This window comes from Microbacterium sp. 1.5R, assembly GCF_001889265.1.
Taxonomy (GTDB): domain Bacteria; phylum Actinomycetota; class Actinomycetes; order Actinomycetales; family Microbacteriaceae; genus Microbacterium.
Map to the genome: position 1 here is coordinate 112820 of NZ_CP018151.1, position 55965 is coordinate 168784.

Here is a 55965-nt window from a genome sequence, read left to right on the forward strand (position 1 = left end):
CGAGCATCGACAACATCGACGCCGCACTCATCTTCATGCTCGCCGAGCGCTTCCGCGCCACGCAGCAGGTCGGTCAGCTCAAAGCCGAGCACGAGATGCCGGCATCCGATCCGGGTCGCGAGGAACAGCAGGTCGCGCGGCTCAAGGCACTCGCCGAGCAGGCGCATCTCGATCCGGAGTTCGCCGAGAAGTGGTTCAACTTCGTCGTGGCCGAAGTGATCCGCCATCACACCGAAGCCGCCGAAGGACGATGATCCGGCCTTCCGAGCGAGTGACAGTGTGTGCAGCACTCACTCGCCCGGGGACCGAACTAAGTTTATTGAATAAACTATGACCGAGGGTACGCAGAACCACCAGGTCTGTCAACTGATTCCTGCACCGGGACCGGCACCATGCTGAACGGCGATGACGCACTCGACACCCAGGCCTCGGTCCGCCGCGCGAACCTGCGCCGGGCGCTGCAGCTGGTCTTCCGCAACCCGGGCTCCGAGACCCGGGCGGGGATCGCCCGAGCCACCGGCCTGACTGCGGCGACGGCCTCGTCGCTGGTCGCCGAGCTCATCGAGCTGCAGCTGGTCGTCGACGGCGAGCAGGCCGCCAGCACGGGCGGCAAACGCGCGACCACGCTGAGCATCGAGGCCGAGCATCACGTCATCCTGGTGCTCGTGATCCGACCGACCGATGCGCGCATCGCTCTGGTCGCGCTCGACGGCACCGAGGTCGAGACGCGGCGAGTCGCGTTCTCCGATGAATCACGGGTGCGAATGCTCGACGCTGCGCTGACGGAGATCGCTGCCGAATACGCCGGACGGCTGCTTGTCGCGGGCGTGCAGCTTCCCGGAACGACAGACGGCCGCCGCGTGTTCGAGAGCGTGCAGCTCGGATGGACCGACGTGCCGCTCGCCGAGCGCTTCGAGCGCCTGCTCTCGGTTCCCGTCCTTCTCGTGAACGACGTGGATGCCGAGGCGATCGCCGAAGCGGCCCGAGAGGATGAGTCGTCCGGATACCGGCTGTTCATCCACATCGGCACCGGGATCGGTGCGGCGGTGACTCTCGACGGCGAACTCGCACCGGGCCCACGAGACCGCGCGGGCGAGATCGGTCACGTCCAGGTGCAGTTCGGCGAGGATGCGCGCGCGTGTCGCTGCGGACGCCAGGGATGCCTGGAATCGGCGTCGTCGATGACGGCGATGCTGGGCGACGACTTCGATGACGCCATGGATGACGAGGCGATCACCGCGCTGGCCGCGTCTGCCGATGAGGAGAAGCTGGCTGAGGGCGCACGCGCACTCGCGCGCACCATCAAGCTCATCGCCGCAGTGCTCGACGCGGCCGAGGTCGTGATCGGGGGGCCGGCGCGCGCGCTCGGAGACCCGTTCCTCGGCCTCGTGCAGGCGGAGATCGACTACACGGCGACGGGCACCGCGAACGTTCCGGTGCGTTTCGCGGATGCCGACGCGTCGATCTCGACGGGGGTCGCACAGGTGGCGCTGTCGAGCGCGCTCGGGGTCCGCTGGAGTCCCGCGCAGCTGCGCGCGGCATCCGTTCCGGCATCCTGATTCGCGGATCGGCAACGACGCATCGGAGGATGCGGGATCCCGCTCAGCGCGAGGCGATCCCGACGAGAGCGGCGACGAGCCCGGCGATCACCAGGACGACGATCGCGAGGATGTGCACCACCTTGCCCACGACGAGTATCGGCAGGTCGGGTCCGTCGTACGACGCGGGATTGAAGAGCGTGCCGCGTGCGCGGAAGCTCCAGCGCATGCCGAACCCGATGCGCCGCAGCGCGTGCGACGGTGCGGCGAACGTCTGCCCGCGCTCTTCGCGTGATGCCTTCCACGCAGCCTGCACGGCGTACCAGGCGATGACGAAGAACGGCATCGCGAGAGACACGGCCCAGGCGATGAGCGCGACGCCGATCACGGTGCCCATCCCGGGGTCGAGCTCACGGATGAAGAACAGCCCGAGAGCCGCGAGTCCGACGGCCACGGGCACCAGCACCACGCCCCACCCCCACCCGGGGTGAGCGTCTTCCGTCGGCCGCCTCTCGACGCGCCCCGCATCCTGCCAGGTCATGTGATCCCCCCGTCTCACCGCGCCGGATGGCGGAGTCGACCGTGCCAGAGTACCGGGAGCGGTTGACTCCTGTCGGTGGAGAGGATGCTGAGCATCGCGAGAGGATGGGGTCATGACACGCATCCTCGTCACGGGCTCCACCGACGGTCTCGGCCGCGCGACGGCCGCCGCACTTCTCGACCAGGGCCATCGGGTGATCGTCCACGCGCGCAGCGCGGATCGAGCAGCCGCCGTCTCATCGCTGACGGATCGCGGTGCCGATCTCGTCATCGCCGACCTCACGGATCGCCGCGCCGTCAGGGATGTCGCCGACGAGCTGAACGGGGGAGCGGAGGTCGACGCGGTCATCCACAACGCCGGTGTCATCTCGGGGTCCGGCATCCTGCCCGTCAACGTGGTCAGTCCCTACCTGCTCACCGCGCTGCTGCGCACGCCCACACGTCACGTCTACCTCAGCAGCGGGATGCATCGCGGCGGCTCGACCGATCTCACGGAGCTCGACTGGGACGGCTCGCGGACGACGGCCAGCTACTCCGACAGCAAGCTGTTCGTCACGGCTCTGTCGGCGGCGGTCGCCCGACGGTGGGCGCCTCGCGTCGCGGCCGACTCGGTCGATCCTGGATGGGTGCCGACGAAGATGGGCGGTGCCGGCGCCCCCGACGACTTCGATCTCGGGCATGAGACGCAGGAGCGCCTCGCGACCGAGCCGCGTCTCGACGTCACCGGCGGATACTGGTACCACGGCGAGCGGCGCACACCCCACCCGGCCGTCGACGACACATCCTTCCAGGAGCGGCTCCTCGCGGCCCTCGCTGACGCGACCGGGGTCGAGCTGCCTGCGCGGTAGGCGTCAGAGTCGAGGTTCCCGTCGCAGTTCGTGCCGCTCGCGGGTGCGCCCGGCGGCACGAACTGCGAACCGGACGCCCCGCGACGGGCCCGAGGTCTACTTGACGCTGCCGGCGGTCAGGCCGCCGACGAGGCGCTTCTCGATGAGCATGAACAGGATGACGACGGGCAGGATCGCGACGATCGAGACGCCGAACACGTACTGCCAGCTCGTCTCGTACTGACCGACGAACTTGGTCAATGCGACCGAGAGCGGCTGGTTCTTGTCGGTCGAGAGGATGACGAGCGATGCGGCGAACTCGTTCCAGCAGGCGACGAACGTGAAGACGATGGCCGTCACGATGCCCGGCCAGACGAGCGGCAGGTTGATCTTGAACAGCACGGTGAAGCGCCCCGCGCCGTCGATCTGGGCGGCCTCGTCGATCTCCTTCGGGATGCCCGCGAAGAACGAGTGCATGATCCACACCGCGAACGACAGGTTGAACGCGGCGTTGATGAAGATCATCGCCGCCCACGTGTCGCTGAGTCCGAGCACCGTGAACTGGCGGAACAGGCCCGAGGTGAGCACGGCCGGCTGCAGCATCTGCGTCACGATCACCAGGAACAGGAAGACCATGCGCCCGGGGAACTTGAAGCGGGCGGTGTAGTAGGCCGCGGGCAGCGAGACCAGCAGCACGAGCAGCGTCGCGAACACGGCGATGATGATCGTCGAGATGAGGTTGTAGGGCAGCGGCGTCTCGGGGGTCGACCACATCGAGATGTAGTTCTCCCAGTGCCACTCGATCGGCAGGTACGTCGGGTCGACCGAGCGGATCTGCGACTTCGTCTTCACGGAGCCGAAGAACATGATCAGGTACGGCAGCACGAAGATCGCGAGCACCAGGATGCCGGCTGCCATGCGCAGGATGACGCGGGGCAGCGTGACCTGGTCCTCGGTGTAGCGGCGCTTGCGTCCGGGGATGCGAGGGGCGGCGTCATCGCCCGCGGTGGTGACGAGGGCGGTCTCGGTCAGGGTCATGATCAGACCTCCTTCATGGGCTTGACGGCCTTGACGTAGATCGCGACGATCACGATCACGATGAGGAAGGCGACGACCGAGAGTGCGCTCGCGACGTCGACTTTCTTCTGCAGCTCGATGTACTTGAAGATCATCGTCATGATCGTGTCGGCGCCGTATCCGGGGATCGACCCGGTCATCACCTTGAGGATCGGCAGCGAGTTGAAGACGTTGATGATGTTGATGAGGATCGCGACGGCGAGGGCGCTGCGCAGCTGGGGCACGACGACCGTCCAGTAGGTGCGGGTCGCGCCGGCGCCGTCCATCTTCGCGGCCTCGAGGGTGTCAGCCGGAACCGTCTGGAGCCCCGCGAGGATCGTGTAGGTCGTGAACGGCAGCGAGACGAAGATCGCGATAACGATCGACCAGGCGAAGGCGGTGGCCGGGTTCTTGGTCCAGCCGTAGCCGACCGCGTCGTCTGCGAGCCCGATGTCGTAGAGGAACTTGTTGAAGACGCCGAAGTACGGCTCGAGGCTGTAGTAGAAGACCATCGTCGTCATCACGACGGATGCCGCCCACGGCACGATCACGGCCATGCGGACGATCTGGCGACCGGGGAAGGCCTTGTTGAGGATCTGCGCGAGCCCGAGCGAGATCATCACGGTGAAGGTCACCACCGCGACGACCCAGATGATCGTGCGGAACATGATCGGCCAGAACTCGGCGAACGTGAACACGGTCACGAAGTTGTCGAAGCCGACCGAGCCCTTGTCGAGGCCCGAGAGCGAGATGTCACGGGTGGAGTTGAAGAACATCACCCCGGCGGGGAACAGGACCACGCCGATGATGAGGAGCAGGGCGGGCGCGATCCAGGGCAGCGCCTGGAGCAGGTCCTTCCCTCCCGGCTTGCCGCGGGCGGCGCCCGATCGGCGGCCCGGGGTGCGGGGGCGGCCGGTGGCCGCCCCCGCGAGGTTCGAGGATTCTTTCGTCTGGCTCATGGGATACCCGAACCTCTCCGTCTGCGGGGCTCAGCCCGCGTCGACCTGTGCCTGGATCTCGGCCAGGACGTCCTGGGCCGGCTTCGACTGCAGCTGGCCGAACAGCGACTTGAAGGCGCCGTCGGTGGCCGACCACTTCTCATTCGTCGACGGGTAGAACTGCGCGTCGGGCAGGACCTCGAGGAACGGGGCGAGCGCCTCCTCACCGGCGAGCTGCTCGGCACCGGACTTGGTGACGGGCAGGAAGCCCTCTGCCTGCACCCACGGCACGTACACGTCTGCCGAGTAGTAGTAGTCGAAGAAGGCGGTGATCGCCTCCTGCTTGTCGCCGTCGTTCTGGAAGGCCATCAGCTGGTCCATGACGCCGAGGGTGAAGGGCGAACCGTCCTTCGTCGGGATCGGGACGATCGAGTAGTCGAGCTCGGGGTTGCCCTCTTCGATCTGGCCGACCGTCGGCGGCAGGCCGACCTGCATGCCGATCTTGCCCTGGATGAAGATGTCCATCAGGGGCGAGCGCTGCGTCGAGCCGGGGTCGGCCTGCGTCGCACCGGCGTCGATCATCTTCTTGATCTGCTCGGCACCTTCGAGGTTCTCGGGGGTGTCGATCGTGATCTCGGACGCGTCGCCGAACGATCCGCCGCCGCCCCACAGCCACACGGCCGCTTCGGCCTGAGCCTCTTCGGAGCCGAGGGGCATGCCGTAGCCGGCCACGCCGCCACCGAGTGCCGACACCTTGGTCGCAGCGTCGAGCAGCTCGTCCCAGGTCGTCGGAGCCTCGACGCCGGCCTGCTCGAGCAGCGCGTTGTTGACGAAAAGCGCACGGGCCGATGCGATCAGCGGCAGGGCGTAGGCCGTGCCGTCGACCTCGGCGTTCGCGAGGAACGCGTCCTGGAAGTCGGAGTAGGTCTCCTCCGAGACGACGTCTTCGACCGGGTAGAGCAGTTCGTCGCCGACGAATCCGGCGAACGGACCGCCGTTGTAGATGTCGGGAGCCTCGCCGGCCTGGATCTTGGTGGAGACGACCTTCTCGAGGTTGTCCCATGACTGCACCTCGAGGTCGACCGTGATGTCAGGGTTCTCCTTCTCGAAACCCTCGATCACGTCTTCCCACAGGCCCTTGGTGGCGTCGGAGTAGCTGGGGACCAGAAGGTTGAGCGTCGTCTCGCCCTCGGCGTCTCCGCCGCCTCCTGTCGAGCCGCCGAACCCGCACGAAGCGAGCGTGAGCGTGGCGGTGGCCGCAAGAGCGACAGCACCGAATCGCAGTGACTTCTTCATGTGTATTGCATTCCTCACTGTGTAGGTGGTGCACAGTCGCAAGCACAGCACGCGACGATGCGTGTGATCGCCTCCCCCGGTGGCGGGACGATCGGTTCAAGCCGGGTCGGCTCGAGGAACCCTCCATGGACCGGATCTCCGGAGGGGCGGTGGAACTTGTTCGATTATTTGTCAGGAGAATAAACAAATCAAGAGGAACCTTGCAACGATTCCTAATGTCGACATACTATGATCGAATAAGCCGCTAAACAATCACAAACTTGCAACATCTGGTCCGGAGGGCCCGACATGACCGAACTTCTGCCCGGCGCACACATGCGCGAAGAACTGAATTCGCAGCCTGAGACCTGGGCCCGCGCGGCGGATCTCCGCGACGCGCAGGCGCTGCTCCCGGCATCCGGAGCCCGCATCGCCGTCGTCGGCTGCGGAACCTCGTGGTTCATGGCGCAGTCCTACGCGTTCCTCCGCGAGACCGCGGGCCAGGGCGAGACCGATGCGTTCGCCGCATCCGAGTCGTTCGTCGACCGCGGCTACGACGCGGTCGTCGCACTGACGCGTTCGGGCACGACGACCGAGGTGCTCGAGCTGGTCGAGCGCATCAAGGGCCGCGTTCCCACGATCGGCGTGATCGGCGACGAGACATCGCCGCTCGTCTCGCTCGTCGACGACGCCGTGCTGCTGCCCTTCGCCGATGAGAAGTCGGTGGTGCAGACCCGCTTCGCGACCACGGCCCTGGCACTCTTCCGTGCCTCGCTGGGTGAGGACCTCACCGCGGCGATCGCGGATGCGGCCGCCGTGCTCACGGCGGACTACGACGACGAGCTCCGCGACGCCGAGCAGTACTCGTTCCTCGGCCGTGGGTGGACGGTCGGCCTCGCGCACGAGGCCGCGCTGAAGATGCGCGAGTCGTCGCAGTCGTGGACCGAGTCGTACCCGTCGATGGAGTACCGCCACGGTCCGATCGCGATCGCCGCCCCCGGCCGCGTCACCTGGCAGTTCGGCGAGGCGCCCGAAGGCCTGGCCGCGCAGGTCGAGGCCACCGGGGCCCGCTTCGTGCAGCATCCGGTCGACCCGCTCGCCGACCTCGTGCGCCTGCACCGCGTCGCCCTCGACAGGGCCGTCGCCCGCGGGCTCGACCCCGACCAGCCGCGCAACCTCACGCGATCCGTCATCCTGGATGCATGACCCGACCCATCAGCGGAGCGATCGATGACCAGCACTGAGGATGCCGCGAGCATCGCCGACGTCGTGAGCGACGCGTCGGGCGAGCGGCTCGCCGCCGCGCGCCCGCTCGGTCACGGCGCGCCGGTGCTGGCGTTCGACGTGGGCGGCACCGACATCAAGTCGGCGCTGTTCGATGCCGACGGCACGGCTCTCGGCCTCCGCCGCACGCCGACCCCCGTCGCCGAGGGCGACCGCACGGAGGTGCTGATCGAGCGCCTGGGCGTGCTCGCCGCCGAACTGCGGGCCGACCACCCCGATGTCGTGCCGCAGGCGGCAGGACTCGTGGTGCCGGGGATCGTCGACGCGGAGGCCGGCCTCGGCGTCTTCGCGAGCAATCTCGGCTGGCGGAACTCGCCGCTGCGCGACCTCGCGTCGGAGAAGCTCGGTCTGCCCGTCGCGTTCGATCACGACGTGCGGGCGGCGAGCTGGGCCGAGCACCGCCTCGGCGGCGCCCGCGCCTACTCGAATTCCGTCGTGCTGGTCATCGGCACGGGCATCGCGGGCGCCCTGTTGGTGGGTGGCGAGCCGTACACCGCCGGCGGCTACGCGGGCGAGATCGGCCACTCGCCGATCGCCGACGGACCGGTGTGCGCGTGCGGTGCGCGCGGGTGCCTCGAGGTCGTCGCGTCTGCCGGCGCCATCGCTCGCCGCTATCACGAGGCGACCGGAATCAGCCCTGACGGCGCGAAGGACGTGATCGCCCGCGCGGCGGCCGGCGACCGCGTCGCCTCCGAGATCTGGGACTCGGCGCTCGACGCTCTCGCCCTGTCCCTCGCGCAGCTCACCGCCGTCATCGCCCCCGAGGCGATCGTGATCGGTGGCGGACTCTCCCGCGCCGGGGGAGCGCTCTTCGACGAGCTGCGGGCACGACTGGCGGAGCGTCTGAGCTTCCATCGCCTTCCTGAGCTCGTGCCGGCGGAGCTGTCGGGCAATGCCGGCATCCTGGGCGCGGCGCTGCGCGCGAGGGAGCTGGCATGATCCTCACCGTCACCCCGAACCCCGCGCTCGACCTCACCTGGCACGTCGAGCGACTGACCCTCGGCGAGACCCACCGAGCGGATGCCGGTGCGGTGCGTGCCGGCGGCAAAGGCCTGAACGTCGCCCGGGTCGCCCACGCGCAGGGCGCCTCGGTGCTCGCCGTGTCGACGGCAGGCGGTCGCAGCGGTGTCGAGCTCGCCGCAGAGCTCGGGGCCAGCGGCGTGCCCCATCGCCTGGTCCCCGTGGTCGGAGCGACACGGCAGAGCATCGCGCTGGTCGACGAGACCCTCGGCGAAACGACGATCGTGAACGAGCGGGGCGTGAACCCCTCCGACCCCGAGTGGGCTGCGATGCTGGGCGAGGTCGTCGATGCCCTTCCCGGCGCGCGCGTGCTCGTGGTCTCGGGCAGCCTGCCGCCCGGTGCTCCTGAGACGCTGCTTCCGCTGCTGATCGGCACGGCGCGGGACGCCGGTGTGCCCGTGATCGTCGACACCTCGGGTGCGGCTCTCCTGCACGCGGCGGATGCCGGAGCATCCGTGCTCAAGCCCAACGCCGCCGAGCTCGTCGAGGCGACCGGCATCACCGACCCGGTCGGCGGTGCCCGCTCGCTGATCGAGCGCGGTGTCGATCTCGTGCTGCTGTCACTCGGCGCCGAGGGCATGCTCGCCGTCACGGCCTCCGACGTGCTGCATGCGCGCCTCGATGCCCCGCTGGCCGGCAACCCGACCGGTGCGGGCGACGCGGGAGTGGCCGCGTGCGCGGTGCTCTATGCCGACGGCGTCCGTGATCCCGAGACCGTTCTGCGACGCGCCACCGCGTGGTCGGCCGCCGCTGTGCTCATGCCGCTCGCCGGCGAGATCTCCGACGACTGGGCGGCGCTCGAGGAGCGCCTCGTCGTCACACCCTACGATTCCCCCGTTCGAGAGGACCCTCTGTGACCCTGGTCTCCGCCCGAGAGCTCGTGACGGATGCCGCAGCCCGCGGCACCGGCATCGGCGCCTTCAACGTGATCCACCTCGAGACCGCCGAGGGGCTCGTACGCGCCTCTGCCGACGCCGGACTGCCGGTGATCCTGCAGATCTCGCAGAACTGCGCCGACTACCACGGCGGCCTCGAGCCGATCGCTCTGGCGACGCTCGCCGTCGCGCGGCGCGCGCAGACCCCGGTCGCGGTGCACCTGGATCACGCCGAGCGCCCCGAGCTCGTCGACGAGGCCATCGCGCTGGGTTTCGGCTCGGTCATGTTCGACGGCGGTGCGCTGCCGTACGACGAGAACGTGGCGCTGACCGCTGCCGTCGCCGAGCGGGCGCACGCGGCAGGCGTCTACGTCGAGGGCGAGCTGGGCGAGGTCGGCGGCAAGGACGGCGCCCACGCACCGGGCGTGCGCACCGACCCCGACGAGGCGCGGGCGTTCGTGACCGCGACCGGCGTCGATGCACTCGCCGTCGCGGTGGGCTCGTCGCACGCCATGACGGACCGCACGGCATCCCTCGACCTCGCTCTCATCGCACGCCTGCGCGAAGCCCTCCCCGTTCCCCTGGTGCTGCACGGATCATCGGGAGTCTCGGACGCCGTGATCGCCGACGCCGTGCGCGCGGGCATGACGAAGATCAACGTCTCGACGCACCTGAACGGGTTCTTCACCCGCGCGATCCGCGCGACCCTCGACACCGATGAGAGGCTCGTCGACTCGCGCAAGTACCTCACCCCTGCGCGCGATGCGCTCGCCGGGGAGGCGGCGCGGATGCTGCGCCTGTTCGCCCTCGAGTCCACCGAGGTGGCGGGGTGAGTCACGCGATGCCGGGCAGGATGGTGACATGAAGCGCGCCGCCCGACTGAACGCGATCCTCGACCTGCTGGCCGCGGACGGCGAGGTGAACGTCGACGAACTCGTCGAGCGCTTCGGAGCCTCGGCCGCCACCACGCGCCGTGATCTCGACTCGCTCGCCGAGCAGCGTCTGCTCACACGCACCCACGGCGGGGCGGTCGCCCACTCGGTCGCCTACGAGCTGCCGATCCGCTATAAGAGCCACCAGCGCTCGCAGCAGAAGGAGAGCATCGCCCAGGCCGCCGCCGCCCTCGTGGCGCCGGGCATGGTCGTCGGGCTCTCGGGCGGAACCACGACCACCGCCATCGCCGCAGCGCTCGCCGCTCGGGACGATCTCGCCGCGGGCCCGGGCATCACGGTCGTCACCAACGCCGTGAACATCGCCGCCCAGCTCGCCACCCGACCCGACATCAAGGTCGTCGTGACCGGCGGGGTGATCCACTCGCGCAGCTACGAGCTGGTGGGTCCGTTCGTCGAGCAGCTGCTGCGCGGAGTGCGACTCGACATCGCCTTCATCGGGGTCAACGGGATGGATGCCGCGGCCGGCGCCACCACGCAGGACGAACGCGAGGCAGCCGTCAACCGCATGATGGCCGAGCGCGCCCGCCGAGCCGTGGTCGTCACCGACAGCAGCAAGATCGGCACCGTGGCGTTCGCGGCCGTCGGCGGCCCGGAGCTGTTCCCCGTTCTCCTGACCGACGACGGTTCCGACGACGCCTCGCTCGCCGCGTTCCGCGACGCGGGGTACGAGGTCATGACGGCCTGATCTGCCGATCAGTCCTCGGACCTCACAAGCAACGCGGTGCCGGACTCCTGGTGGGGATGCCGCGACCCCTCTCGCGACATCCCCGGAGTAGATGGTGTCCTGTCGTCCCCTCACACTCCCCAGTGCACGAGGGTTTCCCCAGTTCGACTGCGCCTCCCTCGCGCTTCGTTTCCGAAGCCCTTCGCTGGCACCTTCTGGAGATAAGGAGCGGGTCACCGATGTTCTGATACATCGACTGGAGAAAAGTTTCAGAGTCCGCTTCCGTGGCACTGGAAAGGCGCGCTGAGGCCTGTGGATTCGGATGCCGCGGCCAGCGCGTCCGCGGGTCTGGCACCGGTGGCCAGCTCGGAGTGCACGGCCCCGAGCAGCTCGCAGGCGACGTCGTCGGCGACCACGACAGGGGCGGCGATGACGCAGCCGGTGCCGGCGTGCAGCCAGACGCGCGTCATGCCCAGCGCCTCCTCGCCCCAGCGCACCGACGAGCGGCCGAGTTCGCACGCCGAGAGCACGACGGTCTCGGGCGGGCGCGAGATCAGGTCGACGTCGTACCCGAACAGGGTGCCGTCGACGAGTTCGAACCCTGAGAACAGCGGGTTGTCGACCGCATGACGACCGTGGGCGGCGATGTGCAGCACGTCGACCTGCTCGGCGAGCTCGGTGACGGCACTGACCCGCGCGCTGTCGCCGGTCAGCATCCTGGCGCCTGCCCACGCTGCGGCGGCCCGGCGCACCTCCTCTTCGGCGCGCGCGACGCGGGGGCCGGTCGCGAAACCTGCCCGGGAGGCCTGTGGCGGGCGGCGATCGGAGCCGCCGAGCAGGCGAGACACCGACGTCGCGATGGTGAACGGAGTTCCGCGCATTCCCGGGAGCATCGCCCACGGGATGCCGCCCAGGATGCCGGGCACCGTCAGGGCCAGACGTGCCGCTCCTCCCGACGCCGCGCGCGCCGGTGCCAGGAGGGCCTCGTCGAGTCGTCGCAGTCTGTCGTCGAGCGAACGCGCCACGACGTGCGCCATCGGCCCGCCGTGGGTCAGAGCCGCCACGTCGAGGTCGGCGCGGAGTCCGTCGAGCGCGGCCTCGATGCGCGGCAGCGCCAGCTCGACGATCGACGAGCCGGATGTCGTCACGACGACGCACAGCAGCTCCTCGCGCGTGAAGACGTAGGCGAGGATCGCTGTGTCCTCGTCGAGTCGCGCTCGGGTCTCGGAGAGACCCAGGCGTTCGTGGCTCTCGCCGACGCCGGTCGACGACCACTGGCGGTCACGTACTCGATCCCGCAGCTCGCGCACCCGGGCATCCGTCGTCCAGTCCGACCCCGCGAGGTCGGCGCGCAGCATCCGCAGCTCGGCGAGGTCGGCCGACAGTTCGGCATCGTGCGGCGGGCGCACCGGTGCGACCTGCTGGCTGAGATGCCTGGCACGCTCGGACCACTCGAACAGCACCTCGGGATCGCGCGATCGCGCGGCCGCGGCGAGACCGGCGAACATCAGCTCGGTGCCGTGCATGGCCACCGACGCCTGCAGGTCGAGCGCTCCGAACGACTGCTGCCACGTGGTGAGCAGGTCGAGCCCCTCGGCGGCGGCCCGGCGAGCATCGGCATCCCTGCCCCGTGCGGCGGCACGCACCGCACGCACCTCGTGCGCGCGCAGACGCAGCGGCGTCGGGGCGTCAGGGGTGAGTCGGGGCAGGCGACCTCCGTCGGCCAGCCGAGCGGTAAGTGACACCGCAGCCGCTTCGGTGCGGAATCCTCCCCGGGTGAGCGCGTCCACCGTGCGAGAGAAGTCCTCGGCGGCCGGCGGCTTCTGAGGTCGGGTTCGCAGCTGCGCCTCCAGCCGCACCGCGTCGGCGCGGGCGGCCCAGCTCGCGCTTCCCAGGGTGGCGAAGCGACGGGATGCGGTCGCCGCGGCACGCTCGGCCGACGAGGCGTCGTGCCGCAGCAGCGATCGGGCGAGATGGAACTCGGCCTCACCTCGCGCCTGCCGCATCCGCTGTGCGCCGAATCGCACCGCGACCGTGCCGAGCAGTTCTTCGGCCTCGGTCGTGAGGCCGGCATCGCGCAGCACCTCGGCCCGATCGAGGTCGCTGATCGCGGCGGCGAGGTCGCTGGTCGCGGCGAGGATCGGACGCGATCGGGTCATCAGCCCGAGTGCGGTGACGAGGTCGCCGCCGAGCAGCGCGGCGTAGCCGAGATTGTGGCGCGCTTCGGCCAGCGGCTCCTCGGCCCCGTGGGCCTCATAGGCCGCGATGGCCCGCTGCAGATCGGCCGTGCAGGCGTCGAGCCGGTGCCTCTGCATACTGACGATCGACCGGCTCATCAGGCAGTTGGCGCTCTCGATCGAGCCCTCGTCGAGGCCGTCTATCGCCCTGGTGAGGAACAGGTCGGCGTCGTCGAGCCGTCCGCCGTGCATGAGCAACGTGCCGAGTTGGCCGTTCGCGAGGGCGACTGTCTCGTCGCTGAGGCCCGGCCGTGACAGCGCTTCGCGCGACAGTCGCTCGGCTTCCACCGGCTGGCCCGTCTGAGCGAGCACGTAGGCCATGGTCCCGTCGATGCGGGCACGCAGATCGGCGTCGTCCGTGCGCGCCGATGCGGCGGTCAGCGCACGCCGCGCCTGGGCGAACCGTCGGGAGTTGGCTGCGTCGACGCCGCGCTGATGCAGCTCGAGAGCAGACAGGGGCATTGCACCAGAATGCCGGTATGTCTGGCCTCAGGGAAGGTGTGCTGTGATCCGACGCGCGCGGCTACCCTCCCGTCACGGGTGAAGGCAGGGTTTTGAGCACGGCGGAGACGGCCTTGGCCGCAGCATCCGCCGTGACGCCCTGTGCCGGCACGGAGCCCCACTGTGCCGCGATGCGCCCCGCGACATACGGAGCCGCGAACGACGTGCCGCTCCAGATCGAGAAGCCTCCGCGGTAGTCGTCCGGGTCGATCGTCTCGCGCCGCAGTCCGTCGACGTCCGCTCTGGTCGTCGCCTGCTCGCCTCCGACGAAGGCCGGTGACGTGCTCACGACGGCGGCGCCGGGGGCGTAGACCTGCACCCAGGGGCCGACGTTCGAGAACAGCGCGACCGACCGGCCCGACGGATTGAGAGCCCCGACCGACACATGCGGCGCAGCGTGATCACGGGAGATGCCGTTGTCGGCACCGGGCCACGGCCACAGCGATGCCGGGAACGACGGTCGGTCGATCGCGTCGTTGCCCGCCGAGCACACCACCACGCATCCCAGCTCTCGCGCCGCGGTGAGCAGCGCGTCGAGGGTCCGGCTGAACTGACCGTCGACCGGGGTCTCGTGGTAGTACCCGAGCGACAGGTTGAGCACGTCGATCGGATGCCCGGTCGACGGGTCCTCGCGGTGTCGCCGCAGCAGCTCGACGACCTGCGCGACGGTCGTCAGGAAGCTGCTCTCGTCGATCACGCCCAGTGCGCCGGCCATGCGGATCGACAGGATGTCGGCATCCGGCGCCGTCTGGCGGATGATGCCCGCGATGAACGTGCCGTGCCCGGCGACGGCGTCGATCTCGCCGTCGAGCTGCCCGTAGAGATCCGGATAGACCTCGGGGTCTGCGTCGTCGGTGAGTCCGATCGGCATGCCGTCGATCTCGATGTGCCGGGTGACGATGTCGTCCGGCAGCCAGTCGTGCGCACCGCATCCCGTGTCGAGCACCGCCACCACCGGACGTCGGCCGCGCTTCGGGTCCGCCGTGCGCCGGGGAGCCGGTCCGAGCCAGGTCACCGGCTGGCGCGCGCCGCGCCCGGGCTCGAGGTAGTCGTCGCTGCCTCCGGCCCCTCCGCCCGCGCCGCGCACCGGGTTGGTGCGGCTGAACGGGTTGGTGCGGCTGAAGGGATTCGTTCGGCTGAACGGGTTGAGTCCGACGGGGTCGATCGACAGCACATGCTCGAGGCTGGTTCGCGGCATCGACGTGCCGGAGCTGCGCCGCGCGCGCTGCAGCACGCGCCAGGCGTCCGGCGGCACCGGGGACTCGCCGCGGGTCGGCTCGTCGGGAGTGGTCAGGCGAGCGCGCAGGAACCCCGGCACGCCGGGGACCAGCGGATCAGCCGCGCGCAGAGCATCCGGCGAATCGATCTCGAGCATCCAGCCGAACGAGCCGGCTGCATCGCGCAACTCGCGGATCTCCTCGTCGTACTCCTCCTGACCGTTCTCCTGATCCTGCGTGATCAGCAGCCGCTCCTGCAGATACGCGGTGGGGAACGCCCTGACGCCCTCGACGGGTTCGACCGACGGGTCCAGCGCCGTCCCCCGTCTGATCGATCCCTCGGCCCGGTCCTGCCAGCTCCACCCCTTGGGCTGCTCCATCGTCGATCCTCTCCTCGCGGGCGGACCCGCGTCCTCTGCGGGATGAGCCCGCGTCCTGTGCGGGGGACCCCGCGGTGTGTGCGGGTCGGCCCGCTTCCGGTGAGTGAGGTCCTGCATGGTGCGGGAGTCGCCCAGCGGTGGTGTGCACGGGTCGCCCCGTCATGCGCGGGTCGCCCCGCGGTGGATCACAACTCGAACTGCGGCGTCGACAGGGTGCGCTCCTGGTCGCCGACCGTGGTGCTCAGGCGCACGCGGGTCAATCCGTCGGGCACGTCGTCGAACAGGAAGCGGCCGGTGTCGTTCGCGGTCGTCGTGCGGATGCTCTCGCCCTGAGCCAGTTCGATCGCACCCGAGATCGAGTCGACCCAGCCGTCGACCCGGTGCGCACCGCTCGCCGTGCGCGTGACGTGCAGCAGGATGCTGGTCGTGCCGTCGCTGAACTGCAGGGTGAGCGCGTCGGCGTCGCCGCGAACGGCTCCGAGCGGTTCCTCGATGAGGGTGAGCAGCGCGTACTCCTCCGACAGCCCCTCGGCTGCCACAGCCGCGATCATGCGGTCGATGAGGGCGGCCGGCATCGGATCGACGTCACGCCAGAGCGAACGCAGCTGCGCGAACAGCTCGGCATCCTCATGGTTGTCGCCGCCGTTGGCGCGATCGTTCTCGCTCATGAGCTGCCCTCCGTTCGTGGTGTCGGTGCGTCGAGCAGCTCGCGCAGCTTCGCGAGGCAGCGCTGGCGGGTGGGGCCGATGCTGCCGACCGGCATCGCGAGATCGGCGGCGAGGCGGGCGTAGTCCGGTCGCTCCTCGAAGGCGATCACTCGCAGCAGTCGCTGGCATCGGTCGGCGAGGAGGCGAACCGCTGCCCACAGCCGTCGCTTCTCGTCGCCGACGGTGGCGTGGTGCTCGGCCGACTGCTGCGTGGGAAGCAGTGCGTCGAGAGCATCCGACTCGGTCGTGTCGACCCTGTTCTGGGCCTTCCCGGCACGCCAGGCCTCGCGGCGAGCGGTGGTCGTCAGCCAGGCCGACACGGCTTTCGGATCACTGATCGAGCGGTGCCCGCGAACCAGCTGCAGCCACGTGGTCTGGACGACGTCTTCGGCCAGTGTGCGGTCGAGTCCGTAGGCGCGCACGACATGCCAGAGCACAGGCGTCATCAGCCGCACGAGGTCGTCCATCGCGCGGCTCTCGCCGTCCCGCCATGCGTCGAAGAACTCGGCGGCACGCCTCCAGCGTGCTGCTCCGTCGTCCGGTGCAGGATCGAGGGCGGCGCCGTCGGGTGCGCCGTCGATCATGAGTCCCATTGTGATCACACCGGTAAGGAGCACGGCAAGAGGCTCCTGATACATGGACTCGGTATGTTTTTTCGGGGTTCTGGCGGGATTCCGTCCCGGGGAGACGGATGCCGGGTGTCCGGCGACTCGTGCCGCGGGCGTTAGCGTGGAGTGGTGATCGCTCTCGCCGTCGTGCTCTTCCTCAACGCCGCCTTCAACGTGCTGGTGTGGCCCCGTTTCTACAAGCGCGTCGCGACCGACCCGCGGGCACGGGATGCCGACGGCAAGGCGACGGCGTTCCTCAAGGTGCACGCCGTGCTGATCGCGATCGCCCTGGTGCTCGCGCTCGTCTCGGTGATCGTCGGCATCGCGGCGCTCGCCGGAGCGCTCTGACGATCAGCTGCGGGCGACCGGCTGCTGGAGCTCGGTGATCCAGTCGGCCTGATCTTCGGACTCCGACTGCAGATAGACCTCACGGCAGGCACCCTGCGCCGTCGCCCCCTGCGCGGCGATCGCCTGGTTCAGCGCATGCCAGCTGTCATCGATCGTCGCCATGGTGCCGAGGTGCGTGGCGGTGAACGCATCGTCGACGGCGGGAAGCTCGACGATGACGAGGCCGTCGATCGCCGGCCCGTCATAGGTGAAGCCGACCGTGATGCGCACGCCGTGCTTGTTCATGTCGTACTCCGCGATCGGGAGCCCCGGCTCTCCGCCCGACGCGACGATCGCATCGGCCACCTGATCGAACAGCGGACCCACCACCCCCGCGACCTCGGGCTGTGAGGCGACGCTCTGGGTCAGCGCCGCGAGGCGGACGTAGGGAAGGGGCTTCTCGGTGATCTGCTCGGCGGACATCGTCGTCTCCTCAGGTCGTGGGTGCGTGCCGCCGATCCTACGCAGGGGCACGGACATCGGCTACCGTCGTCGATCCTGGTCGCTCGTCGGATCCGACTATCCCGCCTCGTCGTCCGACTCGTCCTCGTCTTCGTCCTCGTCGCGGTGGCCGCTGAGGATCAGGATGCGCCGCAGGTGCATGGCCGCGAGCACTCCCGGCCCCATCGAGCGGCGGGCGTCGATGGTCCGGTCGTCGACGGTCTCGAGCAGCAGCCTCACGGCGCGCGCGGCCTCACCCCTGACCCGGTGATCCTCGGGCGACAGGGGATCCTCTTGGGCGATCACCTCGGCGACGGCATGGCACGCGTTCGACAGCGGTTCGGGCAGCGCCGCGTCGAGCACCAGAGCCCCTGGGCGATCCCAGATGGTGTCGGCGATCTCGTCCGAGATGTCGCGGATCAGATGCGCGATCCTGTCGAGCCGGGCGAGCTCGGCGTGGATGTGTCGCGTCTCCCCCCGTCGTCCCAGCGCCCGTGGGTTGCCTCGCCGGCTGTCGTCGGCCTCCGACAGGGCCGTGCGCAGCTCCGCCGTCGTGTCGGCGAGTGAGGCCGCATCATCGGCCCACTGCTGGTGCTCGGGCGGCCATGACTCCGAGACCGCCGACCCGATGTCGTGCAGGTGCTCGCTCAGCTGCGTGCGGAACGCGTCGACCTTGGCCGCGGCGGCGAGGGTCAGCGGCGCCGGCGCGATCACCAGGTTGACGAGGAGTCCGACGACGACGCCGACCGCCGTCTGCACCAGGTACCCGATCGAGTAGTCGTCAGCATTCTGGCCGCCGATGATCAGCACGAAGAGCGCGGCCATGGGCACGTACTCGCGGCCGACGCCGAACCACCCCGTTCCCGAGACCAGCACGCCGATGCCGACCACGGCCGGGATGGTCCACCACGTCGGGCCGACGGTGAGCACGACGATCGCTGCCAGCCCGATGCCGGTGGCGAGTCCGAGCAGGGTCTGCAGCCCCGACCGCACCGACCCCATCAGCGTGGGATACATGCTCACGAGGGCGCCGAGCGGCGCGTAGTACGGGTACTCGTCGGTGACGCCGGGCATGTGCGGGGCGATCAGCCACGCGAGTCCGACAGCCAGAGCGGTCTTGGCCACGAGCAGCAGCCGGGCCGGGTCGACCGCCTCGCGCAGTGAGCGCACGATGCCGGGACGGCGCGCGCGCATTCGTGTCCTGATGTTCGTCACGGCATCCTCTCGTCATCCTCCCCGAAGGGTGACGCTAGCCGCTCGGCATCCGTTCACGCATGTGCTTGCGTCCGGCGGCGAGGGCGAGTAGCGGTCGCGACGCGTCGACGCCGGCCGCCCCTCTTCGGAGCGACCGGCGTCGAGTGATCAGCGGGCGATCAGGGGATGGCCCGGCGGAACGCGAGGAACGAGATGCCCGCCAGCACCGCGGTCACGACGAGACCCCACAGTGCGAGACCGAGAGCTCCGGCGTCGAGGATGCCCCGCCACACCTCGTCCCACAGCTCGAGCCTCGTCGCGAGGAACGCGAGACCCACGAGCACGAGACCGAGCCCGACGCCCGCGATCGTGAGCACGGTGGGTCCCCAGCTCTTGTAGATCGTCGCACCGGTGAAGCCGACCACGAACAGGAACAGGGCGAGCGTGAAGTAGACGGTGAACGCTCCGAGCGGACCCGCCTCCCACAGCCACGGCAGGTAGAACACGTAGCCGTTCACGCCGTAGCCGTTCGTCAGCGTCTCGATTCCGCCGCCGATCAGGAAGACGACGCCCATGAGCGCACTGCCGAGGATCGCGGTGAGCAGCGTGCCGAAGAAGAAATCGCGCCGCGTGATGCTCATCGCCTGCGAGAACGGGAAGGTGAGTGTCATGGCCGAGAGGCCGATCGCGAAGAAGTACCAGAGCGGAGCCTGGCCGCCACCGCCGTACTTGGGGGTGTCGACGGGGATCATCGCGTAGATCAGCACCGAGATCACGACCGCGGAGCCGAGGATGATCAGCGGCACCCAGATGAACGTCTGACGGTTGATGAGCTGCAGACGGATGACGTTGAGTGTGCGTCGCATCAGCGCACCTCCTCTTTCGCGACGGAGGCCCTGGTGGCTGCGCCCGCCTCGGCCTTCTGGGTGAGACGGACGATCAGCTGCTGCAGCGACACCGGAGCCAGATCGAGACCGGATGCCGTGAGCTCGGCGCGCTCGGCGGCCGACAGCGCCCCGAGCACGGTGACGGATGCCACTCGGCCGAGCGCCTCGCGGTGCAGGACCTCACGGTCTGCCGCCCACGCGTCGACCTTGACCGCATCGCCGACCACGGTGACGGCGCGGTCGCGCACGGCATCCGTGTCTTCGTTGAGGAGGATCTTGCCGTTGTCGATCACGATGACCTTCTCGATGAGGTTCGAGACCTCGTCGATCAGGTGCGACGAGAGGACGATCGTGCGCGGATGCTCGGCGTAGTCCTCGAGCAGGCGGTCGTAGAAGATCTGCCTGGCGACCGCGTCGAGCCCCAGGTACGGTTCGTCGAAGAAGGTGAGCTCGGCGCGCGACGCCAGGCCGATGATGACCCCGACGGCCGAGAGCTGTCCGCGGGAGAGCTTCTTGATGGTCTGCTTCATCGGCAGCTGGAACTGCTCGATGAGCTCGTCGGCCAGCTCCTGGTTCCAGTTGCGGAAGAACAGGCTCGCCGCCTTGAACGCGTGACGCGGGTAGGCGTCATCCGGATACTTCTGGCTCTCGCGCACGAAGCAGATCCGGTTGAGGACGTGCGTGTTCTCGTAGGGGTGCTCGCCGAAGACGCGCACGGTGCCGGACGACTCGAAGTTCTGCGCGGTCAGGATCGACATGAGCGTGGTCTTGCCCGCGCCGTTGCGGCCGAGCAGTCCGTAGATCGCGCCGCCCTCGAGGCTGAGCGACACGTCGTCGAGCGCGTTCTTCTCCTTGTAGTGCTTGGTGAGGTTCTGGACCTCGATGACGGCGGTCATGCGGTGGTCTTCCCTTCTGTCTGGTCGTTCTGCTGTGTCTGGGTCGCGCGCTCGTGCAGCAGCGCGACGAGGTCGTCGGAGCCGAGGCCCAGTGTGCGGGCCTCCGCGATGAGCGGTTCGATGTAGCGGTCGGCGAATGCGGCACGGCGCTCGCCGAGCAGCAGATCCTTCGCCCCGGCGGCGACGAACATGCCGATGCCGCGGCGCTTGTAGAGCACTCCCTTGTCGGTGAGCATGGCGACTCCCTTCGCTGCCGTCGCGGGGTTGATCCGGTAGAAGCCGGCGAGCTCGTTCGTCGAGGGCGCCTGCGATTCCTCCTCGAGAGAGCCGTCGAGGATCGAGTCCTCGATCTGCTCGGCGATCTGGAGGAAGAGCGGCTTGCCTTCTTCGATCACGAGTCCTCCGCTGGTTGGTGGGTTAGTTACTAGAGTAGGTAACCACTGAACCGCGGGTGTGTCAACAGTTGTTTCAGGCAGGCAGGCAGGCAGGCAGGCAGGTGCGGTGAGGAGCGCTCAGCCGCGCAGGTCCCGGGCGCGCAGCGCGACGGCCGAAGCTGCGGCGAGGACCACGGCCAGGCCCCAGGTGAGCGCGAGTCCACCGGCATCCACGCCCTCGGCGAGGGGCGGCTGACGGTACACCCAGGCGTAGGGCGAGAGCGCGTTCAGCCACTCGAGGTCATCGGACTGCTTCGCCAACGCCTGCAGGATGTATCCGAGCACGGCGATCCCTGCGCCGGCGCCGGTCGCCCAGATGCGGCGACCCGTCGCTGCGCCGGCGAGCAGGGCGGCGGATGCCGTGAGGAACGAGAGTCCGGTGAGCGCGGCGCTCGCTCCGACGATGCGCCAGCCGTCGAGGCCGAGCTCGGCCGAGTCGTTCAACGCCCAGACGACGAGCCCCGAGAAGACGCCGAGCCACAGCAGTCGCACGAGCACGGCGAAGGCCGACTCCAGCGCATACCGGCCGCGGCCGATCCCGTGCGCGAGGTCGAGTTCGGCCCGTCCGCTCTCCTCCGCGCCGGCGATGGCCGCCGACCCCCACGTCACTGCTGCGATCGTCAGCAGAAGGAAGCCGATCAGGCCGAAGAACGTGCTCTGCGCGTATCCGGCGCCGGTCGCGATCTGGTCGTACCCGAGGGTGTCGACGAGTTCCTTCGGCAGCGACGAGATCATGGCCTCGAGCTGGCCGTCTCCGGCGAGGCTCGGGTACAGCGGCAGATAGAGGAACAGCACCGCGGCGAGGCCGGCGGTCCATCCGAGCAGGCTTCGCCAGGACTCGCGCAGGCTGCGTCGGAACACGGGCAGGATGCCGTTCATCGCTGCTCCCCCCTGTCGCGCCGCGATCGTCGGGTCGCGGGTCGGGCCGACGCCGGAGTGACAGAGGAGCCGTACAGACGCAGCACGGACTCTTCGAGGTCCGGCTCCTCGACGGTGAGGTCGCGCACCTCGAACGGCGCGAGCGCCTTGATGAACGGGTCGATCGCGCCGTCGACCGTGCCGGACAGGTGCAGGATCCCGTCGGCATCGTGCGCGTCGATGCCGGTGAGCCCCGGCACCCGGTCGAAGCCGGCGCGCGCGGCCGCGGCATCCGTCGTCGCGAGCTCGACGCGCACCCGGCGAATCGAGCCCAGTCGCAGCGAGGCGACGTCGCCGTCGGCGACGACCCGTCCGTTCGCGAGGACGGCGACTTCGTCGGCGGTCTGCTGGATCTCGCTGAGCACATGCGAGCTCAGCAGCACGGTCTGCCCGGCATCCTTCGCCTCGCGGACCATCTGCAGGAACTCCCGCTGCACGAGAGGATCGAGGCCGCTGGTGGGCTCATCGAGGATCAGCAGCTCCGGACGATGCATGAACGCCTGGATCAGCCCCACCTTCTGCTTGTTGCCCTTCGACAGGGTGCGCACCGGACGTGACAGATCGACGCCGAGACGGTCGCCCAGGTCGCGTGCCGTATGCAGGGTCGCGGCGGAGTCCCGTGAACCCGAGACCTGGGCGTAGAACGCCAGCATCCGGTGCCCGCTCGTGCGCCCCTCGAGGTGCAGCTCGCCCGGCACGTAGCCGATGCGCCGCCGCAGAGCGGCACCGCCGTGACGCGGGTCCTCGCCGAGGATGCGCACTGTGCCGGAGGACGGACGGATGATGTCGACCAGTGTGCGGAGCGCGGTGGTCTTGCCCGCGCCGTTCGGTCCGATGAGCCCGAACACGGTTCCCGGACGAACTCGGAGGTCGAGCTCGTGCAGCGCGACGCGGCTGCCGAAGCGCTTGTGCAGACGTTCGATCTCGATGGTGTCGGTCATGATGCGTCTCCTTCCGGGGTGGGACCCTCTGTTCCGAGGGCTTCGCGCGCACCGTCGAGCAGCGCGGTCGTCGAATAGATGCCGTGGGTGAGCAGCTCGAGTGTGGGCAGCGTCGTGCGTCGCAGCCCGGCCGGGCTCAGTTGATCGGTGCCCAGGGCCCGGGCGATCTGAGCGCGCATCACGACCGGCGCCAGGCCGATCAGGGTGAGTGTCAGCGTCGTCATCTCGGGGTCGCTCATCGGCTCGAGCATCCCCGCCTCGCGCTGCTCGGCCAGCACATCGCGCGTCCTCGCGAGGAAGCTGTCGAACAGCCGATCCGCTGCCGGAGAGCCGTCGATCAGCATCCGGGCGAGGTAGTCGATATAGGGCCCGAATCGGCCGAGGTCGTTCAGCGCGGTGCGGATGCGGTCGCCGGTCGGGGCCGTGATGAGGTCGTGCTCCTCATCGGTGAAGACGCCGACGACATAGTCGTCGCACTCCGTGCGCAGGGCGTTCTTGTCGCCGAAGTGATGCACGATCAGCGCGGCGCTGACTCCGGCCTCGGTGGCGATCGCGCGAAGGCTGGTGGCATCGAAGCCGCTGCGCGCGAAGGCGGCGATGGCAGTGTCGCGGATGCGGGCACGAGCGGTGAGATCGTCGGAAGCTGAACGCATGTACAGCACACTAAACAGATGTTCAGCCGCGGTCAAGAGGGGTCGCTCGTACTCTGGAGGAGTGGACTTCCCCTACAGCCGCCTGAGCCGCTGGCCCGACGTCGAGGCCGACAATCTGCAGGCGCACGACGCGACCGACCTGCTGCTCGTCGAGCGCGCGCTGGCGCCGGACTTCTCCGGTCTCTCGGGGCGCGAGATCGCGGTGATCGGCGACGAATACGGGGCGATCACGCTCGCGCTGACGGCCGGCGGACTCGACGGCATCCGCGTGCATCAGGACCTCGCGACCGGGCGACGCGCGCTCGCCCGCAACGCCGAGGAGCTCGGGCTGACGGGATTCTCCACTCACGAGCTCGACGCCGCTCTGCTCGACGGCGCGCGGCTCGTGCTGCTGCAGCTGCCCAAGGCGCTCGCCGAGCTCGAGGAGATCGCGGATGCCGTATCGCGTTGGGCCGCCCCGGATGTGGTGCTCGTCGCAGGCGGGCGCGTGAAGCACATGACCATCACGCAGAACGAGGTGCTCGCGCGGAGCTTCGAGACGGTGCAGGCGCAGCGCGCCGAGCGGAAGTCGCGGCTGGTGGTCGCGTCCGAGCCGCGGCCGGCCCCCGCTGAGTCGCCGTTCCCGGTCACGGAGCGGCATGACGGGCTCGTGCTCGTCGCGCACGGCGGCGCGTTCGCGGGGGCGAAACTCGACATCGGCACGCGGGTTCTGCTCGAGGTGCTCGGTCTCGATGAACAGCCGAGCCCGGCTCCGATCGTCGTCGACCTGGGCTGCGGGACCGGCGCGCTCGCCGCCTCCTACGCCCTCGCGCACCCGGAAGCCCGCGTGATCGCCACCGACCGATCTGCGGCGGCCGTCGCCTCGGCCCGCGCCACGATGGTCGCGAACGGCGTCGACGATCGAGTCGCCGTCATGCACGACGACGCCGGCTCGGAGATCGCCGACGCGACCGCCGACGTCGTGCTGCTCAATCCGCCCTTCCACCTCGGCAGCAGCGTGCACACCGGGGCAGCGACCCGACTGTTCGAGGCCGCCGCCCGCATCCTCCGCCCGGGCGGAGAGCTCTTCACGGTCTTCAACTCGTCGCTCGGGTACCGCGCCGAACTGACCCGGCTCGTCGGGGCGACCGAGCAGCTCGCGCGCACCCCGAAGTTCACGGTCACGCGCAGCATCCGGCGCTGATCCGTCGCCGACTGGGCGTCGTTCGGTCACACTCACTTCCCGCGGCCGAATGCTCGGGATCGGGCCGACGCAGGCGCGAACGGCCGACCGAAATCGCCGACCAGAACCGCGCCGCGACCGCGTCCGAAACCCGCGCAATCCCCCGGTCAGCCGACGAAACTGAACGGCACTAGGGATCGTGGATTTGCCCCTGACCGGCCATTTCGTTACGTTGGTTGGTGGGCCTGACGGCCCGAAGACCAGTCCGCGACCACGTCCTTCTTTCGAATGTGCTGTGCTGCGAAGAGGCGTGGACGTACGGTCGATGCTCTATCGCGGTGGATCCGAAATCCGCCGTCCGCGCCGCCACAGCTCCAACTCGAAACGGCCGGGAGGATCACCCGGGCGCAACCGAAGCAGGCTCAGCCACCCGAAGGCGAGCCGCAGGGGAAACGTGTCCGAAATCGCTCTTGAAGCGCGCAATCTGTACAAGGTGTTCGGGAAGAATCCGAGCAGTGCCGTCCGTCGACTCAAGGCCGGTGAGAGCAGATCCGCCGTCGGCGACGCAGGAACCGCCGCCGTCATCGACGCCAGTTTCACCGTGAACCGCGGCGAGATCTTCGTGATCATGGGGCTCTCCGGTTCCGGCAAGTCCACCATCATCCGCATGCTCAACGGCCTGCATGATGTGACCGACGGATCTGTCATCGTGAACGGCGACCCGATCACGGGCATCCCGTCGTCACGACTCCGCGAGATCCGCCGCGACCGCGTCTCGATGGTGTTCCAGCACTTCGCCCTGCTGCCGCACCGCACGGTCGCCGCGAACGTCGCCTATCCGCTCGAGCTCAAGGGCGTCGGCAAGGACGAGCGACTGAAGAAGGCCGAGGAGATCCTCACCCTGGTGGGTCTCGAAGGCCAGGCCGACAAGCTCCCGTCCGAGCTCTCGGGCGGCATGCAGCAGCGCGTCGGCATCGCCCGTGCGCTCGCCGCCGACTCCGACATCCTGCTCATGGACGAGGCGTTCAGCGCGCTCGACCCGCTGATCCGTCGCGAGATGCAGGAGCAGCTCCTCGAACTGCAGGAGAAGCTGCAGAAGACGATCGTCTTCATCACCCACGACCTCAACGAGGCCATGTTCCTCGGCGACCGCATCGCTGTCATGCGCGACGGTCGCATCGTGCAGATCGGCACGCCCGAGGACATCCTCACGGACCCCGCCAACGACTACGTCGAGCAGTTCGTGCAGGACGTCGACCGCGCTCGCGTGCTCACCGCCGCGAACGTCATGGAGCGCCCGCGCCCGGTCGTCGCCGAGACCGCCGGCCCCCGGACGGCGCTTCGCCAGATGCGCGATGCGTTCATGTCGGCCACCTACGTGACCGGTCGCGACCGCAAGCTGCTGGGAATCGTCACCGACCGCGATGCCGTCAAACTCGTGCGCCAGGGGGTGTCGACCCTCGACTCCATCATCAAGCCGGCGCCGCAGAGCGTCAGCAAGGACGAGGTGCTGATGAACCTGTTCATCCCCTCCGTCGAATCGCCGCTGCCTCTGGCCGTGGTGGATGCCGAGGGGCGCCTCGTCGGCGTGATCCCACGCATCACCCTGCTCGCAGCCCTGGGCCCCGGCCCCGGTGCCACGGGCGAGCTCACCCTGCCGCTTCTTCCGATGCCGCAGGCCGAGATCGATGCCGTGCTCGATGACGGATGGACGGCCGAGCCGCTGCCGGTCGCGACGACGACGGAGGAGGTGCGCTGATGGATGGTTTCCGCATTCCTCTCGGCAGCTGGGTCGCAACGGGAGTCGACTGGATCAAGACGAACCTCGACGGTCTGCTCGACGTCATCTCGTTCGTGGTCAGCTTCCTGGTCGACGGCCTCACCCGCGCCCTGCTGAGCCCGCATTTCGTGGTCATCATCCTGATCGCGGCGTTCATCGCGTGGCTCGTGCGCTCGTGGCAGCTCGCGATCGGGACGATCGTCTCGTTCGGTCTGATCGTGGCCATGGGCCTCTGGGTCCCCGCGATGCAGACCCTCGCCCTCGTGCTCGTCGCCGCGGTGATCGCTGTGCTGATCGCGGTGCCGCTGGGCATCTGGTCGGCCCGCAACGCCACCGTGCGCGCGGTGCTCAAGCCCGTGCTCGACTTCATGCAGACGATGCCGGCGTTCGTCTACCTGATCCCGGCGATCGTGTTCTTCAGCATCGGCGTCGTGCCCGGTCTCGTCGCCACCGTCATCTTCGCGCTGCCTCCGGGTGTGCGACTGACCGAGCTCGGCATCCGCGGAGTCGACTCCGAGACCGTCGAGGCCGGTCAGGCGTTCGGCGCCAAGCCGGGTCAGATCCTGCGCGGCATCCAGCTCCCGCTCGCGATGCCGACGATCCTCGCCGGCGTCAACCAGGTCATCATGCTCGCGCTGTCGATGGCGGTCATCGCCGGTATGGCGGGCGCCGACGGCCTCGGGAAGATCGTCGTCGAGGCGATCTCGACCATCAACATCGCCAAGGGCGTCGAGGCCGGTCTGGGCGTCGTGCTCATCGCCGTCTTCCTCGACCGGGTCACCGCGGCCCTCGGCGACCTGGGCAGCAACCGCTCGTCGCTGCTCGGGATGCTGGCGCGTCGCCGCACGCAGAAGCGTCTCGATGCCGCATCCGCCGAGGCGGACACGACGGCGACGGCATCCGCTCCCCCATCGGCCGACGCGGCCGACGCGCTGGATGCCGACGCCGAGGCCGAGCGACTGAAGGCCTCCCCGCGCCGCGCCCCTGTCGGCGGCGGCGTGCACTGACTCATCCCTTCCGCACAAGAGAACACGCAGTACACAGCAACACAGCACCTATATATACGGAACGAGAGACATACACATGAAGAAGAAGATCCTGACCATCGCGGCGATCGGCGCCGCAGCGACACTGACCCTCGCCGGCTGCAGCGGTGACGGCATGGGCGGAACCGGCGGAGACACCGGCGGCAGCGAGTCCGGTTCGGGCGACAAGGGCACGATCACCCTCGGGTTCCTGCCCTCGTGGACCGACGGACTCAGCACCGCATACCTGCTGCAGGACCAGCTCGAGAAGATCGGCTACACGGTCGAGATGAAGACGCTGACCGAGGCGGGTCCGCTGTACACCGGTCTGGCGCAGGGCGATGTCGACATGTACCCGTCGGCCTGGCCCGAGCTGACGCACGCCGAGTACATGGAGACGTACGGCGACGACATCGAGGACCTCGGCGCGTACTACGACAACGCGAAGCTGACCCTCGCGGTTCCGGAGTACTCCGACCTGAACTCGATCGAGGACCTCGCGGGCAAGGGCGCAGAGCTCGACGGCAAGATCTACGGCATCGAGCCGGGTGCCGGCCTCACCGCGCAGACCCAGAAGATGATGCCGGAGTACGGTCTCGACGGCGAGTACGAGCTCGTCACCTCGTCGACCGCGGCGATGCTCACCGAGCTGAAGTCGGCGACCGACAAGCAGGAGGACATCGTCGTGACGCTGTGGCGTCCGTTCTGGGCCAACGACGCCTTCCCCGTGAAGGACCTCGAAGACCCCAAGGGTGCGATGGGCGAGTCCGAGGCCCTGCACTTCCTCGGCACGAAGGGCTTCGCGGAGGAGTTCCCCGAGGCCGCCGAGCTGATCGAGCAGATCAAGCTCGACGACGAGCAGTACGGTTCGCTCGAGGACATGGTCGTGAACGAGTACGGCGAGGGCAAGGAAGCGGATGCCATCGACGCGTGGCTCGAGGAGAACGGCGACCAGTTCGACTGGGTCGTCAGCTGACCTGACTCACGGGAACGAGTCCGTCCGCACGCGGGTGGACTCCCCTCCGATGGGCGGAGGATCTGTCACGGATCCTCCGCCCATCGCTGTGTCTGGGCGGGTGTATTGATGTACCGAAACAGCGGCCATGCACCCCCGTCACGATGTCGCGAGCCCCACGTCTTGTGAGTGCCGTCGAAAGATCGACGACACCCCAGACATGCTTCGCCGGGGCTGATTGCCATGCGCATCGGTCCGTTGCTCGGATCCCGGAACTCCTGCGAGATGTCCCTGTGATTCGAGGACCTCATGACAGCACCCGCATCGGCATCCGCACGCGTACCCCGAGGGCGCCGTCGCCTCCGAACGATCCTCGGAGTCGCGCTCATGGGCGCGATCCTGCTCGCCGGCGGGCTGCCGATGACGCAGCAGCCGGCAGAGGCCATCGAGGAAGCGCTGAGCACGACGCGCACCGCGACGAGCGCGACCATGAACTACCGCGGCGGAGTCACGGCCACACTGACGGTGAACCCGGCGACCACGAAGTCGGGCTCGGCCGGCGTGCAGTTCCTGGCGACCACGCCGCACAACGGATACGGCGCGACCAACGCGATGTTCGCGCCCGGCCTGGACGTCGCGACCACGCCGACGGTAGGACTCGAGGCGGGCGCCGGCATGTGCGACGGCCTGGACTTCTCCGGCTACTGCGCGAACAAGAACGGCACCCTCACGGTGGCATTCAGCCGCGCGGTCACGGATCCGATCATCGACATCTCCGGTCTCGGCGGCTACGCGCAGTGCGTGGAGGAGCGCAATACAGCCGACACGTTCTGCGAGATCATCACCGGCAACGGATTCACGATGAAGACGGATGCCGATGGTGACCGCACAGCCGCGGGCTGGATCGCCATGCAGATGGACATCGTGACACCCGGAGTGACGTTCGCTCCGATCGCCGGCGCGCAGAACCTCAGCGTCACCCCCACCACGCTCACCGCTGCGACGAAGACGAGCAGCTCGCGGTGCAACACCATGCTCCCCACTGCGGCCGAGCTGGCTGGGCGGACGATGACCAGCACCGCGCTCGCCGGCTGCGGCTCCGTCGTGCTGAAGGGCACCTTCCAGACGGTCACCATGAATCTCGGCACGCACATCCAGCGGGCGCCGGCGGCGGATGGCTGGGCGAACGGGTACAACACCTACGACCCGGGCAAGAGCCTCGGCGACCTGATCCGACTCTCGATCCGGCTGCACGAGGACATGGGCGACGCGCCGAGCAGCTACGACGCCGCTCAGGCCGCGGTGCACGTCCAGGGGCCGCTGCGCCTCGGTGCGGGCATCACGTCGGATGCCGACGCGACGGCCAAGCCGACGCTCTCGCCGAACGCCGGTGCAGGAGCCTCGCTCGACACGGATGACGCGATCGCCGACGGCATCCGGGCTCCGCGCGCGATCCGCGGCACCGCGTACTCGCTGCCGATCCCGCTGTCGGGCACCACGTCGCCCGGCACGGTCGCCGGATGGATCGACTTCAACAAGAACGGCATCTTCGATGCGACCGAGCGGGTGCAGGCCGCCTTCCTCGCCGGTGCGACCTCGGTGAACCTCGCGTGGACGGTGCCGGGGACGGCCGTCGTGGGTGACACGTACCTGCGTCTGCGCACGTCGTTCACCGCTGCGGAAGTGGCTGACCCGCGAGGCATCTCGCAGTCCGGTGAGGTCGAGGACTACATCCTCACCCTCGCCGCGGCGGCACCCGCGATCGAGGTCGTCAAGCTCGTGAACGGCGACGACGCGAACACCGCGCCGGGAGTCGCCGTCGACGCCGGATCGGCGATGAGGTTCGAGTTCCGGGTCACGAACACGGGCAATGTCGTGCTGACCGCCGTGCAGCTCGCGGATGACGTCATCGCGGCCGCCTCGATCCTTCCCGTCGGCGCGTGGGACGGCACGCTCGATCCGGGAGAGTCGGTCGTGTTCACCGCGACCTACCCCGCCCCGACCACGGGCGGCGTGCTGCACAAGAACACGGCGACCGCCTCAGGGCAGCCGGCGTCGGGCGGGGCTCGGGTCACGGACACCGATCCGGCCCACGCGACCACGCGTGAGGTGCTGGCCTCGCTCATCGTCGAGAAGCTCGGCGAAGACGTCAACGGCGACTGGGTGCGGATGGACGGGTCGGGCTTCCGGCTGCTCGCCGACGCCGCGGGGGTTCCCGGTGCGCCGGTGACTCCCGGGCTGATCGCCGGGGCCGAGGTCGGGCTGTTCACCGCCGCTGGCCTGCGCCCTGGCACGTACTGGCTCGAAGAGACGACGGCTCCGGAAGGGTTCTCACTCCTCGCCGAGCCGGTGAAGATCATCGTGTCGGCGGCCGGTGTGCTGTCGATCGCCGACGGGCAGTCGAGTCCGCAGGTCACCCTCGCCGGCAGCACGGTGTCGGTGCGGGACGTCCCGGTGTTCGAGCTGCCGGCCGCGGGCGGAACGGGGTCGCACGGCTTCACGCTCACCGGAGGTCTGCTGATCGCGCTCGCGATCGCGGGCGTGGTCGCGCTGGAGATCCGTCGCGCACGGCGTGGGCGTCGCGAGGAAGTGCTCGACGCCGTCAGCTGACCCGGGTCGAGTCGTCTGCGATCGGGAGGAGATCGGCGCTCGGGAGGGGGGTCCCCGGTGGATCCTCCTCCCGATCGCCGTTCACCTCCCGATCGCTGGTCGTCTCCCGACACGGCGACTCCCGACACGGCGCCACCCGGCACGCGCAACCCCCTCTTCGACCTGTCGCACCCGGGGTTAGCCTGTGGCCGTGGACGGGTTCGCGGCGGTCGACTTCGGGTTCGCCCGCGAGGTCCTGCAACGGGGCGTCGCGGCGCTCTATCTCGTCGCGTTCATCTCGACTCTGAACCAGTTCCGACCGCTGCTCGGCGAGCACGGGCTGCTGCCGGCACCGGCGCTGCTCGACTGGATCGGGCAGAAGGAGTCACGACGGCGGATGCTGCATCCGACCCTCTTCCTCCGCGTCCGGTACTCCGACCGCAGGCTCGGACTGCTGTGCGGGGCAGGGATCGTCGTGTCCGCGGCGCTGGTCGTCGGCATCCCGCAGTGGGGTCCGCCGTGGGTGCCGATGCTGTGCTTCCTCGCGCTGTGGCTCGGATACATGTCGGTGGTCAGTATCGGTCAGACCTTCTATTCGTTCGGCTGGGAGATGCTGCTGCTCGAGGCGGGGTTCCTGGCCGCCTTCCTCGGTTCGAACGATCAGCCTCCGCCGACCGTCGTGATCGTGCTGTTCTGGTGGCTGCTGTTCCGTGTCGAGTTCGGTGCCGGCATGATCAAGATCCGCGGCGGGCGGGAGTGGCGTGACCTCACGGCGCTGATGTACCACCACGAGACGCAGCCCATGCCGGGGCCGCTCAGCAGGCAGGCCCATCTGCTGCCACGGTGGTTCCATCGCGCCGAGGTCGTCGGCAACCACGTCGCGCAGCTCGTCGTGCCCTTCTTCGTGTTCGCTCCGCTGCTGTCGGTCTGGATTCCCGGTCCCGTGCCCCAGATCGTCGGGGCGGTGGCCGCGACGATCATGATCGCGACCCAGGTGTGGCTCGTCGCGACAGGCAACTTCGCCTGGCTGAACTGGGTGACGATCGTGATCGCCTTCTCGGCGATCGGACTGCCGGGGGTGGGCGCGGCACCGCGCGACGATGCGATGGACGACACGCTGTGGCCCGGCATCCCGCTGTACTGGTTCGTGCTCACGGCCGCCGTGGGCGTGCTCGTCGTGGCGCTGAGCGGGCCCGCCCTGCGCAACCTGTTCGCGCGGCGGCAGCTGATGAACGCGAGCTTCAACCGGTGGCAGATCGGCAACGCCTACGGAGCGTTCGGCACGGTCACGAAGCAGCGGGTCGAGATCGTCGTCGAGGGATCGGTCGACGACGACGGTCTGCTGTGGCGCGAGTACGAGTTCAAGGGAAAACCGGGCGACGTGCGACGCATCCCGGGGCAGTTCGCGCCGTACCACCTTCGCCTCGACTGGCTGATGTGGTTCCTGCCGCTCGGCCGTTCGCTCGACGACTGGTTCACGGTCTTCCTGCTGCGACTGCTCGAGGCCGATGCTCCGACGCTCGCTCTGCTGCGGTCCGACCCGTTCGACGGTGAGCCGCCGCGGTGGGTGCGCGCCGTGTCATACCGCTACCGCTTCGCGACGCGGGCCGAACGGCGCGACGGCGCCGGGGTGTGGGTGCGCACGCGCCAGTCCGTCGTGCTCGGCCCCCTCGGGCTGCGGTAGGCCGCGGCATCCGGCGTCCGGCGCCAGGCATCCCCCACCATCGTTCCGGAGGAGATCTGCGATCGGGAGGGCATATTGCCGAGACTCATCCTCCGAATCGCAGATCTCCTCCCGCATGAAGGCACGCCGAGCGCGGCGAAACGCCCCGGCCGGGCGCGGGGCCCGGACGGAGCGTTCCGTCTCACTGCAGACGTTCAACTGACCTTCTTGCGGTACGAGATGATCGCGAACACATAGGCGACGACCAGGATGCCGACGCACCAGGCGAGAGCGACCCAGATGTCGGTGCCGACCGGCTGCTCGGCGAACAGCGCCTGGATGGTGTCGACGATCGAGGTGACCGGCTGGTTCTCGGCGAACCACTGCACCGGACCCGGCATCGTGTCGGTCGGCACGAAGGCCGAGCTGATGAACGGCAGGAAGATCAGCGGATACGAGAACGCGCTCGCCCCGTCGACCGTCTTGGCGTTGAGCCCCGCGATGATCGCGAGCCACGTGAGCGCCAGGGTGAACAGCATCAGGATGCCGATGACGGCGAGCCAGGCCCAGACGCTCGCCCCGGTGCGGAATCCCATCACGAACCCGACCGCGAAGATGATCGCGAGGGTGATGGCGTTCGCGGTGAGTGATGTGAGCACGTGCGCCCACAGCACGCTCGATCGGGCGATCGGCATGGAGTGGAAGCGCTCGAAGATGCCGCTCTGCATGTCGGTGAAGAGCCGGAACGCCGTGTAGGCGATGCCGGACGCGATCGCGATCAGCAGGATGCCCGGAAGCAGATAGTTCACGTAGTTGTCGACCCCGGTGCTCGTCTGCAGAGCCCCGCCGAAGACGTAGACGAACAGCAGCATCAGGGCGATCGGGGTGACCGCCGTCGTGATGATCGTGTCGGGGCTGCGGAAGATGTGCCGCATCGAGCGGCCGGTGAGTGTCGCCGTATCGGCGGCGAAGTGCGTGCTCATGCTGCGTTCTCCTTTCCGGTGGTCGAACCCGACTTCGGTCCGATGAGAGTGAGGAAGATCTCCTCGAGGGTGGGCTGCTTCTCGACGTACTCGACCTTCGCCGCGGGCAGCAGCCGCTTGAGGTCGGCGAGGGTGCCGTTGGCGATGATCCGACCCTCGTGCAGGATCGCGATGCGGTCGGCCAGCTGCTCGGCCTCATCGAGGTACTGCGTGGTGAGCAGCACGGTGGTGCCGGTGTTCGCGAGCTTCTTCACCACGTCCCACACCTCGATGCGGGCCTCGGGGTCGAGACCGGTGGTCGGCTCGTCGAGGTAGATCACCTCGGGATTCCCGACGAGGCTCATCGCGATGTCGAGTCGGCGACGCATACCGCCGGAGTAGGTGCCGACCTTGCGGCCCCCGGCATCCGTCAGCCGGAACGTCGCGAGCAGTTCGTCGGCCACCGTTCCGGGGTCGGGCAGGTGGCGCAGCTGGGCGACGAGCACGAGGTTCTCGCGTCCGGTGAGGATCTCGTCCACTGCGGCGAACTGACCGGTGAGGCTGATGCGCTGACGGACGCCGAGGGGGTCGGCGGCCACGTCGATCCCCTGCACGGTGGCTGCACCGGCATCAGACTTCAGCAGCGTCGAGAGGATGCGGACCATCGTCGTCTTGCCGGCGCCGTTCGAGCCGAGGAGGGCGAAGATCGTCCCTTTCTCGACCTCGAAGTCGACGCCTCGCAGCACGTGGAGGTCCTTGTAGGACTTCTCGATGCCGCGAACGGCGATCGCTGGTGCGTTCATGATCGTGACTCCTTCTTCTTCGCGTCGTCGACCGCCGTGACGAGGCGGGCGCGCTCCTTGTCGATCCAGTGGGTTCCGCCGTACGCCTCGGCGTAGGTCTCGGCGAACGAGACGGGGTCGTCGCCGACGATGTCGTCGATCGGGGTGCCGTCTATGGCGGCGCGCTCCCACAGATCGGCGAGGTCGAGGAAGATCTGCACGAGGATGTCGCCGTCGGTGATGCCCCCGTAGTACATCGTGTAGCGGTGCTGGGCGTTGGCGACCGTGCGATACGGCTCGGGGAGGGCGTCGATGCGCTTCTTCGCATCGCGGTACTGCTTCTTCTGCTCGAGCGATCCGGTGAGCGCTTCGATCCACTTGGCGGCCATGTCAGTTCTCCTTGTTGTTCGTGTTCGTGCTGTTCGTGCTGTTCGTGTTCAGCTGTTCGATGTGCTCGGAGAGGAAGCTCCACGTCTTCCAGAACTCCTCGAGCTCCTGCGTGCCTGCGGCGTTCAGGGAGTACACCTTGCGGGGCGGTCCCTTCTCGCTCGGCACCTTCTCGACGTCGACGAGCTTCTTCTGCTCGACGCGCACCAGCAGTGCGTAGATCGTGCCCTCGGCGATGTCGGTGAATCCGTGGTCGCGCACGCGGCTGGTGATCTCGTAGCCGTAAGCCGGCTGCTCGGCGAGGAGTGCCAGGACGATGCCCTCGAGTGTGCCCTTGAGCATCTCGGTCATCTGCTTGCCCATGAGAGCCTCCTTTCGTTGGTTCGGTACTCAGTGTTGCTGGGTACCGGTACAAAGTAACACTGAGTACCGGTACTTAGCAACACCGAATACTGAACTTTCTCGGAAGCCGCCCGGTGGCCGCGTTGACGGTCGCGCTTCGTGCTGCGCGGGCTGCTGCCGCCCGGGTGGCTGAGCGATCCGCGGCCGGGCTCAGTCGCGAGCGCGGCTCAGTCGCGAGCGCGCCGCCAGGGCAGCAGCCGGTCGAGGAACCGCCGCGGCGCCTCGGACACCACCGTGGGCGGAGCGACGGCGAACTGCACGATCTCCTCGGCCCCGTGGTGCACCACCCGATACAGCGCGGTGCCGATGAGCACTCCGAGCGCGATCGACATGATCGACAGCAGTGCCGCCATGAAGTCGGCGAGGCCGCTGTCGGTGGCGACGGCCTCGGTGAGTCCGACGAGTCCCGCAGCGCCCGGGACGAGCAGCCAGAACGCGGGAAGGAACGTGATCTGCGCCGGGACACCGCGGCGCAGCGAGGCGATCCAGAACACCACGAGTGCCATCGCCACGGCCCCGACGAATCCGCCCAGGGTCGCGCCGAGCAGCGCGGTGCCGACCCACTGTCCGATGTACGCGACGACGAGCGCCAGCAGCACCCACCCGAATGTCGAGGTGGGGGCCGAGAAGTGCAGATAGTTGCCGAGCGCGAACACCAGGATGCCGATCAGCGCGACCCACCACGGTAGGAAGGATGCCGCTTCGAGCGGCTCGTAGGAGCGCGATTCGACACCCACGACGGTGCCTGCCGCCAGGATGCCGAATGCCAGCAGGGCGAGCTGCACGAAGCCGTAGATCAGACGCGAGGCGCCCGAGATCATCTGCCCCGCCGCGAGCTCGACGGTCGCGGTCGTCAGCACGCCTCCGGGCAGGAAGGTGACCAGCGGGGCGATGAGCAGCCGGATCGGATCGCCGATCTCGATGACCTCGGCGAGCAGGAACACCGCGGCGGCGCACACGAACGCCGCGGCGATCGGCATCACGAGCTGCAGGGTGGGCGAGCGCACGAGCTTGAGCAGCCCGATGCCCGCACCCAGCACGAAGGCGACGATCGCGCCCTGCCAGGTGGGGGCGAGCAGCAGCGCCAAGCCGGTCGTCAGCACGGCATGCCCGAACGTGCGGGTGACCCAGCCCAGCCGTGGACGCATCGCCCCGATCTCGTTCAGGCGACGGATGCCGTCGAGCGGCGACACCGAGGCGGTGCGCGCCTGCGCGATCAGCTCGTACAGGGCCGCGATCTGGTCGAAGCGGAACGAGGCGTTGGTCGCCGACCGGATCGCGACTCGCGACTCCTCGTCGTCGCCGGTCTCCACCAGGATGATGGTCGGCAGCACGACGAAGTCGGTGTCGTCACCGCCATAGGCCTCGACGACCTCTGTCATCGTGTCGCGGATGCGGTCGACCGACTCGGCCGAGGCGTTCATGCCCTGCGCCACTCCCAGAAGGAACTGGCGCAGGGCCGAGCGGTCGAGCACGTCCGGCATGTCAGCGCGCGCTCACGTCACGAGAACAGGAACGACAGGGTCACGCCGACGACGATCGCGACGCCGATGTAGACGAGGTTGGGCAGCTGGAACGAGTGGTCGAAGACGAACCTGCCCATCTTCGTCGTGCCGGTCTGGTCGAATGCGACGGTGGCGACCTGACTGCCGTTGGCCGGCAGCGTGTAGATGCCCATGGTCGACGGCCACAGCCCGACGAGCAGCGGTGCGGGCAGCCCGATGGTGATGCCGATCGGGACGATCGCGTTGGTCGCGCTCGATTGGCTCGTGGTCAGCATCGCGACAGCGAACAGCGCGAGGGCGAACAGCAGTGCTCCGAGGAACGCCGACGATCCCGACACCACCGAGCCGAGGCCGTCGACGATCAGCGTCTGGTTGGCGGCGACGAAGGTGTTGGCGAGCCACGCGATGCCGAACAGGGCGATCGCGCCGACGATGCCGGCGGGGAACGTCGGCTGCTTCGGCACATCCGCGGCCTTGACCTTGCAGAACACGAAGATGAGAGCGGCGATGACACCCATCACGACCTCGATGATCACGGTCACGCTCAGACGCACCGGGTCGCCGGCGTCGTCGGTGCCGATCACGGGGCGCAGCCCCTCGAAGAGCCCGAAGAGCACGATGACGCCGACGCCGATCAGGAAGAGCGTGGCAGACAGCACTGCGGTGCGCGGAAGCCTGCTGTCGTGCGCGTCGACCGTGGGCGGCTGGATCTGGTGGCTCTCGAGGCGCCGCTGGAACTCGGGGTCGTCTTCGAGGTCCTTGCCGTGGCGCATCATGACGAGCGCGGCGACGAAGAGCCCGGCGATCGACGCGGGCCACATGATCAGCAGCAGTCCGCCGAGATCGACTCCCTGCGGCGCGAGGAGCACCACCATCGACGCGGTCGCTGCCGAGACGGGGGAGCAGAGGATGCCGACCTGCGACGCGACCGCCGAGACGGAGAGCGCTCGTTCGGGGCGGATCTTCTGCTGGTACGACACGTCGTAGATCACCGGCAGCAGCGGGTAGAAGATGTTGCCCGTGCCGGCGCCGACCGTGAAGAGGAACGACATCGCCGGGGCGAGGAAGACCACGGACTTCGGCTTGCGTCTGATCACCTTGGCGGCGATAGACACCATCCAGTCGATGCCGCCGGCCGCCTGCATGGTGGATGCGGCCGTGATCACCGTGATGACGATGAAGACGGCATCCACCGGGGCGTTGCCGGGAGCCTCTCCGAACACGAAGATGAGCACGGCGACGCCGACGAGTCCCCACACGCCCAGGCCGATCCCGCTGGTGCGGGTGCCCATGTAGATCGCGAGGATGACGACGATCAGTTGGGCGATCAGGATCCACACGTTGTCGTTCACGTCGACGGCCCCTTCGTGATCGGGGCGGATGCCGTGAGGATCTCGGTCGCGAGCTCGGTCTCGACGATCCTGCCGCCGATCGCCTCGACGCGCAGCGCGAGCGGGTTCTCGACCGGGCTGATCGCCGTGACGAAGTCGGAGTTCTCGAAGTGCAGCGACTGCAGGTTGCCGACCGCGTATCCGGTCGCGAGCTCACCGCTGAGCAGCGACGCGTGGAAGAGCGGTCGCCGCTGATCCTCGGCGTCGTAGTGCGGACAGAAGCTGCCATGCAGGAATCCGAGCCCCTCGGGCAGCACCTGCAGGGTCGGACCGTAGCTGTCGGTCGTGCCGCCCTCGAACCAGCAGATGCCGCCGGCGCTGCCTCCGGTGAACACGACGTTCGAGTTCGGGTCCTCCCACATCTCGCGCATGACCTCGTCGAGGCCCTGGCGTTTCCAGACGTCGAGCATGTTCGCGGTGTTGCCGCCGCCGACATGGATGACGTCGAACCCCTTCACGAAATCGGCGAGGTCGTCGACCGATCGGTGGAAGAGGGGCAGATGATGCGGTGCGCAGCGGTCCGAGTCGTACGTCGCGTAGAAGCTCACGATGTATGCCGCGTCATCGCCCGTCGCCGTGCCGACGAACAGCACTCGAGGTCTCTTCTTGCGGGTGAGCCCGAGGATGTAGTCGTGCGTCGGATCGTTCCGCCGCTCCATCATGGCCTTGCCTGCGCCCGTCGCCACCACATGAGACACGTCGCCACCCCCGCTGTCGTCTGCGAATGCGCTCAGCGTATTGGGGTTCGGGGCGCTGCGGGGGGTGATCTCACCCGGGCGGGGCGACCGCCGCGATCAGCCGTTCAGCCGTTCAGGCGCGCCATCGCGACCTGCGCCTCGAGCAGCGGCAGGGTGCGATCGGCCTCGGGCTGCGGGCAGATGTCGAGGGCGTTCGCGAGTTCGAGAGCCAGCGCGGCGTGACCGGCGGCGTTCGGATGGAACGGGTCGCCCATCAGCCCCCACGGAACACCGCCGTTGCCCAGCTCGATGAAGCGCGCGTGCTGGTCGACGAGGATCACGTCCTCGGATGCCGCGACGGTGCGCACGGCATCCGCGAACTCGGCGATCCTCTCGCGACCGGGGGCGTTCACGATGTCGATCGCGGGTGGGGTCTGCAGCACGACGACGGCGCCGGTGGCACGGACGCGCGACACGAACTCGCGCAGTGACGCGGCGAAGTCGCCGGGTTCGACGGTGACCTGGCCGGGGCCGGTCGCCAGGTCGTTCGTGCCGATCATCAGCGTCACGACGTCGGGGTGCCACGATGCGACACGACGGTCCCAGTCGTTCAGGATGTCGGTGATGCGGTGCCCGCTGATGGCGCTGTTGATGACGACATCACGGGTGCGCCCGAGCTCGCCACGGATCAGCTCGTGCAGATGTTCGGAGTAGCTGCGCCCGCCCTGCGTGTGCAGCAGGCCGTGCGTGATCGAGTCTCCGGTGATGACCCAGTTCAGCGGCTCGACGCCGGCGAGGGAGGCCGCGATGCGGCGGAGGTCGGATGCGGCGGAGGCGGGGGAGTCAGCATTCGGCACGCCCTAGAGCCTAGCGGCGGCGAGAGTGGAAGACTGGTGCCATGTCCTCCCCACTGCTCGACACTCTCCTCGCCCGCATCGTCGACAGCGGACTGCTCGATGATCCGGTCGCCGAGAACGGTCTCGTCTACGGACGGGCCACCATCGATGCCGCCGGCGCGGTCGTCACCGTCAACGTCGACCCCGAGCTGGAGGACGACGAGGAGACCCTCGACGACGACGCGCTGATCGCGGCGATCACCCGCATCCTGTCGGTGTCCGAGACCCGGTGGCGGGCGGTGATCGACGAGGTCGCCGACGACATCGACGAGGCCGTCGACGACGAGCCGGTGATCGAGCAGGTCGACCTGCGCGACGACCTCGAAGCCACCTCGGTGGTGGTGTTCGCCGATGCCGTGCTGATCGCCTTCGATGCGCCCAAGCAGTTCCCGGACTCACGGATCCTGGTGCAGCTCGACGACGACCTCGAAGTCGCGAACATCGAGGTGCGCGACCGGGATGCCGCTGACGTCGAGGTCCTGGAGTTCGACGATCTCGACGAGCTGCTCGACAGGCTCAGCGGCGACGACCGCTGAGCCCGCCGCGGGTCACAGCCACTTCTTGTACTTGAACACCCCGTAGAGGGCGACCGCGAAGGCGGCCATCGCGCCGATCGCCATCGGATAGCCGTGCGCCCAGTGCAGCTCGGGCATGACGTCGAAGTTCATGCCGTAGACCGTGCCGACGAGGGTGGGCGCGAAGATGATCGCCGCCCACGACGAGATCTTCTTGATCTCGTCGTTCTGGGCGAGGCTCGCATCCGACTGCCGGCGTGCGACGAGAGCCGACTGCACCGTGAGGGCGTTCTCGAGGATCGCGCGGAACGAGTCGACCCGCTCGTTCACGCGGATGACGTGGTCGAGCACGTCGCGGAGTGAGCGCTGCAGCTCTTCGTCGATGCGGTACTTCTCGGATCCGCGGCGCAACCATTCCAGCATCCCGGCGAGGGGGTGCACCGCGCGCTGGAAGTTGATGACCTCGCGCGAGAGCTCGTAGATGCGCCGCGAGAGGGCGTCGTCGTCGCTGTCGCCGAAGAGCTGGTCCTCGATCTCGTCGATGTCGTTCAGCAGGCCCGTGACGATGGGCTCATAGCCGTCGACGACCTCGTCGAGGATCGCGTAGAACACGGCCTCGGGGCCCATCGCGAGCAGGTCGGGGTGCGCCTCCATGCGACGACGCACGCCCACGAGGTCGGGCGACTCGGCGTGCCGGATGGTCACAACGAAGTCGGGGCCGACGAACAGGTGCAGCTCGCCGAACTCGATCGACTCCTGCTCGTCGCGATAGCGGGCGGGGCGCAGCACGGCGAAGAGCGTGTCACCGTAGCGCTCGACCTTCGACCGCTGGTGACCCGAGAGGGCATCCTCGACGGCGAGCGGATGCAGGTCGAACTCGCGCGCGACCGAGGCGACCTCCTGAGGGCTCGGTCGGTAGAGGCCGATCCAGGCGATGCCGCCGTGGGCATCGAGGGACCGGTAGGTCTCGTCGAGGTTCTTCGGGGTCTCCACGCGACGTCCGTGGACGTACACGCCGTTGTCGATGAGGGCCATGGCTGGCTCCGTTCTCGCAGGCGCACGCCGGGTCAGAGGGGGCGTGCGCAGTATTCGTCAGGGGGCGGAAGACGCCGCCGACGGCTGCGGAGCAGGACGTGCAGGTGCGGAGCCGGAGCTCAACGCACGGATGCCGTCAGACGCGACGCAACGAAGGCGGCGTCGCAACTATCACCGGACATCGCCATCACCGCCTCTCGCGCTCTGAAGGGGTCATGTGACCCGGTGTGCCAGCATACTCCTGCCTGCTGGGGGTCGATCCACCGGTCCGGCTGCGTCCGCTCGTGGTTCCGGTCGCAACACAGCGGGGCGAACGGCCGGCGATCAGGATGCGGTCAGGCGGCGTCGATCCCGACGAGTTCGGCGCTCTTCTGCCACAGGGCCTCGGCCAGTGCGGCATCCTCGATCATCGGGTTCACCCGCCGGGTCAGAACGCGTTCGTCGTAGTACTCGCCCGAGATCCAGGTCTCATCCGGGGTGCCCTCGACGAACCAGCTGAGCGTGCTGCCGCCCTTCTCGCTGCTGATGAGCAGCAGGCGCTTGAGCGGGGTGCGGTAGACGAACCGCATGAGCGTGTTCGAGTCCGAGGCGAAGTTGGTCTGCACGGTGCCGGGGTGGAAGGCGACCGAGCTGAGTCCCTCTCCGTGGAACTTCGTGTGCAGGCTCTTCGTGAACAGCACGTTCGCGAGCTTCGCATCGCCGTAGGCGCGGTTCGCGCTGAAGTCCTTGCGGTTGTCGAGGTCGTCGATGTCGAGCTTGGCGAACAGCCGGTGCGCGACGCTCGAGGTGTTGATGATCGCCGCGCGACCGGTGCGCAGCTGCGGCAGCAGCAGGTTCGTCAGCAGGAACGGCGCCAGGTGATTGACCTGCAGCGTCTTCTCGAAGCCGTCGACCGTCGGCGTCTGATCGCCGAAGATGCCGCCGGCGTTGTTCGCGAGCACGTCGATGCCGCCGCCGCCCACGGCATCCGCGATCTTCGTCGCGAGTTCGCGCACGTCGTCGAGTCGCGCGAAGTCGGCGGTGAACCACTCGGCCCCGGTGTCCGCGGCCACAGCGCGTGTCTTCTCGACCGATCGTCCGACGACGATGAGTCGGTGGCCGGATGCCGCGAGCTGGCGTGCCGATGCCGCACCGATCCCGTCGGATGCGCCGGTGAGGACCACCGTCTTCGGGGTCACGACGTCGGCTCCGCTGCGCCGCGGCTGCGCCCGACGTACACGGTGTTGGACGACGTCCCACCGGTGACCGCGTTCGCGAAGTCGACCACGTGGGCGACGGCGTCGTCGAACACGGCACGCATCTCGTCCATGAAGGCATCGTCGGGCGGATCATCCGACCACAGTGCGAAGACGCCACCGGAGGCGAGGTGCCGGTCGAGGGCGCGCAGGCCGGCCGCGGTATAGAGGTCGGCGTGCGTGGGGTCGAGCTGGTGGCGCGGCGAGTGGTCGACATCGAGCAGGATCGCGGAGTAGCCGCGGTGGCCCTCCGGGGGCGCTGCGCGGACCACGGCGAAGAAGTCGTCCTCGACCAGGCTCGTGCGCGGGTCGTCGACGAGTTCCGCCGACACGGGCAGCAACTTCCGTCGGTGCCATCCGATCACCGCGCCGAGCCGGTCGACCACGGTGAGCGACGCCACACGGTCGTCACGGAGCGCCGTGACCGCCGTGTATCCGAGCCCCAGGCCGCCGACCAGCACAGAGAGGTCGTCGCCGGCGACAGCGGCCAGGCCGAGATTCGAGAGCTCCTCCTCCGCCACCGTGAACAGGCTCGACATCAGGTATTCGTCACCGAGCTTGACCTCGTAGATCTCCTGGCCGACAGCGGGTTCGGTGCGGCGACGCAGCGTCAGCTCGCCGATGGGGGTCTCCTGCCAGTCGAGCTCTTCGAATCTCGTGATCATCGGGGATTCTCGCCGTCGTCGTTCGTGTTCGCGCGCAAGGGTGCAGACGCGTCAGTCCGGGCCGGGGAGTCGGGAGCCGTCGTCGGCGACGGCAGCCGGATCTTCTCGGGCTCCGGATCGGAGACGGCCCCGGCGCGGGCGGGCGTCGTCGATGCGGCATCCGTGACGGTGCCCGCTGATGGATGTGCGGGGAGCTCGCGCGCGACCTGCTTCTCGAGCACCTGCACGGCCTCGTCGCTCAGCAGGATCAGGCCCTCGAGCTCGTCGCGCACGCGTCGGTAGGCGACGTTGCGCTCGGCCTGGGTGGCCGACTCGTCGACGGCGACCTTGAGCAGCTGCTGCGCGCGGTCGAGGCGCTTGCGCTCGGGTTCGGTGAAGGTCGAGTCGCGCAGCCGCCGGGCATCCTTCTCGGCGATCTCGAACGCGACGGCGTACGCGCCGACGGCGTCGAGGTACTCCGACACCTGCTGCTCCGTCACGGCTGCGTCAGCGGAGAGCGGGCGCAGCGCATCCGCCGTCCTCTTGGCCCGAAGGAACGCCGCGACCAGAGGCTGGCGTCCGTCGCTCATGGCGGGGAAGGCGATGAGCTTCGCGACGTCGAGCTCGTAGTCGAGCCACCGCGCGGTGATCTCGTCGTGCTCGGAGAAGAGCCGCTCGAGCAGGGTGTTCGGTGCGACGGAAGCACGAGTGTCGACGAACGCCGGTCCCGCCTGCCTCGCCCTTCCGGTGCGGGCTTCGAGCTGAGCCGTCTTGATCTCGGCCTTCAGTCGCAGGGTCTCGATGCGACGTTCGTGGCGACGCTTCGAGTTGCGCTCCCACGCCTTCGCGGCGCCGCCGGCCATGCCCATGATGGGGAAGACGAGCCACCAGTAGTGCCCCGCGAAGTTCCAGAAGCCCTGGATGAACTCGTCCATGATGCCCTCAGCCTACTTCTCGGGCTGTGTGGCGTGGGCGGCCGGGGTTGCGTGCGCGTGTGCTCCACAACTCCGGAGATCCGGACTGGCAGGCGACCACGTTCGTTCGCAAGCGCCGAGAAGACGGGCGGCCCTCGCGGGGGTGCACAGGATCTCCGGAGTTATGGAGCCCCCGGGGCGCCGATCAGAGGCCGAGCTTCTCCGCGCAGGCGACGCAGTGCGTGGCGAACGGGCGCACCTCGAGTCGCGCCTCGGGAATCGGCCTGCCGCAGTGCGCGCAGACGCCGTAGGTGCCGGCATCCAGTCGTGCGATCGCGTCGTCGACCTGCTGGAGTTCGGATGCCGCCGCATCGGCGAGCCCGGTCAGCCGTGACCACTCGGACGAGAGCGTGACGCCCTCGGGGTCGTGCTCGTCGTCGTCGTTCGAGCCTTCGCGATCGTGCATCAGCTCGGCGAGGGTCGCCGCCGTGGATGCGACGCGCGCCGTCGCCTCGGCGCGCAGCATCTCGAGGCGTGAGCGGGCATCCGACGTCATCCGCACACTCTAGGCGGCACCTCCGACACCAGCCGTTCACTCAGCGTTCCGTTTCGAGTACGGCGGTCTCGTAATTGCCTGTCACCTTCGCGAGTTGGAATACCCATGTTCTCGGAATTCGGGAACGCCTCCTCCCGAAAGGTCATCATGCGCCGCCTCACCCTGCCCGCCGTCGGCCTCCTCGGCGTCGCCGCCCTCGCCCTGACCGGCTGCCAGAGCCCGTCCGCCGAAGCGGCCCCCGCCGACCCGAACGCTCCTCTCACGATCGCGACGATCCCGGTCGGTGACGACCCCACAGCCGAGAACCCCGTCGAGGTCTTCGCCGAGCTGCTCGAAGACGCCACCGGCCGCGACGTCGAGATCACCGATGTTCCCGACTACCTCAGCGTCGTCGAGGCGATCCGCGCCGACCACGTCGACATCGGCATCATGAGCGGCTTCCCCTCGGCGCTCGCCGTGAACACGGGCGAGGTCGACGCGCTCGTCGCCTTCCAGGGCGACGGCAAGCCCGTCTCGACCTGTGTGGTGCTGAACGACTCGCCGATCCAGACCGTCGAGGACCTCGAGGGCAAGACCGTCGCCTTCGCCGACCAGGCGTCGAGCTCGGGCTACTTCATGCCGGTGTACATGCTGCATGAGGCGGGCCTCGAGCAGGGCACCGACTACGAGGCGATCTTCGCCGGCGGACACGAAGGCAGCTTCGCCGCGCTCGAGCAGGGACAGGTGGATGCCGCCTGCACTGCCGTCATGCTGACCGAGCTCGGCGCGCCGATGTTCCCGTTCGCCGACGGGGAGTGGCGTGCGGTGGGTGAGAGCCCGGCGATGGACATCCAGGGTGCTGTGCTCGGACGTCAGTCGCTCGACGCCGAGACCCGCAAGGTCATCCAGGAGGGCATCGCCGAAGTCTTCTCGCCCGAGAACGCCGAGCGCCTCGGAGCGTACGGCGCCTTCGCCGCCGCCGAGCAGACCGTCGACCCCGACGGTTCGTCGTTCGCCTCGTTCGCCGAGATCGCCGCGGTCGCCGGTGTCGAGCTCAAGGACCTCAAGTGACGAGTCCCGCACCCGTCGTCGCTTCGCTGGAGAACGCGCGCGGTGCGTCCGCCGGTCGGCATGTCGCCTCCCGACGCGCCGAGACGGCATCCGATGGTCTGGGATCTCCGACGGCGGAAGAGCTCCGCACCCCCACCGCCGCGCTCCGCCAGGCCCTGCCGCTCGTCACGGTGCGCGACCTCAGCGTGGCGTATGACACCACCACCGTGCTCGACCGCGTCGATCTCGACCTGTTCCCGGGCGAGATGGTCGCGCTGCTGGGCGCCTCGGGGTCGGGCAAGTCCACCCTGATGCGCAGTCTCACGGGCTTCGCGCCGATCTCGGCAGGGTCGGCGCGGGTCGCCGGCCACGACGTCACCAATCTCGCGCGCGGCGAGCTGCGCACCCTGCGGTCGGATGTCGGCCAGGTGTTCCAGCAGTTCAACCTCATCCCGCGCCTGAGCGTCATGACGAACGTGCTGGCCGGAGCCCTGCACGGCGCGGGCTCCATCAATCTGGTCGGCGGCTTCTCGAGCGCGCACCGTCGCCGCGCACTCGAGCTGCTCGATCGCGTCGGCATCGCGCACAAGGCCAACGAGCCTGCTCGCTCGCTGTCGGGCGGACAGCAGCAGCGCGTCGCGATCGCCCGCGCTCTCATGCAGCAGCCGAAGGTGATCCTCGCCGACGAACCGGTCGCGTCGCTCGACCCGAAGCTCGCCGACTCCGTGCTCGGTCTGCTGCGCGAGATCGCCACCGAAGACGGCATCCCCGTGCTCGTCAGCCTGCACGTGCTGCCGCTGGCCCTCGCGCACAGCGACCGCATCATCGGCCTGCGGCACGGACGGATGCTGGTCGCCGGCGCCACTTCGCAGCTGGATGCCGCGGCCCTTGCGCCGCTCTACGACGACGAGGAGCACGACGATGACGCTCACCACTGACCCCCGCTCCACGGCAGGGTCGGCAGGCTCAGCCGGCCCCGCCGCCGGCACGACCGACCGCTCGATCTCGAGGCCGACCCTCGACCCTGCCGAGCGCTCGCGGCTCGAGCGGGCGTTCCGGGTGCCGCGCGCGAGGTTCCTGCTCGGGCTGCCGATCGCCGCCCTGCTGCTGATCTGGTCGTTCAACGGCGCCGAGTTCAACTTCATCAAGCTGGGCGACGGCGCGGTCAACATGGGCGAGTTCCTGTCGCGCCTGTTCCCGCCGGACTTCTCGAAGATCGGCACGATCCTCGCGTTGCTGCTCGAGACCTTCCAGATGGCGGTGGTCGGCACCGTGCTCGGAGCCGTGCTCTCGCTGCTCGTCGCCTTCGGGGCATCGTCGAACATCGCGCCGAAGTGGGTCTACTACCCGACGCGCTGGGTGATGAACATCATCCGCTCGGTGCCCGACCTGGTGTTCGCGCTCATGTTCGTCTCGGCCGTCGGACTCGGTCCGTTCGCCGGCATCCTGGCCATGACCCTCGGCTCGATCGGGTCGATCGGCAAGATCTTCGCCGAGGCCATGGAGCAGGTCGACCGCGGACCCGTCGTCGCCATGGAGGCGGTCGGTGCCTCGAAGCGTCAGGTCATCCAGTACGGCATCCTGCCGCAGAGCGCACCGCTGCTCACGTCCTACACGCTGCTGCTGTTCGAGGGCAACGTGCGCGGCGCGACCATCCTCGGCCTCGTCGGCGCCGGTGGCATCGGCCTCGAGCTGACCACCGCCATGCGCATGTACGACTACGGCCACCTCAGCGCCATCATCATCTGCATCATCGTGCTCGTCACGGCGATCGACCAGGGCAGCGCCCTCATCCGAAGGAGAATCACATGACCATCGCCGACATCGACCTGGTGCTCAGCGCCCCCGTGAACCTGCGCGACCTCGGCGGCATCCCGATCGAGGGGGGAGTACTGCGGGAGGGTCTCGCGATCCGCACGGATGACCTCGCCTACGTCACGACCGAGATCGCGTCGCAGCTCGTAGCCGCAGGGCTCACCGCGATCATCGACCTGCGCTCGCCGCTCGAGGTCTCGGTCACGGGGCGGGGTCCGCTCGCCGACTACCCGGTCGCGTACCACCACCTGCCGCTGATCGCGGATGTCGGGGAGTCGATGAACCGCGACGCTCCCGAGCTCAGCCACGACGCCATGGGCCGGATGTACCTGCGCATGGTCGAGGTCGCCGCACCCCAGCTCGTCACCGCGCTGAACGTGATCGCCTACACGCCGGGAACCGCGGCGTTCCACTGCGCGGCCGGGCGCGACCGCACCGGAGTCGTGGCGGCGATGCTGCTGCTCGCCCTCGGCGCGGCTGATGATGACATCGTCGCCGACTACGCCCTCACCGGCGGCAACATGGTCGCGATCATGCAGCGCACCGCACCCGTGATGGGCGCGATGTGGAAGGCGCTCGGCTTCGACGCGGATGCCGCCGGTGCGACATCGTCGCTGTTGGAGGGTTCGATGGAGGTGTCGATGCGCACCCTGCTCGACACCCTCCGCGCGCAGCACGGCGATGCACTCGCTCCGCTGAGAGCGGCGGGACTGTCGGATGCGACTGTCGCGCGGCTCCGTGAGCGGGCGCTCGCCGCGTGACGACCGTGGAGCTGGAGGCTCGCGTCGCGAGCGCGGGTGACGCTGTCGGTGCCGCTCCGGTCGCCGTCGGAACTGCGGGCTCGACGTCTGCGGGCGCGAAGTCTGTGGGCTCGAAGTCTGCGGGCGCGTCGGATGCCGGGGCTGCGGTCCGCCGCCGCCCCGGCCGTCCGCGCGATGAGGACATGGACGGGCAGATCGTCGCCGCGACGCTCGAGATCATCGATGCGGGCGAGGACGTCACGGTCAGTCGTGTCGTCGCGCGGAGCGGAGTCAGTCGCGCTGCCCTGTATCGGCGGTGGCCGTCGCTCACGACGCTGATCGCGGCGGCGCTCGACGTCGGACGCACCATCCCGCCCGAATACCCGGACCATATCGACCTGCGCGAGGCGCTGTTCGACGGGTTCGGTCTCGGTGACACCGGGGTGGCGCTGTCTGTCGCGGCATCCGGCTATGCGGAGGAACGATTCCGGCAGCGCATCCGACTCGTCATGTCGGATCGCGCACTGCAGAAGGCGTACTGGCAGTCGCACGTGTCGCGGCGACGAGTGCCGCTCCTGAACGCGTTGCGCGCGGGAATCTCCCGTGGCGAGCTGCGGGCCGACCTCGACGTCGAGGCGTGCTTCGATGCGATAGCCGGCACCGCGTACTACCAGATCGTCGTGCGCGGCGACCGGATGGACGACCCTGCGGTGGCCGCTCGCCTGCGGGCTGCGGTCGAGACGATCTGGCGCGGGATGGTCGCCTGACCCACGCGTCCCGGCACCCCGGCCATCCGGGTGAGGTGATGCAGACGGCATGCTGGGTCACGAATGGCGGGAGCATCGCCCTCAGGAGATCTCACGCACGGAAGGAGATCTCACGTACCGAAGGAGATCTCACGCATCGAAGGAACATTCCTCGGATGGGCTCCTTCGTTGTGCGAGATCTCCTTCGCAGGGACGCCGAGCGGCTGTCACCGCCGCGACGTCAGCGGAAGGAGATCTCACATACCGAAGGGATCTCACGCACCGAAGGAGATCTCACATACCGAAGGGATCTCACATACCGAAGGGATCTCACGCACCGAAGGAGATCTCACCTACCGAAGGGATCTCACATACCGAAGGGATCTCACATACCGAAGGAGATCTCACGCACCGAAGGAGCATTCCTCGGATGGGCTCCTTCGTTGTGCGAGAGCTCCTTCGCAGGGACGCCGAGCGGCACGCCGAGCGGCAGTCACCGCCGCGACGTCAGCGCGCCTCAGGCGTCTCCGAGCTCGCCACGAGCTGCACCGTGTCGGTCCTGACTCCCGGGTGCTCGCGCTCGAGCGCAGCACCCTCCATGTCGACGTTCGGAAGGATGCGGTCGAGCCACCGCGGCAGCCACCAGGCCGACCGGCCGAGCAGGTGCATGAGCGCCGGCATGAGCAGCATCCGGACGACGAAGGCGTCGAGCAGCACACCGAACGCCAGGCCGAAGCCGATCGAGCGGATGATGGTCGACTCCGAGAAGATGAATCCGCCGAAGACCGACACCATGATGAGTGCCGCGGCGACGACGACCGAACGTCCGGCCCGGAAGCCCTGCGCGACGGCATCCCGTGCCGAGGCTCCGTGCACGTACGCCTCGCGCATCCCCGAGGCGAGGAAGAGCTGGTAGTCCATCGCCAACCCGAACAGGATGCCGACGAGGATCACGGGCAGGAAGCTGAGGATGGGCCCCGGGCTGTCCAGGCCGATGAGGTCGGCGCCCCAGCCCCACTGGAACACGGCGACGATCAGGCCGTAGGTCGCGAACAGCGAGAGCACGAAGCCACCGGTGGCGATGATCGGCACGAGCAGCGAGCGGAACACGACGATCATGATGAGCAGCGAGAGCCCGACCACGACCACGAGGTAGAGCGGCAGGACGGCGGCCAGCGCCTCGGAGATGTCGATGTTGGTCGCGGCCTGCCCGGCGACGCCGAGGGTGATGCCGCCGTCGAGCTGCGGCAGGGCGCGGATGTCCTGCACGAGCTTCTCGGTCGATGCGCTGTTCGGGCCTTCGGCGGGGAGCACCTGGAACGCGAGCAGGGTGTTGTCGTCGGAGTTCGCGATCGGGGCGACACCCACGACGTCGTCCTGGTCGGCGATCTTCTGGGCGATCTCGACCTGCGTGGCGAGCAGGTCGTCGTCGCTCACCGCGTCGTCGAGGGTGGCTGTGACGAGCAGCGGACCGTTCGCCCCTTCGCCGAACTGCTCGTCGACGATGTGGAAGGCGCGGTAGCTGGTCGAATCCGACGGTTCGCTCGCGCCGTCGGGCAGTCCGAGGCGCATCGACATCGACGGGATCGCGACGATCAGCAGTGCGATCACGCTGACGAGCACGGTGACGATCGCGCGGAGCGTGGACATCCGCTTCACGGGCTTGCCCGCGGCGTGCGGCTGGCCGATCGTGGCGCGAGCCTTGCCGCTGAGCAGTCGTGTGCCGACGAGCCCGAGGATCGCGGGGGCGAGCGTGATGGCGACGAGCACGGCGACGCCGACGCAGACCGCGCCGACCGTGCCCATGAGTCCGAGGAACGGAACGCCGGTGACGTTGAGGGCCAGCAGCGCGACGATCACCGTGGTGCCGGCGAACACCACGGCCGTTCCCGAGGTGCCGGTGGCGAGGCCGATGGATTCGCGAACCGGAACACCATTGAGCAGCTGCTTGCGGTGCCGGTTCACGATGAAGAGCGAGTAGTCGATGCCGACGGCGAGACCGAGCATGACGCCGAGCACGGGGGTGACGGATGCCATGTCGACGACGCCCGAGAAGGCGAGAGATGCGGTCACGCCGACGCCCACGCCGACGACGGCCGTCACGATCGGCAGTGCTGCGCCGATGAGTGTGCCGAGCATGACGATCAGCACGACGGCGGCGAATGCGAGTCCGATCGCTTCGCCGACGCCGAAGATCTCGGGCACGCCCTGCGCGATGTCGGTGCCGAAGTCGACCTCGACGCCCTCGATCGGCGAGGACTCGAAGTGCTCGATCGTGCCCTGCTTGACCTCTTCGGAGAGTTCGAGACGGGGGTCTTCGAACGAGACGTTGACGATGGCCGTCGAGCCATCCTCCGAGACGACGCCGATGCCGTTCGTGAGGTCGAGGAGCGTGGAACCGAGGTCGACCTTCTCGGCGTTCGCATCGAGTTCGGCGCGCGAGTCGTCGATGGTCTTCTGCTGCGCATCGAGCTGGGCTGCCTGCGCGTTCAGAGCTTCGATCTGCGCATCCAGTGCTGCGAGCTGCTGGGCCGGAGCGCCGCCCGCTTCTGCCTGCGACCGAGCCGTGGTCAGCTGGTCGAGCCCGGCCTCGAGCTGCGTGCGACCCTCGTCGAGCTGCGCCTGACCGGCGTCGAGCTGCGCCCGGCCGCCCTCGATCTGGTCCTTGCCGTCGGCGAGATCCTGCGCCTGCACGGCCTGCTGCTGCTGCGCGTCGAACGGGTCGATCACGGATGCCACGCCGTCGAGGTCTTCGGCGCTCTTCGCGAGCGCGGAGATCTCCTGCTTCTGCTGCTCCGTGAAAGCCGAGCCGTCGGTCGTCTGATAGACCACCGTGCCCGTGCCGCCGGCGGTGTCGGGCAGCTTCTCGGCGAGCTGGTCGGTCACAGCGCCCGAGGCGGTGCCGGGGATGTCGAAGCTGTTGCTCAGCGTGCCGCCGAGCGTGAGGAACGCGCCGACACCCAGGCCGAGGATGACGACCCACGAGACGATCACCGTCCACGCCTTGCGTGCAGCCAACGAACCCAGGCGGAACAGCAGTGAAGCCAAAACGATCTCCTTCAGACGCATAGATCATACGGGGCGTCTCGTCTAGTGTTCTGTGGTTATCCTGAACGTGTGGTGAACGAGCATCGGAGCGGACCCGTGCGCAGCACGGCTGCCCGCGAAGCGATCCTCGACGCCACCGCTCGCCTCTTCCATAACCAGGGGTACGACCGTCTCACGATCGAGGGAATCGCGAAAGAGGCCGGCGTCGGCAAGCAGACCATCTATCGGTGGTGGCCGTCGCGCGGAGCCCTCATCGGTGAATGCCTCGTCGAGGGCCGCCTGATCCCCGTCGACTTCGTGGTTCCCGACACGGGAGACCTCGCCGACGATGTCGAGACCTGGCTGCGCAGCGTGCTGTCCATCCTCGAAGCGCCGGAGGGAGGGGCACTTCTCCGCTCGCTCGTGGCAGCTGCCACCGAGGACGCCGGAGTCGGCGCGCACCTCGGTGAGAGCCTCGGCGTCGAGAAGTACCTCGCCGAGCGCATTCGCGGCGGCATCCGCGACGGGCAGCTCGCCCCGGACGCACCGGTCGAGCAGCTGGGACGGGCGATCCTCGGGGCGATCATCGTCGAGTCCCTCGTTCGAGACGAGCACGACACCGACGCGATCGTTCGGCTGACGCGCTTCCTCTTCTCGCGATAGCAGCAGCGGGCGCGTGCGTGGTCATCGCGGCGAGACCGCTCTGCCGCCGCCGGTCTGGGCCTCCAGGCCCGAACGGTGGCCGTGCGCGAAGGAGCCGGGATCCGCGCCGCGGCGTCGCCGGGCGTGTGTCGTCGCCATCTCGTCGACCGCCTCGTCCACTCGGCTCCGGCGCGAGGTGAGAACGAGCTCGGTCCCCGAGCCGCTCTCTTCGACCGCAGCGCGGCGACTCTGCACGATCCGGTTCATGGCGCCCGCGGCGAACCCCCGGAGGAAGCCGCTGCGCGCTCGACGTCTCACCCCTTCGCGATGGCCGGCATACAGATCGCGATGCGCGATCCACCACGCGCGCATCGCGACCGTGGCCTGCACCTGCAGACTGGCGGTCAGCGTCTGCACCTGCGTCACATCCGACGAGTGCCCGACCAGAAGCAGGCCGGCGATCGGCGGGTACTCCGCCAGGATCGGGCGCACCGCGCCCAGCCCGTAGGCCACGCCGATGCCGATTTCACGAAGGTCCTTCGCGTAGACGCCGCGGAACAGCATCCTCTCGGTGACGATCTGCTCGCGCGTCTGCCCCAGGAGTCCCCGTCTTTCGTCGATCTGCGCCTGCTCGATCCCGTACTTCACGATCAGGCGCTCGGCGTGCTCGGTCAGAGCCTCGGCCTCTTCGGGCGTCGTGCTCTCGGCCTTGGCGAGCAGTTTGGCGATCAGGTCGAGCTTGGCTTCGGTCATGGCATCCCCCAATGGATCTGTGATGCCTCGGATCCTTCGCGGGGGCGCCTACATTGCGAGGCCGAGTTCCGGGGACTGTGAAGAAACCCGGATGACGGATGCCGGTGCAGAGGTGGATGCCGCGAGGCCGGCCGGGCTCAGGTTCGGACCCGGTCGCCGACACGCAGCCACAGGGCCGGGGTCGCCGGAGTGCCGCCGGGCACCCCGAACCAGCGTCGGAAAGAGACCCGAGAAGAACTCGACTCAGCCCAGGATCAGCGTGATGACGGTCGCGCCGCCGCCACCCAGGATGAGGGCGATGATGACGGTCCAGGCGACGATGCGCATGCGGCGATTGCGCTTCTCGCCGAGATCGCCGTAGTCCTCGCTCAGACCGTCGCCGCTCATGCGCTGACCGGCTCGGTGACCGTGGGGCCGAAGGCGGCGGGCAGGGTGGCCTGCGAACGCTCGCGGATCTCGGCGATCGGCACGGTGAAGACGTCCTGCACCTCGAGCTTGTCGCCCTCGGAGTCGGTCACGCCGATGCGCATCACCGGGTAGTCGCGGCCTTCGCAGAGTCCGCGGAACTTGACGTCGTCTTCCCGCGGAACGGTCACGATGACGCGGCCCGTCGACTCCGAGAAGAGGGCGGATGCCGCGTCCACACCGTCGCGCTCGATGATCTCGTTCAGCCAGACGCGTGCGCCGACGCCGAAGCGCGAGACGCCCTCGGCGAGGGCCTGCGCGAGGCCACCCTCCGACACGTCGTGCGCCGACGAGATCAGCCACTCGTCACGGGCGGCTCCGAGCAGACCCGCGAGGCGCTTCTCGCCCGCGAGGTCGACCTTCGGGGGCAGTCCGCCGAGGTGCTGGTGCACGGTCTCGGCCCACGCCGAACCCGAGAGCTCGGTCGAGGTCGTGCCGAGCAGGTAGATGTTCTGACCCTCGTCCTGCCATCCCGAGGGGATGCGGCGCGAGACGTCGTCGATGATGCCGAGCACGCCGACGAGCGGGGTCGGGTGGATCGGCACGTCGCCGGTCTGGTTGTAGAACGAGACGTTGCCGCCGGTGACCGGGGTGCCGAGTTCGTAGCATCCGTCGGCGAGACCGTCGACGGTCTGCCCAAACTGCCACATGACCTCGGGGTTCTCGGGAGAGCCGAAGTTCAGGCAGTCGGTGATCGCGGTGGGAACGGCACCCGTGACGGCGACGTTGCGGTACGCCTCGGCGAGTGCGAGCTGCGCACCGGCGTACGGGTCGAGCTGGCAGTAGCGTCCGTTGGCGTCGGTCGAGATCGCGAAGCCGAGTCCCGACTCCTCGTCGACGCGGATCATGCCGGCGTCATCGGGGAACGACAGGGCCGTGTTGCCGAGCACGTAGTAGTCGTACTGGTTGGTGATCCAGCGGGTATCGGCGAGGTTCGGCGAGGCGACCAGGTCGAGGAACTGCTCGCGAAGCACCTCGGGGTCGTTCGACCGCGGAAGGTTCTCAGCGGCATCCGCCTGCAGTGCGTCGATCCACGTGGGGTACGCGACCGGGCGGTCGTAGACCGGGCCGTCGACCGCGACGGTCGAGGGGTCGACGTCGACGATGCGCTCGCCCTGCCAGTCGATGATGAGGCGGCCGTCGCCGGTGACCTCACCGAGGACCGACGTCTCGACGTCCCACTTCTGAACGACGGCGAGGAACGCGTCGAGCTTCTCGGGAGCGACGATCGCCATCATGCGCTCCTGCGACTCCGACATGAGGATCTCCTCGGCCGTGAGCGACGGGTCGCGCAGCAGCACGTTGTCGAGCGAGACCTTCATGCCGCTGTTGCCGTTGGCCGCGAGCTCGCTGGTCGCGCACGAGATGCCGGCAGCACCGAGGTCCTGGATCGCCTCGACCAGCTCGTCACGGTACAGCTCGAGGCAGCACTCGATGAGCACCTTCTCGGCGAACGGGTCGCCCACCTGCACCGCGGGGCGCTTGGTGGGTCCGGTGCTGTCGAACGAGTCGGATGCCAGGATGCTGGCACCGCCGATGCCGTCGCCGCCCGTGCGGGCGCCGAACAGCACGACCTTGTTGCCGACTCCTGTCGCGTTGGCGAGCTTGAGGTCCTCGTGGCGGAGCACGCCGACCGCGAGCGCGTTGACGAGCGGGTTGGCCTGGTAGACGGAGTCGAAGACCGTCTCGCCCCCGATGTTCGGCAGACCCAGGCAGTTGCCGTAGAAGCTGATGCCGCTGGTGACGCCGTGCACGACGCGAGCGGTGTCGGGGTGGTCGATCGCGCCGAAGCGGAGGGCGTCCATGACCGCGACCGGACGTGCGCCCATCGAGATGATGTCGCGGACGATGCCGCCGACGCCGGTCGCGGCGCCCTGGAACGGCTCGATGAAGCTGGGGTGGTTGTGGCTCTCGGCCTTGAAGGTGACGGCCCAGCCCTCGCCGACGTCGATGACGCCCGCGTTCTGGCCCATGCCCACCATGAGGCGTTCCTTCATCTCGTCGGAGACCTTCTGGCCGAAGCGGCGCAGGTAGTTCTTCGACGACTTGTACGAGCAGTGCTCCGACCACATGACCGAGTACATCGCCAGCTCGCCGGAGGTCGGGCGGCGGCCCAGGATCTCCTTGATGCGGGCGTACTCGTCGTCCTTGAGGCCCAGCGCTGCGTACGGCTGCTCCTTCTCCGGAGTCGCGGTGGCGTTCTCGACGGAGTCGGGGACGTGCTTGTGGGCAGGTGCAGGGGCGGTGGTCACGCGCACTCCTAGATGAGGGGCCGGCGGGGCATGGCCAGTCTACCGGGGGA

Annotated in this window: 55 protein-coding genes (1 of these 55 running past the window's edge); 22 read left to right on the top strand and 33 right to left on the bottom strand. The window is 68.8% G+C overall.

All coding sequences use genetic code 11. The features are described from left to right. Together BMW26_RS00580 and BMW26_RS00585 are read left to right on the top strand one after the other, a co-directional pair. Positions 1-254: the 3' portion of a chorismate mutase gene (locus tag BMW26_RS00580; protein WP_053098343.1), read on the top strand. It extends 46 nt beyond the left edge of the window; only the last 254 of its 300 coding nucleotides appear in the window; the start codon falls outside the window, past its left edge; its stop codon occupies positions 252-254. A gap of 138 nt (positions 255-392) precedes the next feature. Beyond that, positions 393-1559, top strand: coding sequence for an ROK family protein (locus tag BMW26_RS00585; RefSeq protein ID WP_053098344.1), 1167 nt, complete (start codon positions 393-395; stop codon positions 1557-1559). A gap of 43 nt (positions 1560-1602) precedes the next feature. Here the strand turns inward: BMW26_RS00585 and BMW26_RS00590 are convergent, their stop codons facing one another. Beyond that, the gene (locus BMW26_RS00590) at positions 1603-2079 is read right to left on the bottom strand and encodes a hypothetical protein (protein ID WP_072590454.1); all 477 of its coding nucleotides are present in this window, start codon (positions 2077-2079) and stop codon (positions 1603-1605) included. A gap of 112 nt (positions 2080-2191) precedes the next feature. On the opposite strand from BMW26_RS00590, the gene BMW26_RS00595 reads away from it, so the two are divergent. Further along, on the top strand, positions 2192-2926 hold the full coding sequence (locus tag BMW26_RS00595; protein ID WP_072590455.1) for an SDR family NAD(P)-dependent oxidoreductase: 735 nt from the start codon (positions 2192-2194) through the stop codon (positions 2924-2926). A 96-nt stretch (positions 2927-3022) separates the two neighbouring features. Here the strand turns inward: BMW26_RS00595 and BMW26_RS00600 are convergent, their stop codons facing one another. The 3 genes from BMW26_RS00600 to BMW26_RS00610 are packed head-to-tail and all read right to left on the bottom strand — an operon-like array spanning position 3023 to position 6195. After that, positions 3023-3943 (bottom strand): carbohydrate ABC transporter permease, encoded by a 921-nt coding sequence (locus BMW26_RS00600; protein ID WP_171821966.1) that lies wholly within the window; start codon positions 3941-3943, stop codon positions 3023-3025. Positions 3944-3945: 2 nt separating this feature from the next. Beyond that, positions 3946-4920 (bottom strand): carbohydrate ABC transporter permease, encoded by a 975-nt coding sequence (locus tag BMW26_RS00605; protein ID WP_053098347.1) that lies wholly within the window; start codon positions 4918-4920, stop codon positions 3946-3948. Between the two features lie 30 nt (positions 4921-4950). Next, on the bottom strand, positions 4951-6195 hold the full coding sequence (locus BMW26_RS00610) for an extracellular solute-binding protein (RefSeq protein WP_056275906.1): 1245 nt from the start codon (positions 6193-6195) through the stop codon (positions 4951-4953). A gap of 288 nt (positions 6196-6483) precedes the next feature. On the opposite strand from BMW26_RS00610, the gene BMW26_RS00615 reads away from it, so the two are divergent. Genes BMW26_RS00615 through BMW26_RS00635 form a run of 5 tightly spaced genes read left to right on the top strand, consistent with a single transcriptional unit; the run spans position 6484 to position 10991 of the window. Then, positions 6484-7380, top strand: a complete 897-nt coding sequence (locus BMW26_RS00615; protein WP_053098349.1) for an SIS domain-containing protein — start codon at positions 6484-6486, stop codon at positions 7378-7380. Between the two features lie 24 nt (positions 7381-7404). Beyond that, the gene (locus BMW26_RS00620; protein ID WP_083569245.1) at positions 7405-8397 is read left to right on the top strand and encodes an ROK family protein; all 993 of its coding nucleotides are present in this window, start codon (positions 7405-7407) and stop codon (positions 8395-8397) included. After that, positions 8394-9335: a 1-phosphofructokinase family hexose kinase gene (locus BMW26_RS00625; RefSeq protein ID WP_072590456.1), complete on the top strand. Its 942-nt coding sequence runs from the start codon at positions 8394-8396 to the stop codon at positions 9333-9335. Before BMW26_RS00620 ends, BMW26_RS00625 begins: the two co-directional genes overlap by 4 nt. Continuing rightward, on the top strand, positions 9332-10186 hold the full coding sequence (locus BMW26_RS00630) for a class II fructose-bisphosphate aldolase (RefSeq protein WP_072590457.1): 855 nt from the start codon (positions 9332-9334) through the stop codon (positions 10184-10186). Before BMW26_RS00625 ends, BMW26_RS00630 begins: the two co-directional genes overlap by 4 nt. A gap of 28 nt (positions 10187-10214) precedes the next feature. Continuing rightward, complete coding sequence (locus BMW26_RS00635; protein WP_056275914.1) at positions 10215-10991, top strand: DeoR/GlpR family DNA-binding transcription regulator; 777 nt, start codon at positions 10215-10217, stop codon at positions 10989-10991. 248 nt (positions 10992-11239) lie between these two features. Here the strand turns inward: BMW26_RS00635 and BMW26_RS00640 are convergent, their stop codons facing one another. From BMW26_RS00640 to BMW26_RS00655, 4 genes are all read right to left on the bottom strand, one after another. After that, positions 11240-13669 (bottom strand): CHAT domain-containing protein, encoded by a 2430-nt coding sequence (locus BMW26_RS00640; RefSeq protein WP_072590458.1) that lies wholly within the window; start codon positions 13667-13669, stop codon positions 11240-11242. Positions 13670-13730: 61 nt separating this feature from the next. Further along, positions 13731-15305, bottom strand: a complete 1575-nt coding sequence (locus tag BMW26_RS00645) for a S8 family peptidase (RefSeq protein WP_072590459.1) — start codon at positions 15303-15305, stop codon at positions 13731-13733. A gap of 185 nt (positions 15306-15490) precedes the next feature. Further along, positions 15491-15973, bottom strand: a complete 483-nt coding sequence (locus tag BMW26_RS00650; protein ID WP_056275923.1) for a hypothetical protein — start codon at positions 15971-15973, stop codon at positions 15491-15493. Then, positions 15970-16596, bottom strand: coding sequence for an RNA polymerase sigma factor (locus tag BMW26_RS00655; protein ID WP_230101089.1), 627 nt, complete (start codon positions 16594-16596; stop codon positions 15970-15972). The genes BMW26_RS00650 and BMW26_RS00655 overlap by 4 nt, the downstream gene beginning before the upstream one ends. 153 nt (positions 16597-16749) lie before the next feature. Between BMW26_RS00655 and BMW26_RS00660 the strand changes: the two genes are divergently transcribed. Continuing rightward, the gene (locus tag BMW26_RS00660; protein WP_222839149.1) at positions 16750-16968 is read left to right on the top strand and encodes an SCO4848 family membrane protein; all 219 of its coding nucleotides are present in this window, start codon (positions 16750-16752) and stop codon (positions 16966-16968) included. A gap of 3 nt (positions 16969-16971) precedes the next feature. Here the strand turns inward: BMW26_RS00660 and BMW26_RS00665 are convergent, their stop codons facing one another. The 8 genes from BMW26_RS00665 to BMW26_RS00700 all read right to left on the bottom strand — a co-directional run bounded on the left by BMW26_RS00665 (position 16972) and on the right by BMW26_RS00700 (position 23371). Continuing rightward, a complete protein-coding gene (locus BMW26_RS00665) occupies positions 16972-17430 on the bottom strand; it encodes a GyrI-like domain-containing protein (protein WP_072590461.1) in 459 nt (152 codons plus the stop codon). A gap of 96 nt (positions 17431-17526) precedes the next feature. Beyond that, entirely contained in the window at positions 17527-18663 is a 1137-nt protein-coding gene (locus tag BMW26_RS00670; RefSeq protein ID WP_232224510.1) for an FUSC family protein, read from the bottom strand. A gap of 158 nt (positions 18664-18821) precedes the next feature. Further along, the gene (locus BMW26_RS00675; RefSeq protein ID WP_053098360.1) at positions 18822-19508 is read right to left on the bottom strand and encodes a hypothetical protein; all 687 of its coding nucleotides are present in this window, start codon (positions 19506-19508) and stop codon (positions 18822-18824) included. Beyond that, entirely contained in the window at positions 19508-20425 is a 918-nt protein-coding gene (locus BMW26_RS00680; RefSeq protein WP_056275931.1) for an ABC transporter ATP-binding protein, read from the bottom strand. The genes BMW26_RS00675 and BMW26_RS00680 overlap by 1 nt, the downstream gene beginning before the upstream one ends. Continuing rightward, on the bottom strand, positions 20422-20820 hold the full coding sequence (locus BMW26_RS00685; RefSeq protein WP_072590463.1) for a GntR family transcriptional regulator: 399 nt from the start codon (positions 20818-20820) through the stop codon (positions 20422-20424). Before BMW26_RS00685 ends, BMW26_RS00680 begins: the two co-directional genes overlap by 4 nt. Before the next feature lie 117 nt (positions 20821-20937). Then, the gene (locus BMW26_RS00690) at positions 20938-21738 is read right to left on the bottom strand and encodes an ABC transporter permease subunit (protein ID WP_072590464.1); all 801 of its coding nucleotides are present in this window, start codon (positions 21736-21738) and stop codon (positions 20938-20940) included. Then, entirely contained in the window at positions 21735-22718 is a 984-nt protein-coding gene (locus BMW26_RS00695; RefSeq protein WP_072590465.1) for an ABC transporter ATP-binding protein, read from the bottom strand. The genes BMW26_RS00690 and BMW26_RS00695 overlap by 4 nt, the downstream gene beginning before the upstream one ends. Next, a complete protein-coding gene (locus BMW26_RS00700; RefSeq protein WP_083569421.1) occupies positions 22715-23371 on the bottom strand; it encodes a TetR/AcrR family transcriptional regulator in 657 nt (218 codons plus the stop codon). The genes BMW26_RS00695 and BMW26_RS00700 overlap by 4 nt, the downstream gene beginning before the upstream one ends. Positions 23372-23432: 61 nt before the next feature. Here BMW26_RS00700 and BMW26_RS00705 point away from each other — a divergent pair, with 61 nt between their 5' ends. The 6 genes from BMW26_RS00705 to BMW26_RS00730 all read left to right on the top strand — a co-directional run bounded on the left by BMW26_RS00705 (position 23433) and on the right by BMW26_RS00730 (position 32566). After that, the gene (locus BMW26_RS00705; RefSeq protein ID WP_072590467.1) at positions 23433-24554 is read left to right on the top strand and encodes a class I SAM-dependent methyltransferase; all 1122 of its coding nucleotides are present in this window, start codon (positions 23433-23435) and stop codon (positions 24552-24554) included. A gap of 433 nt (positions 24555-24987) precedes the next feature. Next, positions 24988-26292 carry a quaternary amine ABC transporter ATP-binding protein gene (locus tag BMW26_RS00710; RefSeq protein WP_053098367.1) on the top strand — a complete coding sequence of 435 codons (1305 nt, stop codon included), beginning with the start codon at positions 24988-24990 and terminating at the stop codon, positions 26290-26292. Then, positions 26292-27320 carry an ABC transporter permease gene (locus BMW26_RS00715; RefSeq protein ID WP_072592167.1) on the top strand — a complete coding sequence of 343 codons (1029 nt, stop codon included), beginning with the start codon at positions 26292-26294 and terminating at the stop codon, positions 27318-27320. Before BMW26_RS00710 ends, BMW26_RS00715 begins: the two co-directional genes overlap by 1 nt. A 76-nt stretch (positions 27321-27396) precedes the next feature. Then, positions 27397-28314 (top strand): glycine betaine ABC transporter substrate-binding protein, encoded by a 918-nt coding sequence (locus tag BMW26_RS00720; RefSeq protein ID WP_053098368.1) that lies wholly within the window; start codon positions 27397-27399, stop codon positions 28312-28314. A 288-nt stretch (positions 28315-28602) separates the two neighbouring features. Further along, positions 28603-30903 (top strand): GEVED domain-containing protein, encoded by a 2301-nt coding sequence (locus BMW26_RS00725; RefSeq protein WP_157557374.1) that lies wholly within the window; start codon positions 28603-28605, stop codon positions 30901-30903. A gap of 190 nt (positions 30904-31093) precedes the next feature. Beyond that, entirely contained in the window at positions 31094-32566 is a 1473-nt protein-coding gene (locus tag BMW26_RS00730; RefSeq protein WP_072592168.1) for a lipase maturation factor family protein, read from the top strand. A gap of 194 nt (positions 32567-32760) precedes the next feature. Here the strand turns inward: BMW26_RS00730 and BMW26_RS00735 are convergent, their stop codons facing one another. The 8 genes from BMW26_RS00735 to BMW26_RS00770 all read right to left on the bottom strand — a co-directional run bounded on the left by BMW26_RS00735 (position 32761) and on the right by BMW26_RS00770 (position 39508). Continuing rightward, a complete protein-coding gene (locus tag BMW26_RS00735; protein ID WP_053098370.1) occupies positions 32761-33528 on the bottom strand; it encodes an ABC transporter permease in 768 nt (255 codons plus the stop codon). Beyond that, positions 33525-34310: an ABC transporter ATP-binding protein gene (locus BMW26_RS00740; RefSeq protein ID WP_056275960.1), complete on the bottom strand. Its 786-nt coding sequence runs from the start codon at positions 34308-34310 to the stop codon at positions 33525-33527. Before BMW26_RS00740 ends, BMW26_RS00735 begins: the two co-directional genes overlap by 4 nt. After that, positions 34307-34678, bottom strand: a complete 372-nt coding sequence (locus BMW26_RS00745) for a DUF1048 domain-containing protein (RefSeq protein WP_053098372.1) — start codon at positions 34676-34678, stop codon at positions 34307-34309. Before BMW26_RS00745 ends, BMW26_RS00740 begins: the two co-directional genes overlap by 4 nt. A gap of 1 nt (position 34679) precedes the next feature. After that, on the bottom strand, positions 34680-35039 hold the full coding sequence (locus BMW26_RS00750; RefSeq protein ID WP_053098373.1) for a PadR family transcriptional regulator: 360 nt from the start codon (positions 35037-35039) through the stop codon (positions 34680-34682). 206 nt (positions 35040-35245) lie between these two features. Further along, complete coding sequence (locus BMW26_RS00755) at positions 35246-36562, bottom strand: threonine/serine ThrE exporter family protein (protein ID WP_072590469.1); 1317 nt, start codon at positions 36560-36562, stop codon at positions 35246-35248. Positions 36563-36579: 17 nt separating this feature from the next. Next, the gene (locus BMW26_RS00760) at positions 36580-37935 is read right to left on the bottom strand and encodes an anaerobic C4-dicarboxylate transporter family protein (protein WP_072590470.1); all 1356 of its coding nucleotides are present in this window, start codon (positions 37933-37935) and stop codon (positions 36580-36582) included. Continuing rightward, complete coding sequence (locus BMW26_RS00765; protein WP_072590471.1) at positions 37932-38672, bottom strand: peptidase E; 741 nt, start codon at positions 38670-38672, stop codon at positions 37932-37934. Before BMW26_RS00765 ends, BMW26_RS00760 begins: the two co-directional genes overlap by 4 nt. 104 nt (positions 38673-38776) lie before the next feature. Then, positions 38777-39508, bottom strand: a complete 732-nt coding sequence (locus BMW26_RS00770) for an SGNH/GDSL hydrolase family protein (protein ID WP_072590472.1) — start codon at positions 39506-39508, stop codon at positions 38777-38779. Between the two features lie 41 nt (positions 39509-39549). Here BMW26_RS00770 and BMW26_RS00775 point away from each other — a divergent pair, with 41 nt between their 5' ends. Continuing rightward, positions 39550-40083 carry a hypothetical protein gene (locus BMW26_RS00775; protein ID WP_053098376.1) on the top strand — a complete coding sequence of 178 codons (534 nt, stop codon included), beginning with the start codon at positions 39550-39552 and terminating at the stop codon, positions 40081-40083. A 12-nt stretch (positions 40084-40095) separates the two neighbouring features. Here the strand turns inward: BMW26_RS00775 and BMW26_RS00780 are convergent, their stop codons facing one another. The 5 genes from BMW26_RS00780 to BMW26_RS00800 form a co-directional block, all read right to left on the bottom strand. Then, complete coding sequence (locus BMW26_RS00780) at positions 40096-41097, bottom strand: magnesium and cobalt transport protein CorA (protein WP_053098377.1); 1002 nt, start codon at positions 41095-41097, stop codon at positions 40096-40098. Between the two features lie 335 nt (positions 41098-41432). After that, positions 41433-42275, bottom strand: a complete 843-nt coding sequence (locus tag BMW26_RS00785) for an SDR family NAD(P)-dependent oxidoreductase (protein WP_072590473.1) — start codon at positions 42273-42275, stop codon at positions 41433-41435. Next, positions 42272-42997, bottom strand: a complete 726-nt coding sequence (locus tag BMW26_RS00790; protein WP_053098379.1) for a spermidine synthase — start codon at positions 42995-42997, stop codon at positions 42272-42274. Before BMW26_RS00790 ends, BMW26_RS00785 begins: the two co-directional genes overlap by 4 nt. Beyond that, a complete protein-coding gene (locus BMW26_RS00795) occupies positions 42994-43911 on the bottom strand; it encodes a hypothetical protein (protein WP_232224511.1) in 918 nt (305 codons plus the stop codon). The genes BMW26_RS00790 and BMW26_RS00795 overlap by 4 nt, the downstream gene beginning before the upstream one ends. Before the next feature lie 184 nt (positions 43912-44095). Next, the gene (locus BMW26_RS00800) at positions 44096-44446 is read right to left on the bottom strand and encodes a TraR/DksA family transcriptional regulator (RefSeq protein WP_053098380.1); all 351 of its coding nucleotides are present in this window, start codon (positions 44444-44446) and stop codon (positions 44096-44098) included. Positions 44447-44551: 105 nt separating this feature from the next. Here BMW26_RS00800 and phnD point away from each other — a divergent pair, with 105 nt between their 5' ends. The 5 genes from phnD to BMW26_RS00825 are packed head-to-tail and all read left to right on the top strand — an operon-like array spanning position 44552 to position 48797. Next, positions 44552-45496: a phosphate/phosphite/phosphonate ABC transporter substrate-binding protein gene (gene phnD, locus BMW26_RS00805; RefSeq protein ID WP_232224512.1), complete on the top strand. Its 945-nt coding sequence runs from the start codon at positions 44552-44554 to the stop codon at positions 45494-45496. Next, positions 45493-46413, top strand: coding sequence for a phosphonate ABC transporter ATP-binding protein (locus tag BMW26_RS00810; protein WP_232224513.1), 921 nt, complete (start codon positions 45493-45495; stop codon positions 46411-46413). Before phnD ends, BMW26_RS00810 begins: the two co-directional genes overlap by 4 nt. After that, positions 46397-47287: a phosphonate ABC transporter, permease protein PhnE gene (gene phnE, locus BMW26_RS00815; protein WP_072590474.1), complete on the top strand. Its 891-nt coding sequence runs from the start codon at positions 46397-46399 to the stop codon at positions 47285-47287. Before BMW26_RS00810 ends, phnE begins: the two co-directional genes overlap by 17 nt. Next, positions 47284-48051 carry a tyrosine-protein phosphatase gene (locus tag BMW26_RS00820; RefSeq protein WP_053098382.1) on the top strand — a complete coding sequence of 256 codons (768 nt, stop codon included), beginning with the start codon at positions 47284-47286 and terminating at the stop codon, positions 48049-48051. The genes phnE and BMW26_RS00820 overlap by 4 nt, the downstream gene beginning before the upstream one ends. Then, complete coding sequence (locus tag BMW26_RS00825) at positions 48048-48797, top strand: TetR/AcrR family transcriptional regulator (protein WP_232224514.1); 750 nt, start codon at positions 48048-48050, stop codon at positions 48795-48797. Before BMW26_RS00820 ends, BMW26_RS00825 begins: the two co-directional genes overlap by 4 nt. 486 nt (positions 48798-49283) lie before the next feature. Here the strand turns inward: BMW26_RS00825 and BMW26_RS00830 are convergent, their stop codons facing one another. Next, the gene (locus BMW26_RS00830) at positions 49284-51824 is read right to left on the bottom strand and encodes an MMPL family transporter (RefSeq protein ID WP_072592172.1); all 2541 of its coding nucleotides are present in this window, start codon (positions 51822-51824) and stop codon (positions 49284-49286) included. 72 nt (positions 51825-51896) lie between these two features. Between BMW26_RS00830 and BMW26_RS00835 the strand changes: the two genes are divergently transcribed. Continuing rightward, entirely contained in the window at positions 51897-52466 is a 570-nt protein-coding gene (locus BMW26_RS00835) for a TetR/AcrR family transcriptional regulator (RefSeq protein ID WP_232224515.1), read from the top strand. A 21-nt stretch (positions 52467-52487) separates the two neighbouring features. On the opposite strand, the gene BMW26_RS00840 is transcribed toward BMW26_RS00835, so the two are convergent. From BMW26_RS00840 to purL, 3 genes are all read right to left on the bottom strand, one after another. Continuing rightward, the gene (locus BMW26_RS00840; RefSeq protein WP_072590475.1) at positions 52488-53198 is read right to left on the bottom strand and encodes a DUF2786 domain-containing protein; all 711 of its coding nucleotides are present in this window, start codon (positions 53196-53198) and stop codon (positions 52488-52490) included. A 243-nt stretch (positions 53199-53441) separates the two neighbouring features. After that, a complete protein-coding gene (locus BMW26_RS17700; protein WP_171821968.1) occupies positions 53442-53585 on the bottom strand; it encodes a hypothetical protein in 144 nt (47 codons plus the stop codon). Next, the gene (gene purL, locus BMW26_RS00845; protein WP_053098386.1) at positions 53582-55915 is read right to left on the bottom strand and encodes a phosphoribosylformylglycinamidine synthase subunit PurL; all 2334 of its coding nucleotides are present in this window, start codon (positions 55913-55915) and stop codon (positions 53582-53584) included. The genes BMW26_RS17700 and purL overlap by 4 nt, the downstream gene beginning before the upstream one ends. Between the last annotated feature and the right edge of the window lie 50 nt (positions 55916-55965).

Excerpts from the sequence above, each read along its gene's own strand:
- BMW26_RS00600 (WP_171821966.1), bottom strand. The coding sequence starts at position 3,943 with ATGACCCTGACCGAGACCGCCCTCGTCACCACCGCGGGCGATGACGCC.
- phnE (WP_072590474.1), top strand. The coding sequence starts at position 46,397 with ATGACGCTCACCACTGACCCCCGCTCCACGGCAGGGTCGGCAGGCTCA.
- BMW26_RS00675 (WP_053098360.1), bottom strand. The coding sequence starts at position 19,508 with ATGCGACGCACACTCAACGTCATCCGTCTGCAGCTCATCAACCGTCAG.
- BMW26_RS00620 (WP_083569245.1), top strand. The coding sequence starts at position 7,405 with ATGACCAGCACTGAGGATGCCGCGAGCATCGCCGACGTCGTGAGCGAC.
- BMW26_RS00775 (WP_053098376.1), top strand. The coding sequence starts at position 39,550 with ATGTCCTCCCCACTGCTCGACACTCTCCTCGCCCGCATCGTCGACAGC.
- BMW26_RS00800 (WP_053098380.1), bottom strand. The coding sequence starts at position 44,446 with ATGACGTCGGATGCCCGCTCACGCCTCGAGATGCTGCGCGCCGAGGCG.
- BMW26_RS00690 (WP_072590464.1), bottom strand. The coding sequence starts at position 21,738 with ATGAACGGCATCCTGCCCGTGTTCCGACGCAGCCTGCGCGAGTCCTGG.
- BMW26_RS00745 (WP_053098372.1), bottom strand. The coding sequence starts at position 34,678 with ATGGCCGCCAAGTGGATCGAAGCGCTCACCGGATCGCTCGAGCAGAAG.
- BMW26_RS00715 (WP_072592167.1), top strand. The coding sequence starts at position 26,292 with ATGGATGGTTTCCGCATTCCTCTCGGCAGCTGGGTCGCAACGGGAGTC.
- BMW26_RS00590 (WP_072590454.1), bottom strand. The coding sequence starts at position 2,079 with ATGACCTGGCAGGATGCGGGGCGCGTCGAGAGGCGGCCGACGGAAGAC.
- BMW26_RS00750 (WP_053098373.1), bottom strand. The coding sequence starts at position 35,039 with ATGGGCAAGCAGATGACCGAGATGCTCAAGGGCACACTCGAGGGCATC.
- BMW26_RS00610 (WP_056275906.1), bottom strand. The coding sequence starts at position 6,195 with ATGAAGAAGTCACTGCGATTCGGTGCTGTCGCTCTTGCGGCCACCGCC.
- BMW26_RS00740 (WP_056275960.1), bottom strand. The coding sequence starts at position 34,310 with ATGAACGCACCAGCGATCGCCGTTCGCGGCATCGAGAAGTCCTACAAG.
- BMW26_RS00680 (WP_056275931.1), bottom strand. The coding sequence starts at position 20,425 with ATGACCGCCGTCATCGAGGTCCAGAACCTCACCAAGCACTACAAGGAG.
- BMW26_RS00695 (WP_072590465.1), bottom strand. The coding sequence starts at position 22,718 with ATGACCGACACCATCGAGATCGAACGTCTGCACAAGCGCTTCGGCAGC.
- BMW26_RS00795 (WP_232224511.1), bottom strand. The coding sequence starts at position 43,911 with ATGGACGAGTTCATCCAGGGCTTCTGGAACTTCGCGGGGCACTACTGG.
- BMW26_RS00755 (WP_072590469.1), bottom strand. The coding sequence starts at position 36,562 with ATGCCGGACGTGCTCGACCGCTCGGCCCTGCGCCAGTTCCTTCTGGGA.
- BMW26_RS00700 (WP_083569421.1), bottom strand. The coding sequence starts at position 23,371 with ATGCGTTCAGCTTCCGACGATCTCACCGCTCGTGCCCGCATCCGCGAC.
- BMW26_RS00720 (WP_053098368.1), top strand. The coding sequence starts at position 27,397 with ATGAAGAAGAAGATCCTGACCATCGCGGCGATCGGCGCCGCAGCGACA.
- BMW26_RS00790 (WP_053098379.1), bottom strand. The coding sequence starts at position 42,997 with ATGATCACGAGATTCGAAGAGCTCGACTGGCAGGAGACCCCCATCGGC.
- BMW26_RS00645 (WP_072590459.1), bottom strand. The coding sequence starts at position 15,305 with ATGGAGCAGCCCAAGGGGTGGAGCTGGCAGGACCGGGCCGAGGGATCG.
- BMW26_RS00735 (WP_053098370.1), bottom strand. The coding sequence starts at position 33,528 with ATGAGCACGCACTTCGCCGCCGATACGGCGACACTCACCGGCCGCTCG.
- BMW26_RS00635 (WP_056275914.1), top strand. The coding sequence starts at position 10,215 with ATGAAGCGCGCCGCCCGACTGAACGCGATCCTCGACCTGCTGGCCGCG.
- BMW26_RS00840 (WP_072590475.1), bottom strand. The coding sequence starts at position 53,198 with ATGACCGAAGCCAAGCTCGACCTGATCGCCAAACTGCTCGCCAAGGCC.
- BMW26_RS00780 (WP_053098377.1), bottom strand. The coding sequence starts at position 41,097 with ATGGCCCTCATCGACAACGGCGTGTACGTCCACGGACGTCGCGTGGAG.
- phnD (WP_232224512.1), top strand. The coding sequence starts at position 44,552 with ATGTTCTCGGAATTCGGGAACGCCTCCTCCCGAAAGGTCATCATGCGC.
- BMW26_RS17700 (WP_171821968.1), bottom strand. The coding sequence starts at position 53,585 with ATGAGCGGCGACGGTCTGAGCGAGGACTACGGCGATCTCGGCGAGAAG.
- BMW26_RS00625 (WP_072590456.1), top strand. The coding sequence starts at position 8,394 with ATGATCCTCACCGTCACCCCGAACCCCGCGCTCGACCTCACCTGGCAC.
- BMW26_RS00655 (WP_230101089.1), bottom strand. The coding sequence starts at position 16,596 with ATGATCGACGGCGCACCCGACGGCGCCGCCCTCGATCCTGCACCGGAC.
- BMW26_RS00640 (WP_072590458.1), bottom strand. The coding sequence starts at position 13,669 with ATGCCCCTGTCTGCTCTCGAGCTGCATCAGCGCGGCGTCGACGCAGCC.
- BMW26_RS00585 (WP_053098344.1), top strand. The coding sequence starts at position 393 with ATGCTGAACGGCGATGACGCACTCGACACCCAGGCCTCGGTCCGCCGC.
- BMW26_RS00595 (WP_072590455.1), top strand. The coding sequence starts at position 2,192 with ATGACACGCATCCTCGTCACGGGCTCCACCGACGGTCTCGGCCGCGCG.
- BMW26_RS00665 (WP_072590461.1), bottom strand. The coding sequence starts at position 17,430 with ATGTCCGCCGAGCAGATCACCGAGAAGCCCCTTCCCTACGTCCGCCTC.
- BMW26_RS00605 (WP_053098347.1), bottom strand. The coding sequence starts at position 4,920 with ATGAGCCAGACGAAAGAATCCTCGAACCTCGCGGGGGCGGCCACCGGC.
- BMW26_RS00725 (WP_157557374.1), top strand. The coding sequence starts at position 28,603 with ATGACAGCACCCGCATCGGCATCCGCACGCGTACCCCGAGGGCGCCGT.
- BMW26_RS00615 (WP_053098349.1), top strand. The coding sequence starts at position 6,484 with ATGACCGAACTTCTGCCCGGCGCACACATGCGCGAAGAACTGAATTCG.
- BMW26_RS00820 (WP_053098382.1), top strand. The coding sequence starts at position 47,284 with ATGACCATCGCCGACATCGACCTGGTGCTCAGCGCCCCCGTGAACCTG.
- BMW26_RS00650 (WP_056275923.1), bottom strand. The coding sequence starts at position 15,973 with ATGAGCGAGAACGATCGCGCCAACGGCGGCGACAACCATGAGGATGCC.